Origin of the sequence: Streptomyces sp. NPDC051987 (assembly GCF_040680735.1) — a bacterium.
Lineage (GTDB): Bacteria > Actinomycetota > Actinomycetes > Streptomycetales > Streptomycetaceae > Streptomyces.
In genome coordinates this window covers 55677-113347 of record NZ_JBFAXI010000016.1, presented here as the reverse complement: position 1 = coordinate 113347, position 57671 = coordinate 55677, and the positions used below count along the sequence as shown (strand labels likewise).

Annotated in this window: 44 protein-coding genes and 2 pseudogenes (2 of these 46 cut by a window edge); 20 read left to right on the top strand and 26 right to left on the bottom strand. The window is 72.8% G+C overall.

Translation table 11 applies throughout. The features are described from left to right. Window positions 1-203, top strand: the end of a protein-coding gene (locus AB0M11_RS12190; RefSeq protein WP_365704182.1) for a cation diffusion facilitator family transporter. The gene continues 784 nt to the left of window position 1, outside the view; only the last 203 of its 987 coding nucleotides appear in the window; its start codon lies off the left edge, out of view; its stop codon occupies window positions 201-203. Window positions 204-269: 66 nt separating this feature from the next. Here AB0M11_RS12190 and AB0M11_RS12185 read toward each other — a convergent pair whose 3' ends face one another. Further along, complete coding sequence (locus tag AB0M11_RS12185; RefSeq protein ID WP_365704164.1) at window positions 270-842, bottom strand: XRE family transcriptional regulator; 573 nt, start codon at window positions 840-842, stop codon at window positions 270-272. A gap of 104 nt (window positions 843-946) precedes the next feature. On the opposite strand from AB0M11_RS12185, the gene AB0M11_RS12180 reads away from it, so the two are divergent. Continuing rightward, window positions 947-1804, top strand: coding sequence for an EamA family transporter (locus AB0M11_RS12180; protein ID WP_365704162.1), 858 nt, complete (start codon window positions 947-949; stop codon window positions 1802-1804). 44 nt (window positions 1805-1848) lie between these two features. Here AB0M11_RS12180 and AB0M11_RS12175 read toward each other — a convergent pair whose 3' ends face one another. Then, window positions 1849-2613, bottom strand: a complete 765-nt coding sequence (locus AB0M11_RS12175) for an acyltransferase (protein WP_365704160.1) — start codon at window positions 2611-2613, stop codon at window positions 1849-1851. A gap of 110 nt (window positions 2614-2723) precedes the next feature. Here AB0M11_RS12175 and AB0M11_RS12170 point away from each other — a divergent pair, with 110 nt between their 5' ends. Beyond that, the gene (locus AB0M11_RS12170) at window positions 2724-3251 is read left to right on the top strand and encodes a gamma carbonic anhydrase family protein (protein ID WP_365704158.1); all 528 of its coding nucleotides are present in this window, start codon (window positions 2724-2726) and stop codon (window positions 3249-3251) included. 89 nt (window positions 3252-3340) lie between these two features. Here the strand turns inward: AB0M11_RS12170 and AB0M11_RS12165 are convergent, their stop codons facing one another. After that, window positions 3341-3985, bottom strand: a complete 645-nt coding sequence (locus AB0M11_RS12165; RefSeq protein ID WP_365704156.1) for a DedA family protein — start codon at window positions 3983-3985, stop codon at window positions 3341-3343. Window positions 3986-4183: 198 nt separating this feature from the next. On the opposite strand from AB0M11_RS12165, the gene AB0M11_RS12160 reads away from it, so the two are divergent. After that, window positions 4184-5176 carry a lysylphosphatidylglycerol synthase transmembrane domain-containing protein gene (locus AB0M11_RS12160; protein WP_365704154.1) on the top strand — a complete coding sequence of 331 codons (993 nt, stop codon included), beginning with the start codon at window positions 4184-4186 and terminating at the stop codon, window positions 5174-5176. A 9-nt stretch (window positions 5177-5185) separates the two neighbouring features. Here the strand turns inward: AB0M11_RS12160 and AB0M11_RS12155 are convergent, their stop codons facing one another. The 8 genes from AB0M11_RS12155 to AB0M11_RS12120 form a co-directional block, all read right to left on the bottom strand. Beyond that, window positions 5186-6241, bottom strand: coding sequence for a class I SAM-dependent methyltransferase (locus tag AB0M11_RS12155; protein WP_365704152.1), 1056 nt, complete (start codon window positions 6239-6241; stop codon window positions 5186-5188). Next, the gene (locus tag AB0M11_RS12150) at window positions 6225-7415 is read right to left on the bottom strand and encodes a glycosyltransferase (RefSeq protein ID WP_365704150.1); all 1191 of its coding nucleotides are present in this window, start codon (window positions 7413-7415) and stop codon (window positions 6225-6227) included. The genes AB0M11_RS12155 and AB0M11_RS12150 overlap by 17 nt, the downstream gene beginning before the upstream one ends. Beyond that, window positions 7412-8227: an alpha/beta hydrolase gene (locus tag AB0M11_RS12145; RefSeq protein WP_365704148.1), complete on the bottom strand. Its 816-nt coding sequence runs from the start codon at window positions 8225-8227 to the stop codon at window positions 7412-7414. Before AB0M11_RS12145 ends, AB0M11_RS12150 begins: the two co-directional genes overlap by 4 nt. Before the next feature lie 3 nt (window positions 8228-8230). Further along, window positions 8231-8548 carry an acyl carrier protein gene (locus AB0M11_RS12140; RefSeq protein WP_181809046.1) on the bottom strand — a complete coding sequence of 106 codons (318 nt, stop codon included), beginning with the start codon at window positions 8546-8548 and terminating at the stop codon, window positions 8231-8233. After that, entirely contained in the window at window positions 8545-13191 is a 4647-nt protein-coding gene (locus AB0M11_RS12135) for a beta-ketoacyl synthase N-terminal-like domain-containing protein (RefSeq protein WP_365704146.1), read from the bottom strand. Before AB0M11_RS12135 ends, AB0M11_RS12140 begins: the two co-directional genes overlap by 4 nt. 1 nt (window position 13192) lies before the next feature. After that, window positions 13193-20077, bottom strand: a complete 6885-nt coding sequence (locus tag AB0M11_RS12130; protein ID WP_365704144.1) for an SDR family NAD(P)-dependent oxidoreductase — start codon at window positions 20075-20077, stop codon at window positions 13193-13195. A gap of 526 nt (window positions 20078-20603) precedes the next feature. Continuing rightward, window positions 20604-23087, bottom strand: coding sequence for a glycoside hydrolase family 3 N-terminal domain-containing protein (locus AB0M11_RS12125; protein ID WP_365704142.1), 2484 nt, complete (start codon window positions 23085-23087; stop codon window positions 20604-20606). A 438-nt stretch (window positions 23088-23525) separates the two neighbouring features. Continuing rightward, complete coding sequence (locus tag AB0M11_RS12120) at window positions 23526-25415, bottom strand: RICIN domain-containing protein (RefSeq protein WP_365704140.1); 1890 nt, start codon at window positions 25413-25415, stop codon at window positions 23526-23528. A gap of 468 nt (window positions 25416-25883) precedes the next feature. Between AB0M11_RS12120 and galU the strand changes: the two genes are divergently transcribed. Beyond that, window positions 25884-26834, top strand: coding sequence for a UTP--glucose-1-phosphate uridylyltransferase GalU (gene galU, locus AB0M11_RS12115; protein ID WP_365704138.1), 951 nt, complete (start codon window positions 25884-25886; stop codon window positions 26832-26834). A gap of 196 nt (window positions 26835-27030) precedes the next feature. On the opposite strand, the gene AB0M11_RS12110 is transcribed toward galU, so the two are convergent. Continuing rightward, window positions 27031-27468 carry a DUF4442 domain-containing protein gene (locus tag AB0M11_RS12110; protein ID WP_365704180.1) on the bottom strand — a complete coding sequence of 146 codons (438 nt, stop codon included), beginning with the start codon at window positions 27466-27468 and terminating at the stop codon, window positions 27031-27033. A gap of 145 nt (window positions 27469-27613) precedes the next feature. Between AB0M11_RS12110 and AB0M11_RS12105 the strand changes: the two genes are divergently transcribed. Both AB0M11_RS12105 and AB0M11_RS12100 read left to right on the top strand, forming a co-directional pair. Beyond that, complete coding sequence (locus tag AB0M11_RS12105; RefSeq protein WP_365704136.1) at window positions 27614-28639, top strand: hypothetical protein; 1026 nt, start codon at window positions 27614-27616, stop codon at window positions 28637-28639. A gap of 85 nt (window positions 28640-28724) precedes the next feature. Continuing rightward, complete coding sequence (locus AB0M11_RS12100) at window positions 28725-30071, top strand: MFS transporter (protein WP_365704134.1); 1347 nt, start codon at window positions 28725-28727, stop codon at window positions 30069-30071. Here the strand turns inward: AB0M11_RS12100 and AB0M11_RS12095 are convergent. Next, entirely contained in the window at window positions 30033-30878 is an 846-nt protein-coding gene (locus AB0M11_RS12095) for a fused MFS/spermidine synthase (protein ID WP_365704132.1), read from the bottom strand. The two genes, AB0M11_RS12100 and AB0M11_RS12095, sit on opposite strands and share 39 nt — an antisense overlap. Before the next feature lie 164 nt (window positions 30879-31042). Next, on the bottom strand, window positions 31043-32212 hold the full coding sequence (tuf, locus tag AB0M11_RS12090; protein ID WP_365704130.1) for an elongation factor Tu: 1170 nt from the start codon (window positions 32210-32212) through the stop codon (window positions 31043-31045). A gap of 313 nt (window positions 32213-32525) precedes the next feature. Here tuf and AB0M11_RS12085 point away from each other — a divergent pair, with 313 nt between their 5' ends. Then, window positions 32526-33290, top strand: a complete 765-nt coding sequence (locus tag AB0M11_RS12085) for a VTT domain-containing protein (RefSeq protein ID WP_365704128.1) — start codon at window positions 32526-32528, stop codon at window positions 33288-33290. Window positions 33291-33436: 146 nt separating this feature from the next. On the opposite strand, the gene AB0M11_RS12080 is transcribed toward AB0M11_RS12085, so the two are convergent. Further along, window positions 33437-34609 (bottom strand): thiolase family protein, encoded by a 1173-nt coding sequence (locus tag AB0M11_RS12080; RefSeq protein ID WP_365704126.1) that lies wholly within the window; start codon window positions 34607-34609, stop codon window positions 33437-33439. A gap of 103 nt (window positions 34610-34712) precedes the next feature. On the opposite strand from AB0M11_RS12080, the gene AB0M11_RS12075 reads away from it, so the two are divergent. Next, window positions 34713-35183, top strand: a complete 471-nt coding sequence (locus AB0M11_RS12075; RefSeq protein WP_365704124.1) for a helix-turn-helix domain-containing protein — start codon at window positions 34713-34715, stop codon at window positions 35181-35183. 33 nt (window positions 35184-35216) lie between these two features. Here the strand turns inward: AB0M11_RS12075 and AB0M11_RS12070 are convergent, their stop codons facing one another. Together AB0M11_RS12070 and AB0M11_RS12065 are read right to left on the bottom strand one after the other, a co-directional pair. After that, entirely contained in the window at window positions 35217-36146 is a 930-nt protein-coding gene (locus AB0M11_RS12070) for a PmoA family protein (RefSeq protein WP_365704122.1), read from the bottom strand. Then, on the bottom strand, window positions 36143-37300 hold the full coding sequence (locus AB0M11_RS12065; protein WP_365704120.1) for a Gfo/Idh/MocA family oxidoreductase: 1158 nt from the start codon (window positions 37298-37300) through the stop codon (window positions 36143-36145). The genes AB0M11_RS12070 and AB0M11_RS12065 overlap by 4 nt, the downstream gene beginning before the upstream one ends. A 299-nt stretch (window positions 37301-37599) precedes the next feature. On the opposite strand from AB0M11_RS12065, the gene AB0M11_RS12060 reads away from it, so the two are divergent. Continuing rightward, window positions 37600-38475 carry an undecaprenyl-diphosphate phosphatase gene (locus tag AB0M11_RS12060; RefSeq protein WP_365704118.1) on the top strand — a complete coding sequence of 292 codons (876 nt, stop codon included), beginning with the start codon at window positions 37600-37602 and terminating at the stop codon, window positions 38473-38475. Between the two features lie 304 nt (window positions 38476-38779). Then, window positions 38780-39730, top strand: a complete 951-nt coding sequence (locus tag AB0M11_RS12055; RefSeq protein ID WP_365704116.1) for an SDR family NAD(P)-dependent oxidoreductase — start codon at window positions 38780-38782, stop codon at window positions 39728-39730. Between the two features lie 990 nt (window positions 39731-40720). Here AB0M11_RS12055 and AB0M11_RS12050 read toward each other — a convergent pair. Beyond that, window positions 40721-41464: an SDR family oxidoreductase gene (locus tag AB0M11_RS12050; protein WP_365704114.1), complete on the bottom strand. Its 744-nt coding sequence runs from the start codon at window positions 41462-41464 to the stop codon at window positions 40721-40723. 169 nt (window positions 41465-41633) lie between these two features. Between AB0M11_RS12050 and AB0M11_RS12045 the strand changes: the two genes are divergently transcribed. Continuing rightward, window positions 41634-42674, top strand: coding sequence for an ABC transporter permease (locus AB0M11_RS12045; RefSeq protein ID WP_365704112.1), 1041 nt, complete (start codon window positions 41634-41636; stop codon window positions 42672-42674). A gap of 266 nt (window positions 42675-42940) precedes the next feature. Next, the gene (locus tag AB0M11_RS12040; RefSeq protein ID WP_365704110.1) at window positions 42941-43120 is read left to right on the top strand and encodes a hypothetical protein; all 180 of its coding nucleotides are present in this window, start codon (window positions 42941-42943) and stop codon (window positions 43118-43120) included. A gap of 254 nt (window positions 43121-43374) precedes the next feature. Here the strand turns inward: AB0M11_RS12040 and AB0M11_RS12035 are convergent, their stop codons facing one another. Beyond that, window positions 43375-43827, bottom strand: coding sequence for a MarR family winged helix-turn-helix transcriptional regulator (locus AB0M11_RS12035; RefSeq protein WP_365704108.1), 453 nt, complete (start codon window positions 43825-43827; stop codon window positions 43375-43377). Between the two features lie 414 nt (window positions 43828-44241). Between AB0M11_RS12035 and AB0M11_RS12030 the strand changes: the two genes are divergently transcribed. The 6 genes from AB0M11_RS12030 (at window position 44242) to AB0M11_RS12005 (ending at window position 48605) form a co-directional block, all read left to right on the top strand. After that, entirely contained in the window at window positions 44242-45147 is a 906-nt protein-coding gene (locus AB0M11_RS12030) for an NmrA family NAD(P)-binding protein (protein WP_365704106.1), read from the top strand. Window positions 45148-45248: 101 nt separating this feature from the next. Continuing rightward, entirely contained in the window at window positions 45249-45722 is a 474-nt protein-coding gene (locus AB0M11_RS12025) for a VOC family protein (protein ID WP_365704104.1), read from the top strand. A 119-nt stretch (window positions 45723-45841) separates the two neighbouring features. Continuing rightward, window positions 45842-46873 carry a nitrilase-related carbon-nitrogen hydrolase gene (locus AB0M11_RS12020; protein WP_365704102.1) on the top strand — a complete coding sequence of 344 codons (1032 nt, stop codon included), beginning with the start codon at window positions 45842-45844 and terminating at the stop codon, window positions 46871-46873. Further along, the gene (locus AB0M11_RS12015) at window positions 46866-47582 is read left to right on the top strand and encodes a hypothetical protein (RefSeq protein ID WP_365704100.1); all 717 of its coding nucleotides are present in this window, start codon (window positions 46866-46868) and stop codon (window positions 47580-47582) included. The genes AB0M11_RS12020 and AB0M11_RS12015 overlap by 8 nt, the downstream gene beginning before the upstream one ends. An 81-nt stretch (window positions 47583-47663) precedes the next feature. Further along, on the top strand, window positions 47664-48146 hold the full coding sequence (locus AB0M11_RS12010) for a hypothetical protein (RefSeq protein ID WP_093506838.1): 483 nt from the start codon (window positions 47664-47666) through the stop codon (window positions 48144-48146). Window positions 48147-48191: 45 nt separating this feature from the next. Beyond that, the gene (locus tag AB0M11_RS12005) at window positions 48192-48605 is read left to right on the top strand and encodes a hypothetical protein (protein WP_093506836.1); all 414 of its coding nucleotides are present in this window, start codon (window positions 48192-48194) and stop codon (window positions 48603-48605) included. A gap of 90 nt (window positions 48606-48695) precedes the next feature. On the opposite strand, the pseudogene AB0M11_RS12000 reads toward AB0M11_RS12005, so the two are convergent. Further along, a pseudogene (locus AB0M11_RS12000) lies at window positions 48696-48842 on the bottom strand (hypothetical protein); the annotation flags it as partial. Window positions 48843-49453: 611 nt separating this feature from the next. Here AB0M11_RS12000 and AB0M11_RS11995 point away from each other — a divergent pair. Further along, window positions 49454-51175, top strand: coding sequence for a BTAD domain-containing putative transcriptional regulator (locus AB0M11_RS11995; RefSeq protein WP_365704097.1), 1722 nt, complete (start codon window positions 49454-49456; stop codon window positions 51173-51175). A gap of 78 nt (window positions 51176-51253) precedes the next feature. Here AB0M11_RS11995 and AB0M11_RS11990 read toward each other — a convergent pair whose 3' ends face one another. The 6 genes and pseudogenes from AB0M11_RS11990 to AB0M11_RS11965 all read right to left on the bottom strand — a co-directional run. After that, complete coding sequence (locus tag AB0M11_RS11990; protein ID WP_365704095.1) at window positions 51254-51805, bottom strand: GAF domain-containing protein; 552 nt, start codon at window positions 51803-51805, stop codon at window positions 51254-51256. Window positions 51806-52086: 281 nt separating this feature from the next. Then, a pseudogene (locus AB0M11_RS11985) lies at window positions 52087-52896 on the bottom strand (S8 family serine peptidase); the annotation flags it as partial. Further along, window positions 52893-56171, bottom strand: a complete 3279-nt coding sequence (locus AB0M11_RS11980; RefSeq protein WP_365704093.1) for an adenylate/guanylate cyclase domain-containing protein — start codon at window positions 56169-56171, stop codon at window positions 52893-52895. The pseudogene AB0M11_RS11985 and the gene AB0M11_RS11980, both read right to left, overlap by 4 nt. Before the next feature lie 19 nt (window positions 56172-56190). After that, on the bottom strand, window positions 56191-56436 hold the full coding sequence (locus AB0M11_RS11975; protein WP_362756183.1) for an aroma-sacti cluster domain-containing protein: 246 nt from the start codon (window positions 56434-56436) through the stop codon (window positions 56191-56193). Between the two features lies 1 nt (window position 56437). Next, window positions 56438-57184, bottom strand: coding sequence for an iron-containing redox enzyme family protein (locus AB0M11_RS11970; protein WP_365704091.1), 747 nt, complete (start codon window positions 57182-57184; stop codon window positions 56438-56440). Next, a protein-coding gene (locus AB0M11_RS11965) for a radical SAM protein (protein ID WP_365704089.1) crosses the window boundary here: on the bottom strand, window positions 57181-57671 show its final stretch. It continues 610 nt past the right edge of the window; only the last 491 of its 1101 coding nucleotides appear in the window; its start codon lies beyond the right edge, outside the window; the stop codon is at window positions 57181-57183. The genes AB0M11_RS11970 and AB0M11_RS11965 overlap by 4 nt, the downstream gene beginning before the upstream one ends.

The window sequence follows — 57671 nt, the reverse complement described above, 5'->3', positions numbered from 1 at the left end:
GGTTGCGGGCCGAGGTGGCGGTCGTGGTCGACGGCGAGTCGACCGTGCGGCAGGCCCACGGGATCGCCGTCGCGGCGGAACACGCGCTGCTGCACGCCGTGCCGCGGCTGACGGCGGCCCTGGTGCACGCGGATCCCGCGCCGGCCCCGGGCCAGGCGGACCCGCACCTGGCGCTGGCGCACCACGCCCAGGCACCGTCCTAGACGCCGAGCCGGACGGGTCGGCGGGCACGATGCCGGTCCAGTGGCGTACGGCTCGGAGCCCCGGGCTCAGGGCACGGGCGGCACGGAGACCGTCATCACCATCTCCATCGGCACGTTCCCCGTGTTGCCGTACACGTGGGCCGTGTTCGCCTCGAATGAGGCGCTGGCACCGGTCGGCACGCGGTACTCGGTACCGTCGACGGTGAGGGTCAGCTCACCGGCGGTGACATGGACGATCTCCACCGTGCCGGCGGGGTGAGGCTCCGAGGTGCTGCTCTCCCCCGGCATCAGGTGCCAGTCCCACATCTCCAGCGGGCCGGGCGCCTCGGTGCCGGCGAGGAGCCGGTTGAAGCTGCCGGCCTCGGTGTGCCACAGCCGTACGGCCTTGTCGGCGGGGACGATCTGGACCTTCGGGCCCTGCTCGTAGTCGAGCAGGGTGGTGACGCTGACGCCGAGCGCGTCACCGATCTTGACGACCGTGCCGATGCTCGGGTTGGTGCGGGCCTGCTCGATCTGGATCAGCATGCCGCGGCTGACCCCCGCCCGCGCCGCGAGCACGTCCAGGGTGAAGCCGCGCACCGCCCGCCAGTGCTTGACGTTGCGGGCCAGGGACTGGGTCAGCAGGTCGAGGTCCGACACGTTCCGTCCATCGTGGGGCCAGTATTTTGAATGGTGTAGCTCAACAGAGTGAACTACGGTGGGGTGTACCTGATCGTTCACCGAACTGTACTGCGAGGCGGGCCGTGACAGCATTTTTCGCCCTGACCACCAGTCTGCTGTGGGGACTGGCCGACTTCGGCGGCGGACTGCTCACGCGACGCGCCCCGGCGCTCACAGTGGTCGTCGTGTCGCAGGGCCTGGCGGCGGTGGTCCTGGGCGCGATCGTGGTCGCCACGGGCGGCTGGAGCGAGGCCGGGCCGCGGCTGTGGTTCGCGTGTGCGGCGGGGCTGGCCGGACCGGTCGCGCTGATCTGCTTCTACAAGGCCCTCGCCCTCGGCCCGATGGGGGTCGTCTCCCCGCTGGCCACGCTGAGCGTCGCCGTCCCGGTCGGGGTCGGGCTCCTCCTCGGCGAGCGGCCGGGGCCGCTGCAGGTCGCGGGCATCGTGGTCGCCGTCACCGGCGTCGTCCTGGCCGGCGGCCCGCAGCTGCGCGGCGCGCCCGTGCAGCGCCGGACGATCCTGCTCACCCTGGTCTCGGCGGCCGGCTTCGGCACGGTGTTCGCGCTGATCGCCGAGGCGTCCACCACCGTCACCGGCCTCTTCCTGGCCCTGTTCGTACAGCGGCTGACCAGCGTCGTGACGGGCGGCGCCGCCCTGTGGCCGGCCGTGCGCCGGGGCACGCCCGCGCTGCCGGAGGGCGGCCTGGCCTGGACCACGCTCCCGGCGCTGGGCTTCGTCGGTCTTGCCGACGTCGCGGCCAACGGCACGTACTCGATCGCCGCCCAGCACGGTCCGGTCACCGTGGCCGCCGTGCTCGCCTCGCTCTACCCGGTGGTGACGGCTCTCGCGGCCCGCGGCTTCCTCCGTGAACGGCTGCGCGCGGTCCAGGCGGCGGGCGCCGGGCTGGCGCTGGCGGGGACGCTGCTGCTGGCCACCGGCTGAGCCGGAGGCCGACGCGCGGGGGCGACCGCTCGGCTGTATGCCGGTCAGCTCTCGGTCTCCAGCGCGGCGAGCCGCGCCACGTCCTCCTCGTCGAGCTCGGCCAGCGCGCGCAGCTGCTCCGGCGTGGTGCCCTCCGGGATCGGCACTGGCGGGGGCGTGCGCAGCGGAGGCTGCCAGCCGGTCTCGGGCGTCCAGCGGCGGACGACCCGGGCGGGTGCCCCGGCCACCACGGCGTGGTCGGGCACCGTGCCCCGGACCACCGCGCCGGCGGCCACCACCACGTTCCGGCCGATCCGCGCGCCCGGCAGGATCACCGCTCCGGTGCCTATCCAGCAGCCAGGACCGATCTCCACGGGCTCCATGCGGGGCCACTGCCTGCCGATGGGCTCGTGCGGGTCGTCGTAGGAGTGGTTGGTGGAGGTGACGTAGACGTACGGGCCGAAGTAGCAGTCGCTGCCGATGGTGACCGTCGTGTCCGCGATGACGTGACTGCCGCGGCCGAGGACCACGCCGTCGCCGATGCGCAGGATCGGGTCGGGGCCGAGGTCGAGGTCGGGCATCAGGCCGGCGGTGAGGGTGACCTGTTCGCCGACGATGCAGTGCGAGCCGAGATGGATCCACGGTTCGCCGAAGACCGTGCCGAGCGGGAAGGCGAGGCGGGTGGCTTCGCCGAGGGCGCCGAAACGGAAGCGGCAGGGGCGGTCGGCCGTGACGGACCCCGTCCGCTGCACCCAGGCCCAGGCCGCGTGCACTGCGCGTTGGGCGAGGCGGCGGCGCCAGGACGAGAACGTGTTCTTGGGCTTCGGCACGGGGTCACGGTACTCAGCGGGCACCGGCTTGCAGAGGGTGGGCTGCTGTGATCTTCGCCCCAGGCGGTGGGCTAGGTTGCCGAGGACGTCGATGACGATGGGAGACGGTGATGACGCACAAGGCGCTGATCGTGGGGATCGGGGGGCGTGAGCCGCGGATCGAGGCGGACGTGTTCGTGGCGCCGACGGCTTCGGTGATCGGTGACGTGACGCTGGAGGCCGGGGCGAGTGTCTGGTACGGCGCGGTGATCCGGGGGGACGCCGAGAAGATCACGGTGGGGGCGCGGGCGAACGTCCAGGACAACGTGACCTTGCACGCGGACCCGGGGTTTCCGGTGCGGGTCGGGGAGCGGGTCTCCATCGGGCACAACGCGGTGGTGCACGGGGCGACCGTGGAGGACGACTGCCTGATCGGCATGGGGGCGACCGTGCTGAACGGCGCGGTGATCGGGGCGGGGTCGCTGGTCGCGGCGCAGGCTCTGGTGCCGCAGGGGATGGTGGTGCCGCCTGGGTCGTTGGTGGCGGGGGTGCCGGCGAAGGTGCGGCGCGAGCTCAGCCGTGAAGAGCGGGAGGGGGTGACCCTGAACGGGACCTTCTATGCGGAGCTGGCCAAGACGCATAGGGGGGTGCATGAGTAGGGGGTTCGGCGGGTGCGGGCGCGTGGGGGCTTGTCGCGCCCACGCGGCGGAGCCGCACATTGGTACAGCCCCCGCGCCCCTGAGTCGGCCTACTCCCCGGCGCTCACCGGTTCGGGTTCCTTCTCCGTGAGCTGGACCCTCTTCGCCCTGCGGCGGACGATCAGCATGGAGGCGAGGCCGAAGAGGACCGCCGCCGCCAGGCCCACGTACGAGAAGCGCTTCAGCCAGTCCTCCGCGACGATGCCGACGTAGTAGACGACTGCCGTGGTGCCGCCCGCCCAGAAGATGCCGCCCAGGAGGTTGGCGGTCAGGAACTTCCAGTACGGCATGTGCAGGACGCCGGCCAGGGGGCCCGCGAAGATGCGCAGGAGGGCGATGAAGCGGCCGACGAAGACCGCCCACATGCCCCACTTCTCGAAGGAACGCTCGGCGGTGGCGACGTGGCCCTCGCTGAAGTGTCTCGGGAACCTCTTCCCCAGCCAGGCCAGCAGCGGGCGGCCGCCCTTGCGGCCGATCGCGTACCCGATGGAGTCGCCGATCACCGCGCCCGCGGTCGCGCAGGCTCCGAGGACGAACGGGTTGACGCCCGAGTGCTGGGAGGAGAGCAGCGCCGCGGAGACCAGGACGATCTCGCCCGGCAGCGGGATGCCCAGGCTCTCCACCCCGATGACCAGGGCCACCACGGCGTAGACGGCGACCGCCGGTACTGAGTCGAGCCATTCCTGGACGTGCACCGCCGGAACCTCCCCTGTCGCGTGCTCCTCCCAGGAAGGCTACCGGGTCGGCCGGGCAGCGCATCGCCCGCGGCACCGGCCCGCCCTCCCGCCTTCGGTTCTCGGACATCCGGGTGTCATACGGGGCGGGAAGGCTCCCCGGCGTCTGCTCGCCCGCGGCTCCCCACCGCGGGCCCGCCGTGGAAGGACAACGTCCCCGTGTCCTCACTCTCCTCGCTGTCGGCGTCCCACCCCGACGCGCCCGTGTGTCCGCTGCCGGCGCCCACCTCGACGACGGGCCGGCCGCTCCGGCTCGCCCTCTGTCTGTCCCCTCTGCTCATCGCCGCGGTCTGGGGGCTGACCAACCGGTCGCTGCTGTCCGAGGGCGTCACCCGGCTCGCCCGCGCCGAACCGGGGTGGCTGCTGGCCGGCGGCGCCTGCACCTGCCTGACCTGGGTGGTGGCCTCCTGCATGCGGCAGGGCGCCGTGTCCGACCGGCTGCCGCCGGGGTTGCTGCTGGCCTCGCAGTTCGCCGCCGGGGCCGCCAACCACGCGCTGCCCGCGGGACTCGGCGCGCACGCCGTCACCGTGCGTTTCCTGCGCACCCGGGGCGTCCCCCTGGAGCGGGCCACCTCCTCGATCGCGCTGTACTCGGTGGCCAGGTCGGGCGCGAAGACGGTGGTGCTGATCGTGTTCCTGCTCTCCTCGTCCGCCTGGCGGCGGCTGGGCGAGCTGGTCCCGGACGGGGTGGTGCTGATCCCGGTCGCCGCGGTGCTCACCCTGGTGGCCGTGGCGACGGTCGTCGTACGACCGCTGCGGCGGCCGGTCACCGGGTTGGTGCGCTCGGCGCTCACCGACGCCCGGACGGTTCACGCCCGTCCGTCCCGCGTGCTGGCCCTGTGGGGCGGGGCCACCGCCATGCCGCTGGTGCAGGCGAGCGTGCTGGCCTGCACCGGGGAGGCGCTGGGGTTGGGGCTGCCGTGGGGCACCGTGATCTTCGCGTACCTGGCGGCGGGCACGGCGGGGGGCGCCGTTCCGGTCCCCGGCGGGGTGGCGGTGGACGCGGCGCTGGTGATCACGCTGGTCGCGTTCGGTTCCCCGGTCGCGGTGGCCACCGCGACCGTGATCGGCTACCGCGTCCTGACCGACTGGCTGCCGCTGCTGCCGGGCGCCCTGGTGCTCTCGGCGATGATTCGCGCGAAGGTGCTCTGAGGCGGGGCGTCAGTCACGTCGGGCCACGATCCGGTAGGCGTTGGAGACGCGGAGCCTGCCGGAGAGCGGCCGTACGGCGAAGCGGTCCAGGAGGGTGCCGGTGACCAGGGCCGGGATGCCCGCGATGAGCACGGCGGCGCGGAGCGTCTTGCGCAGGGCTCCGGGCGGGGTCGGCAGCCAGGGGGCGTCCTCCCGCGGCGCGGTGTGGTCCAGGGCGAGCCAGACGGCGGCCAGCAGGTCGACGGGGTCGTGGGCCTCGGCATGTTCTTCGGCGACGACCGTGAAGCCCAGGCCGGTGAGCCGTGCGCGCAGGTTGGCGACCGGGATGAAGTGCAGGTGCTGCGGCTGGAGCCAGGGCAGCCACCAGCGGCCGAGGAGGCGGGCGTAGCGGCTCTCGGGGTCGGGGACCTCGATGAGGAGGTGGCCGCCGGGGCGTACCGCCTCGTGGGCGGCGCGCAGTTCACGGTCGGGGTCGGTGCTGTGCTCCAGGTAGTGGAACATGCTGACGACGTCGTAGCGGGCGGCGAGTTCGGGGGCCAGGTCCGGGAAGGCGCCGCGGTAGGCGTGCTCCACCCGGCCCTCGCGCGCGGCGAGTTCGACGCCGTCGGTGAAGTCGAGGCCGTCGAAGGCGGTGCCGGGCAGCACCTCGCGGGCGGCCTCGCAGAAGTGGCCGTGGCCGGTGCCGACGTCGAGCCAGTTCTTGGGGGTCGCGTCGTGCGGGACCAGGGACCGGGCGCGGCCCTGATACATCTTGGTACGGCCGCCGAAGGTGCCGCTCATCTTCTGCTCGCCCAGGCCGTCGTAGAAGTCGCGGTAGTAGAACTCCAGGCCGGCGTCGTTCAGGCGCGGGTTCTGGAAGGTGTGGCCGCACTCCGCGCAGCGGTCGAGGACGAACGCGCCGGGCTTGTGCTGGAGCAGGTCGGTGGTGCGCAGCCGGGTGGTCAGCCGGCCGGAGCCGCACCAGGGGCAGGTGGTGCGCCGGGGTTCGAAGAAGCGGTCGGTGCCCTCGGCCAGGTCCCGCCGGTAGGCGGAGCGCAGCGCCTCGATCTCACTCTGCTTGCTCATCGGCTCTCCTTGCGTGCGGGTCGGCGGCGAGGGCTTCCAGGTGGGTGGCGGCGGCCGGCGCTCCGCCCGCCGCGCGGAACGCGGTGCGGATCCTGGCCGCCGCGGTGCGCGGGCCGGGCTCGTACAGGACGGTGTCGAGGGCCTCGCCCAGCCGCAGGGCGGTGACCCGGCCGAACCGGACCCGGAGGCCCGCCCCCGCGTCGACCACCTGCCCGGCGATCACCGGCTGGTCGTCGCGGATGGGGGCGACGACCAGCGGGACGCCGTGCCACAGGGCCTCGCAGACGGTGTTGTGCCCGGCGTGGCAGACGACCGCGTCGACCCTTTCCAGGAGCGGGAGTTGGGGCAGCGACGGCATGATCAGGATGTCCTTGTCATCGGCCGCGGGGGGCAGGGTGCCCCCCGGGTCGGCGACCAGCGCCTGGACCCGGTCGGCCCGTTCGCGTACGGCGGCCACGCACTCGGCCAGGAACCGCCCGCCCACGTCCGCGTTGGCGGTGCCCAGGGAGACGAGGACCCGCTCCCGGCTGGGGTCCAGCCACTCCCAGGGGAACCCGTCGGTGACCGGTCGCTCGGAGATCGACGGGCCGACGTAACGGACGGCCGGCCGGTCGGTGGGGCCCGCCAGTTCGGGTGTGGTGAAGGCCAGGGTGAGGTGCGGCGAGAAGCGCGGGTCGGCGGTGGCCGCCGGGTCGCTGATGCGTTCCCGGAGTTCCGTGAGTCGGTCCCGGAGCCACTCGGCGACCTTGGGGATGCCGTCGTAGGCGGCACCGAACTCGGCCGAGGTGGTGGCGGAGGTCGCCCAGGGCAGGCCGAGCCGCTCGGCCACCAGGGCCCCGGCGAAGGCCTGTTGGTCCGCGACCACCACATCGGGGCGGAACTCGTCGACGGCCGCTCGCACACCGGGCGCCATGGCGTCCGCGAGCGGCACCAGGAACCACTCCCAGAGGAACTTCAGCGCCTCCGCGCCGCGCAGGTCCGCGGGCCGCTCCCCCTGGGCCGCTCCCGCGCACGGGAACACCCGTGCCTGCGGCCCCGCGAGCCGGCGCACCAGACCGGCGTCCGCGCAGACCCAGGCCACCCGGTGCCCCCGCGCGGCGAGTTCGGCCGCGACGCCGACGGCCGGGTTGATGTGCCCGACCAGGGGCGGTACGACGAACAGGAAGCCGCTCACCGGACCCCGGCCGCCCGCGCTCCGCTGACCGAGTGGATCAGCTCCAGGATGTGTCCGCCGACGGTGCCGGCCGCCTCGACCAGCACGGAGTGCTCGTGTCCGGGCAGCACCACCGACCGGTAGTCCGCCAGCAGCGCCTCCTTCAAGGGGACCACCCCGACCAGGTCGGAGTCGCCGCCGTACACGCCGAGCACCGGGCAGCGTACGGCGCTGATCTGGTCCTCCGTCAGGACCCGGCTGGCGGGGATGTCCCGGCCGAGGCTGGTCTCGCGCGCGAGCCGGGCCGCGCCCCGGGCCAGCCGGGCGGTGTTGTGGCTGCGGTTCGCGGTGATCCAGGCGATCGCGTCCGGCTCGTTGTGGGCGAGTTCGGTGACCACCCGGTGCAGGATGCCGCCGAGCTTCGCGGCCCAGGCGGCGGTCGCCGGTTCGGACTCGATCAGGGTCAGGCTGGCGGCGCGCTCCGGATGGCGGGCCGCGTAGCCGAAGGCGATGGTGCCGCCGTAGGAGTTGCCGACCAGGTGGACCGGGCCGGTGATCTCCAGCCGGTCGAGCAGGGCCTCCAGGTCGTCGATGTTGTGGTCGAGGGTGTATCCGCCGGTGGGGCGGGCGCTGCGGCCGTGGCCGCGCAGGTCGTACATGACCACGTCGAGGCCGGAGGCGGCGAACGCGGGTGCCACGGTGAAGTAGTAGCTGGCCAGGCTGTCGGTGAGCAGCCCGTGGACGAGGACCACGGTGGCGAGGGGGGTGCGGCCCTCCGCCGGGCCCATGCGCTGTACGTGCAGCCGGATGTCCCCGGTGTCGACGATCGCCATGGCTCAGCCCGCCTCCGTGGCCTTCAGGCTCCACACCACGTACTCGACGAGCCGGCCGACGGTCAGCTCGATGATCTCGTCGAACTCCATCCCGGCCAGGAACTCGGCGAAGTTGACCCGCTTGCCGTACCGCTCCTCCAACAGCCCGGCCAGGGTGACCAGGTCGATGCTCTCCAGCTCCAGGTCGCGGTTGAAGGTGGTGCTCATGCCGATCTCGGCGTCGTCGTCGCCGTACTCCTCCAGGAGGGTGCGGAGCATCCGCGCGAGGTCGGCGAGGACCGCCTCCTCGTCGGCGCGGACTTCGGGCTCGGTGGGATTCATCGCGGGTCCTCCTCGGGGTCTGCGGCTGCCGGTCCGGTGGTCCAGGCCACGACGTAGTCGCGGTCCGGCAGTGCGGGGGGATTGCGGACCGGCGCGCAGTGCACCGGGTAGGCGCGTTCCAGCCGGCCCGAGACCAGCAGCCGGCTGCCGTCCGGGGTCGCCTCCAGGACGGTGAAGTCCCGTGGCCGGCCGTCGAATCCGGTGCCCTCCGCCTTGGCGACGGCCTCCTTGGCGGCCCAGAACCGCGTGAACCACACAGCCGCCGAACCGTCCGCGGCAAGGGTGTGCAGCAGCCGGAGTTCGTCCGTGCCCAGCGCGGCCGCCATGGCCGCCGGGTCGCGTTCGGTGACCTCTTCGAGGTCGATGCCAGGACCGGGGCCGGGGGTGTGCGGACGTACGATCGCCACCGCCGCCTCGGCCCGGTGGGCGAGCGAGACGTCCAGGTCGGGCAGGGTGCGGCCGTGCACGCCGACCACGTACGGGCGCCCCACGGCGTCGTTGCGGACCCGGAGTTCGGCCGGGAAGACCGGACCCTCGCCGTGCTGCCAGAGCCACTGCCGTACCGCGTCCTTGGCGGCGATCCGGCCCAGCAGCCACTGCCGGCGGCCGCGCGGTGGGCGTTCCGCGTACTCCGAACGCTCAGCTCCGCCCAGAGAGTTGCGCATGATCAGCTCTCGGGAGGCGAGGTCCGGCCAGCGTTCGTGGAGCAGGGTCCAGCCGCCGGGCCGGGCCTCGGAGAGGGTGTTGCGCTCCGGGAAGCGCTCGACGGGGCGGGTGTGCGGGTCGTTGTCGAAGCGACGGTCCTGCCAGCCGTCGATCCGGGCCCACACCCGGCCGCCGACGGTGAGCTCCACGTCCGCCTCCAGGACGGTGTCGGTGAGCGAGGTGATCCGCACCAGGCAGCCGACCTCGGTGCCGGGGGCGGGATGCGGACCGTGGAAGCGCGTCTCCCGCAACTGCACCGGGAAGACGACGGTCCGCTCGGTGCGGGTGGACATGATCCAGTAGCCGAGGAGCTGGCCGACGTTGTCCAGCAGCGCACCCGGCGCGACGGGGGTCGTGATCACCCCGCGGACGTGCCGGTCACCGATCGCGGTGAGCTCGGTGACACCCTGGAACGCCGGGCCGTGGAACATCCAGCGGTCGGCGTACAGTTCGGCGGCGGTGTGGTCGGGGGTGCGCTCGGCGGCCGGGGGCCTGGCCGGGTCCGACGGCGGCGGGGCGTATTCCGGAGCCACCTCCACGACCGCGCGGGCGGTGGGTCCGAAGGTGACCGCGACACGTCCGGGCCCTTCGGGGGTGACGGTGACCGGGACGTCGACCGGGGGTGTGGCGGTGAGCCAGCGGTCGAAGCGGGCGCCGTGCAGGGCCACCGCCCGCAGTCCGGTGGCCTGCTCGGCCGCGTCCGTCATGTGCTGGACGATCGTGGTGGCGGGGACCACCGGCCAGCGGTCCTCGGTGTCGGGCCAGCCGGGGCGTTGCGGGAAGAAGCAGTGGTCGAGGAGGTGCGGCATCGCCTCCGGGGACACCCGGAGGGTGGTGGTGCGGGAGTCGGGGACGGGGGGCGCGGTGGGCCGGGGCGCTGGCGGAGCAGGGGCCGCGGTGCGGGGCAGGGCTCGGGCGGTGCCGGGGACCGGGGTGCGGGGCAGGGCTCGGGCGGTGCCTGCGGCCGTGGTGCCGGGCGCGGTGCGGATCGCGGTGAGGACGGCCGCCGCGGTGTCCGCCGTCTCCCGCAGCAACGCGTCGAGTTCGGCGGCGGCCGGGACGCGGGCGGCGAGGTCGTCCAGCGGGGACGGTCCGGCGGGGGGCCGTCTGCTGCCCAAGGCCGTGCGCAGTCCGGCGAGTTCGGAACCGTCCAGGGACACCAGCGCGCCGCCCAGGTCGAGTCTGACGGGCGGCCGCCGCCGGGCCGAGGCGGCCGCCCCGGGCAGCGCTGGTCCGGCCGCCGCGGGCAACGCCGGTGCGACAGCGGCACCGGCGGTCCACAACGCTGTTGCCACGCGCCGGAGTTGGGCGAGCCCGGTGCGGTGCGGGGAGTTGGCGGCGACGGCGAGGTGGTCGCGGTCGCCGAGGGTGTCGCCGATCAGGGAGGCCAGCTGGCCGGGGCCGGTCTGGACGAAGACCCGGTGCCCGGCGGCGTACAGGGCCTCGACCAGCTGCCGGAACCGGACCGGCTCCAGCAGGTGCCGGACGAAGAGTTCGCGTACCTCCGCCTCGGCCGCGGGGAAGGGGGCCGCGGTGGTGCCGGACCAGACCGGGACCGTCGGCCGGTGCAGCCGGAAGCGCTCGGCGGACTCCCGGATGGGGGCCAGGTACGGCGCCAGCATCGGGGTGTGGAAACCGGACCGGAACGGCAGCACCTGGCACAGCACGCCGTCGGCCCGGAAGGCGCGGACGAAGTCCGCCACGGCCCGGTCCGGGCCGCAGACCATCGACTGGTTCGGGGCGTTGTCGTGGGAGAGGACGATCCCGGCGTCCGTCCGGTCCGCGTGGAGTGCGGCGAGGACCCGGTCGGCGGGGGCGCCCACGGCGGCGAAGGCGAGGCCCGGGACGGTGACCGCGTCGGGGTCGAACCCGGCCATGAACGCGTCGACCTGGTCCCCCGCGTACAGCCCGGCGGCCACCATCGCCGTCCACTCGCCGACGCTGTGCCCGGCGACCGCGTCCGGCACCACGCCCATCCGGCGCAGCGCGCCGTCGAGCAGCCGCCCCACGCCGACGACACCGAACCCGTGACGGCCCACGTCCCCGACCCGCACGGCGTCCGTGGCGGGGCCGGTGACGGTGGGGAGGCCGAAATGGGCGGCGATGTCGTCGACGCGGGGAGTGAACTCGCCTTCCAGACCGGGAAAGACGAAGGCCAGTTTGCCGGGGCGCAGCAGCGCGGCGGGGCGGAACCACACGTCGTTGCGGCCCTGCCAGGCGCGGCCCTTGCCGACCGCGCGCCGGGCGAGCGCGAGCCGCCTGGCGGTGGGGTCGACGATGCCGAGGCGGACCGGGCCCGCCTCGGGGTGGGTCTCTTCCGGCGCGAGGCCGGCGGCGAGGACGGCGGAGTCGTCGGCGGCGAGGATCGCGGTCATCTGTTCAGGGGTGCCGGCGGCGAGCAGGAGGACGCGCTCGGGTTCGGTGACCTCGGCGACGCGGGGCTGGGTGCCTTCCGTGCGGCGTGCTCCCGTGCCGACCGTGCTGCCCGTGCCGCGGCCGACGGCGGTGGCACGGTTGCCCGGGGCCTCCTCCAGCACCACATGGGCGTTGATCCCGCCGAACCCGAAGGCGTTCACCCCGGCCCGGCGCACCGGCTGCTCCGCCGTGGTCCGCCAGGGCTCGGCCCGGTCCAGCGTGCGGAAGCGGGTGGCGGCTAGGGCCGGGTGCGGGTCGTCGCAGTGCAGGGTGGGCAGCAGGGTGGCGTGGTGGAGCGCGAGGGCGGCCTTGACCAGCCCGGCGACGCCGGCGGCCGGCATGGTGTGCCCGATCATCGACTTCACCGAGCCCAGCACGGCCCGCTCGCCTCCGGGGTTCGGTCCGAACACCTGGGCCAGTGTGGCCAGTTCGGCCGTGTCACCGGCCGGGGTGGCGGTGCCGTGCGCCTCCAGCAGGCCGACCGAGTGCGGGGCTGCGGGGTCGAGGCCCGCCGCGTGCCAGGCCTGGCGTACGGCGTGGGTCTGGCCGCCGGGGTCGGGGTTGACGAGTCCGGCGGTGCGGCCGTCGCTGGCGACGCCGGTGCCGCGGATCACGGCGTAGACGCGGTCGCCGTCGCGTTCGGCGTCCGCGAGGCGCTTGAGGACGACGACTCCGGTGCCCTCGCCGATGAGGATGCCGTCGGCGTCGCGGTGGAAGGGGCGGATGCGCTGGCTCGGGGAGAGCGCGCGCAGCTGGGAGAAGACGCTCCACAGGGTGATGTCGTGGCAGTGGTGCACTCCCCCGGCGAGCATCACGTCACAGCGCCCGGCGGCCAGTTCGGTGACGGCCTGGTCGACGGCGACCAGGGAGGAGGCGCAGGCGGCGTCCACGGTGTAGGCGGGGCCGCGCAGGTCGAGGCGGTTGGCGATGCGCGAGGCGGCCAGGTTGGGCACCAGGCCGATCGCGGACTCGGGGCTGGCGGGACCGAGGCGCTCGGTGAACGCCTCGCGCACGCGTGCCAGTTGGCCCGGGGTGAGGTCGGGCACCAACTCGCCCAGGGTACGCACCAGTTGCCCGGCCGTGCGGACCCGCTGGTCGAGCCGGACCAGGCCGGGGGTGAGATAGCCGCCCCGGCCCAGCACCACGCCGATCCGGTGCCGGTCGGGCAGCCGGTCCGCGCCGCCCGCGTCCGCGATCGCCGCCGCGGCCACGTCGAGGGCGATGAGCTGGTCGGGTTCGGTGCCGGCCACGGAGTTCGGCATGATCCCGTACCGGGTGACCTCCACCTCGGCCAGCGCGTCCACGAAGCCGCCGCGCCGGCAGTACACCTGGTCGGGGACGGCGGGCCCGGCCGCCGTCCCGGGCCGGTAGTAGTCGGCGTCCCAGCGTCCGTCCGGCACGTCGGTAATGGCGTCCGTGCCGCTCTGCAGGTTCCGCCAGTACGCGTCGAGGCCCGCGGCACCGGGGAACAGCACCGCCATGCCCACGATCGCCACCGGTGTCCGACGGTCGTCGTCGCTCATGTCACCAGCCCGAGGCGGTGTAGACGACGGCCCGCACGGACTCCTGGCCCCAGGCGAGCTCCCGCAGCAGCGCGGCGGTGCCCTCCTCCGGGTCGATCAGCTGGATCCCGCGCCGCCCGTACTCGCGCCCGAGTTCCGGGCTCACCATGCCCGTGTGGCCACCGGTCGGCGCCCACGGCCCCCAGTGCACGGTCAGCGCGCGGTTCCCGGTGCGCTCCGCCCAGCCGGCACCGAGGCTCTCCAGGGCGTCGTTGGCGGCGGCGTAGTCGGCCTGGCCGCGGTTGCCGAGCACGGCCGAGATGCTGCCGAACAGCACCATGAAGCCGGGTTTGTCGGGCAGTTCGTCCAGGGCCGCCAGCAGTGTCCGGGCGCCGTTCACCTTCGTGTCGTACACGTGCTGGAAGGACTCGGGGGTCTTCTCGGCGATCAGCCGGTCCTCGATCACCCCGGCCGCGAACACGACCCCGTCCAGGCGGCCGTGGTCGGCGTGGATCTCCTTGACGGCCTGGAGCGCGGCGTCGTGGTCGCGGAAGTCGACGGCACGGTAGCGGGCCTCGCTGCCCAGCGCGGCGAGTTCGTCGAGGGTGGCGGTGATCTCCCGCTGGGCCAGGACCAGTTCGGCCGCCCGGTTGATCTCGGCGGGCCGCAGGCCACCGCGGGCGGCGAGCGCGGCGCGGAGTTCCGCGGGGGTGCGGGCGACGGCGGTGTCCGGGGCCTCGGGGCCGGTGGGGGCGGGGGTGCGGCCGAGGAGTTCGATCCGGCAGCGGCAGGCGGCGGCGAGGGCGACCGCGAACTTCGCGGTGATGCCCCGGGCGCCACCGACCAGCAGCACCACCGAGTCCCGGTCCAGGCCGAGGGCGGCGGCCTCGGCGGCTCCCGCGCCGGCCGGTCCGGCGCCGTTGGTGGCCAGCGCGCCGGGCGGCGCCTCGACCAGTTCGAGGCCCTGCCGGCCGGTGGTCGTGCGCAGGACGACCGGCACGGACTCGGGTGCGAGCAGCTCGGCGAGCAGCGCGTCGGCGACGGCCTCCGGGGCGTTGTCCTCAAGGGTCACCACTCGGGCGACGGTGTCCGGGTACTCCCGGGCCGCGGTCCTGAACAGCCCGTGCAGCCCGGCCGAGCGCACCGCGTCCGCGCCGTCGGCGGGGCGGGCGGCCAGCAGCCAGCGCGGGCCACGCGCCAGGGCCGCCCGCAGCACCGGGTAGGCGTCGGGCAGCAGGGGCGTGTCACTGCCGGGCAGCGCGCCCAGATACAGCACGCCGTCCACGGCTCCGTCCGCCTCCCCGAGCAGGTGGCCGGCGTCCGCCGTCACCGCCTCCGCGCCGTACCCGGCCAGCCGTGCCACCAGGTGCGCGCCGTCCCCGAGGACGACGAACCGCCTGCCGGACAGCACGGCGGCCGGGTCGGCCACGGCATCCGGCTGCGCCAGCGCCACCGGCCGCATCTCGAACCGCTTCGGCGCCACGCCCGCGGGGAGCTCGTCGGCCGCGGCGGGGTGGGGCGCGGGCTCCGGTACGCCGTGACCGGGCACGGCGGCAGCCGACGGCTCGGGCGCGGCGGCCGTCCCGTCGTCGGCGGCCGGGGCCGGTACGACCGGAGCCGTGGCCGTCTCCTGCGCCCCGGTGCCGACGCGTGCCCGCAGCCATCCCGTGACGGCCGCCGCCGTCCGCGCCTTGGCCAGCTCCTCCAGCTCGGCGTCGTCCAGGGTCTCCGCACCGCCCGCGATCCCCAGCCGCTTCGCCAGCTCGCCGGCGATCTCGGCCCGCTTGATCGAGTCGATGCTCAGGTCGGCTTCCAGATCGAGGTCGGGCTCGATCATGTCCACGGGGTAGCCGGTGCGCTCGCTGATGATCTCCAGGACGACCCGCTCGACGTCGGGCGCCGCGTTCGGGGGTTCGGCCACCGGGGCGGGGGCGAGAGCGGGTGTGGGTGCGGGTTCCGTCGGCCGGGGCTGCGGTACGACCGCTTCGGCCGCCGGCAGCTGCACGAGCACCGGTGCGGCCGGCACCTGCGCCTGGGTCGTCCCGAAGTAGGTGAGCAGCACATCGCGCTGGGCGGCGATCATCTCCCGGCTGGTGCGCAGGAACTCGGAGATCAGCGCGTCCCGGTCGGCCGGGGCGCCGTGCGGCGGGTTCGTCGTCACTGTCGTCGTCTCCACGACTCGTCGGGCCGGTGCGAGGGCACCGGGCAGGAGGTCTCCGGCGGCGGTGCGCACCAGCTGTCCGTCCACCGTCCAGCCGGGCCGCTTCGGCGCCGGGGTGCGCAGCGCGTCCACGGCGTCCCGGCCGCGCAGCAGCCAGGCGGTGCCCACCGGTGCGCCGGCCACGGCCAGCTGGGCCAGGGCGTCGAGCCAGCCGCGCAGGCCGCTGCCGGCACGGGGTTCGCAGGCCACGGTGGTGTGCGGGCGGTCACCGAGGATCTGCCCGACGAGCCGGGTGAGGACGGTTCCTGGCCCGGCCTCCACGAAGACGCGGGCCCCGGCCTCGTACATCGCCTCGATCTGGGCGGCGAAGGCCACCGGGGAACCGATCTGAGCGGCGAGCTCGGCGCGTACCGCGTCGGCGTCGGGCCGGTAGGGGGCCGCCGTGCGGTTGGACCACACCGGGAACTCGGGCGGCCGTACGGCCGCGTCCGCGAGGACTTCGGCGAACCGGTCCCCCGCCCCGGCCACCACCGGGCTGTGGAAGGCGCAGGCGACCGGGATCCGCTTGGCACCGAGGCCGGCCGCGCGCAACAGCCGTACGGCTTCGGTCACTTCCTCCGTGGGGCCGGAGATGACCGTCTGCCGGGGCGAGTTGTGGTTGGCCACGACCACGCCGGCCGGCGCGCCGGCCGTCCGCAACGCGCGCTCGACGTCGTCCGCCGGGCCGGACACGGCGGCCATGGTGCCGGGTTCGTCGCCGGCGGCGGCCAGGATCGCGGCCGCACGTTCGGCGCTCAGCTCCAGCAGCGTCTCGGGGGTGAGCGCACCGGCCGCGCTGAGGGCGACGAGTTCGCCGTAGCTGTGTCCGGCGGCCATGTCCGGGCGGACACCGGCCGCGGTCAGGAAGGCGTGGGCGGCGAGTCCGGTGATGCCGAGGGCGGGCTGGGCGGCGCGGGTGTCGGTGAGGGCGGCCCGGCGGCGCTCGCGGGTGTCGTCGTCGAAGGCGGCGGGCGGGTAGAGCGTGTCCGCGTGGGCGCGGCCGAGCTGGAGGTAGTGCTGCAGTTCGGGGAAGGCGATGAGGACGTCGGCGAGCATGCCGGGGCGCTGGCTGCCCTGGCCGGGGAAGAGGAAGGCGACCTTGCCGTCGGCTTCGGAGTCCGGCCGCGGTCCGGCGAGACGGATGCCGGCGGCCGGGTCGTGCTCGCCCGCGAGGACGCGGCGCAGTTGTCCGGTCAGTCCCGCCACGTCGCTCGCGACCACCGCGGCGCGTACCGCCTCGTGGGAGGCGTCCGCGCGGCGGGCCGCGGCCAGCGCCAGGTCCCGCAACCGCCAGGCCCCGCTGTCGGCGGCCCGGAGGATCTCCTCGACGCCCCGGTGGGCGGCCTGCTCGTCCCGGCCGCGGAACACGAACAGCTCAGCCGGCCAGACCTCCAGCCCCTGCTCCGGCGGTACGGCGCCGTCGTAGGCGGCCAGCACCACGTGGAAGTTGGTACCGCCGAAGCCGAACGCGCTGACCCCCGCGATCCGTTCGCCAGCCGGAGCCGCCCAGGGCCGCGCCTCGGTGTGGAAGGCGAACGGACTGTCCGCTTCCTTCCACGCCGGGTTGGGACGGTCCAGATGCAGGGTGGGCGGCTTGACGCCGGTGTGCAGGGCGAGGGTGGTCTTGATCAGGCCGGCAAGCCCTGCGGCACACTTGGTGTGCCCGATCTGGGACTTCACCGACCCGAGCGCACAACCACCGTTGTCCGCACCCGCCTCCGCGAACACCTCGCTGAGGATGGTGAGTTCGGTACGGTCACCGACGACGGTCCCGGTGCCGTGCGCCTCGACCAGGCCGACCCGGGCCGGGGAGATACCGGCGCTGCGGTACGCCCGCAGCAGCGCGGCCCGCTGCCCCTCGGGCCGGGGCGCGGTCAGGCCCAGGGAACGGCCGTCGCTGGACGCACCCAGCCCCTTGATCACACCGTAGATCCGGTCGCCGTCGCGCTCGGCGTCGGTCAGCCGCTTCAGCACGACACACGCCACGCCCTCACCCAGTGCGATGCCGTCGGCCGAGCCGTCGAAGGCACGGGAGCGCCCCGTCGGCGAGAGGGCGTGCACCGAGGAGAACAGGACGTAGTCGTTGATGCCGTTGTGCAGGTCCGCGCCACCGCACAGGACGACGTCGCTGGTGCCGGCGGTGAGTTCCTTGCAGGCCACGTCGACGGCGGCCAGGGAGGAGGCGCAGGCCGCGTCCACGGTGTAGTTGGCGCCGCCCAGGTCGAGACGGTTGGCGATCCGTCCGGAGATGACGTTGGCGAGCATGCCCGGGAAGGAGTCCTCGGTGAGCCGGGGCAGCTGCTCGTCGAGGCCGTCGGGCACCTTGCCGTAGTAGGAGGGCAGGACCGCGCGCAGGGTGGCCGCGTTGGACAGGTCGCTACCGGCCTCGGCGCCGAAGACCACGGACGTGCGCGAGCGGTCGAAGGTCCGCCCCCGCTCCCCGTATCCGGCGTCCTGCAGGGCACGCCGGGCCGCCTCCAGGGCCAGCAACTGCACCGGCTCGACATGACCGAGAGAGGCGGGCGGGATGCCGTAGCTCAGCGGGTCGAAGGGAATCGGCGGCAGGAAGCCGCCCCACTTCGACGCCGTGGCGCCCTCCGCGTGGTGCACGGCCGGATCCCAGCGCTCCACCGGCACCTCGGTCACCGCGTCATGGCCAGCGACCACGTTCGCCCAGAACGCGGCAAGGTCGGGAGCGTCGGGGAACATGCAGGCCATACCCACGATCGCGATGTCGAGCGGGGCCGGGGCGGAGGGCTCCGTCTGTTCCTCGGGAGCCGTCCGCCGGGCCAGGAAGTCGGCGGCTCTGTCGGTCACGGCGTGGTGCAGGGCAGCCACGGTGGTGGTCGCCGAGCGCAGGACGGCGACCTCGCCCGCCATGAACATCCCGTCGGAGAACTGTCGTTGTTCGTCGACCGGGGTCAACCGGCCGTCAGCGGTGCGGTCGACACCCTTGCTGGCGATGCGCAGCCGGCCGACGTTGAGCCGTTCCAGCTCCTCCCACACCCGCCGGTCCGGTACCCCGCTGTCGCGCAACTCCGCCTCCAGCTCGCGGTAGTTGAAGGTGAACGGGCTGGGCACGCAGCGGGTGGCGTGGCCTGGAGCGGTCTCCAGGAGGGCGGTGGTGGCGGCCGCCATCACCTGGCGCTGGAACAGCGGCTGGATCGCGCCCCGGTCCACGGCCTCCTCGGTGAAGAGATAGGCGGTGCCCATGAGCAGGCCGACGGCCGCGCCCCGGGCGGTGAGCGGCGCGGCGAGCGCGGCGACCATCGCCGCCGAGCGTTCGTCGTGGATGCCGCCCGCGAAGAACACCTCCACGCCCTCGACGTCCGGGAGGTCCTCCAGGACCGCCAGCTGGGCCTCCCAGAGCGGGAAGCTCGCGCGCGGTCCGACGTGACCGCCGCACTCGGAGCCCTCGAACACGAACTTGCGTGCCCCCGCCTCCAGGAACTGCCGCAGCAGTCCCGGCGAGGGCACGTGCAGGAAGGTGCTGATCCCGGCCCGCTCCAGCGCCTCGGCCTGAGCGGGCCGGCCGCCGGCGACGATGACGTGGCTGGGCCGCAGTTCCCGTACCGCTTCGAGCTGGGCGTTCCTGAGCTCCTCGGGCGCGAAGCCCAGCACGCCGACGCCCCAGGGCCGTCCGCCGAGCGCGGCCTTGGCCTCGGTCAGCATCTCGCGGGTGCGGGCGCCGTCGGCGAGGGCCAGGGCCAGGAAGGGCAGCGCCCCGTCGTCGGCGACGGCCGCCGCGAAGGCGGCCCGGTCGCTCACCCGGGTCATCGGACCCTGCGCGACGGGCAGCAGGGTGCCGAGGGCACGGCTCATGGCGGAGGTGCCGGGCCGCAGCGCCTCGCCGGCGCCCGCGTCCACGCGTATCGCCGCCGTCAGCTCCCGTACCGTCCGCCGCACATCACCCCACCGCTCGGCGAACCGCGCGGCGAGGAAGCCGTCCTGGCCCACCGGGAGCAGCTGGGTGTGCGGGTCCTCGGCGCCGAGCAGCCCGGCGACCGCGGCCGGGTCGTCGGCGGGAGCGCGCACGGCGTCCGGACCCCGGCGGTGCAGGACCCGGTACCCGGCCACCACCGCCGTCTCGGAGCCGTCCAGGGAGCGCAGTGCGGCCGCCGTCGCCTCGGGGAGCCGGGACTCGGCGAGCAGGGCCAGTTGACTGTCGAGGACCACCCCGGCCGCGCCGCCGGCCACCGCGGCTGCCGCCGTGTGCGGTCCGATGCCGCCGGCGGCCCAGACCGGCACGTCCAACTCGGTTGCGCCGAGCAGCTGTTGCAGCAGGACGAAGGTGCTCAGCTCGCCGACCCGGCCGCCGCTCTCGCCGCCCCGGGCGATCAGCCCGTGCGCTCCGGCCGCGACCGCCGCGCGCGCCTCGGCCAGGTCGGTCACCTCGGCCAGCACACGGGTGTGCGGGACGAGTTCGGCGACCGTCCAGGGTGCGTCGGCGGCCCGGACCACCGTGTCGGGCGCCGGGCCGAGCTCGTCCGGGGTGAGGGCACAGCCTGCGGCGACCCGCACGCCGTACGGCCCCGGTGCCGCCCGTCTCAGCCGGGCCAGGGCCTCCCGGGTTCTTCGGTCGCCGCGGCCCAGGTCGAGGACGCCGAGTCCGCCGGCGGCACAGACCGCTGTGGCGAGCCTGGCATCGGGTGCTCCGAATGGGGTGATGCACATGATCAGATCGACGGCACGCACAGGGGACGTCATGACGCTCCGAATAATCGGGAGGACAGCACGGTGGGGGAGGTGCGCGGCGGAATGCTCTGGTGAGGCCCCCGGAAACTAGCGAGTTCATTACTCGCGGGTCAATAACGGAGGGGAGTCGTCATGTCCGGTAGCATTGATTCGGCCAGCGGGAGGAATTCACCGCAAGAGCCGAAAAACCGAGCAATCCACTGCGGACCGGTGCCCCTTCGACGCCCGGATCGCCGGCGGCACACCGTCACAAGCCCGTCAAAGCGCCCTGGCCATTCACCCGGCACTCACCGCGGCGCAACACGCAGTGCGGCCTCGCCGAGCTCTGTAAATTCGGGATGACTTCGGCCTACTGGCTCGATCGTGGCACACCGGAAACCCGAGCCGAGCACCACTGCGTCAGGCTTCACACCATCCTGACAAAAACCTGCCGTCAACCACATCGCTTGAAATGAAACACACGGTGGGGAAAATCCTTGTAAACCCTTGAAGTAAACGGCCGGAGAGCCCTGCTCCCCGGCCGTTCGCCGACAGGAACTCAAGCCCGGCCGCCGTCACCCACCCACGCGGCGGTGCGTGCCCTCAGGTCGCCCGACGAGGCGCCGACCCAGACGGTCCGCCGGCCGGTGCCGAGCGTCCAGCGATGGTGCCGGGCGTCCCAGGACGACAGGGTGCGCGCGGCGATCCGTACGGTCACCCGCCGGCGCTCCCCGGCCCGCAGCTCCAGTCGCCGGTAGCCGCCCAACACCCTGACGGCCTGGTCGACTCGGAGGTGCGGGGAGGGCCCGACGTACACCTGCGGCACCGCGATCCCGGTGCGGCGCCCGGTGTTGCGCACGGTGAAGACGACCTCCAGCCCGCCGTGCGTCCAGCGCGCCCGCGCGTCGGAGTAGGCGAAGGAGGTGTACGACAGCCCGTGCCCGAAGGGGAACAGGGGCCGCACGCCCCGTGCGTCGTACCAGCGGTAGCCGGCGTGGATGCCCTCCGAGTACTCCTCCACACCGTCGACGCCGGGGTAGCGGCGCGGATCGCCGGCCACCGGGTGGTGGTCGTCGTCGGCGGGGAAGGACTGGGTGAGACGTCCGCCCGGGTCGCTGTCGCCGAAGAGGACGGCGGCGGTGGCGGCCGCGCCCTCCTGGCCGGGGTAGTACATCTGGAGCACGGCTCCGGTCCCGGCCAGCCACGGCATCGAGGTGCACGAGGAGGTGTTGAGGACGACGGTGGTGCGCGGATTGGCCGCCGTCACCGCGCGGATCAGCTGTTCCTGGTGGCCGGGCAGGGCGACGGTGGTGCGGTCGAGGCCCTCGGTGGCGTCCTCGTAGGCGAACAGCACCACGTGACGGGCCGCTCGGGCCGCGGCGACCGCGCCGGCGACGTCCTGGGCACGGGTCACACCGGTGATGCGGCGCAGCCGGAACAGCAGCCCCGAGTCGCCGCCGTCCGCGGTTATCTTCACCGTGTGGGCGCCGCGGGCCAGTCGAAGCGTCCTGCGGCGCACGCCCAGGCCGTCGGGGGCCGTGGCGACCAGGCCGCCCGAGAAGTACTCGCCGTATCCGGCCGCGAGCGGGAAGAGCTCCTCGCCGTCGAGCAGGACCTTGGGGCGGGCGGTGGGCGCGGAGGAGAACTGGAGCACGAAGGTCCACTCGTCGTTCTCGGCGACGGTGAGCGTGCCGTCGTACGCCCACTGCTTCCCGGCCCCTACCTGCTGTCCCTCGCTGGTGAAGCCGGGGCTGAGGGCATCGGCCGGCAGGGCCTTGCCGAACAGGTCCTCGCCGAGGGCGTAGGCGACCGGGCCGCGGTTGCGGGCCTTGATGGCGTCGAGAGGGCTGTCGGCGTGGTCGGGGACGACGTGGGCGCTGCCGCCGCCGCTGACGAAGGGCAGCGAGCCGGTCGGCCCGATCACCGCGATGCTGCCGCCGTCCAGGGGCAGTGCGCCGTGCTCGTTGCGCAGCAGGGTGGCGCCCGCCTTGGCGACCTCCAGGGCCACGGCGGCGCCCGCCGCGGCGTCGCGGCCGGGCCGGGGCGGGGCGCTGCCGTCGAGGAGGCCGAAGCGGTCCATCACCGAGAGGATCCGCCGTACCGCCCGGTCGACGTACCGTTCGGGCACGCTGCCGTTCCGCACCGCCGACTTGAGGGCCGTCCCGAAGTACGTGCCGTCGGGCATCTCCATGTCGAGCCCGGCGGTGATCGCGGCGACGGTGCTGTGGGCGGCGAACCAGTCGGTCATCACCCAGCCCGCGAAGCCCCACTGATCGCGGAGGATGTCGGTGAGCAGGGTGGTGTTCTCGCAGGCGAAGGTGGAGTTGACCCGGTTGTAGGAGCCCATGACCGCGCCGGTGCCGGCATCCACCGCCGCCTCGAAGCCGCGCAGTTCGAGTTCGTGCATGGTCTGTTCACCCGCGTGCACGTCGATCGTGTTGCGGTCCCGCTCCTGGTTGTTGAGGGCGAAGTGCTTGACGGTCGCGATCAGGCCCTCGCCCTGGATGCCCCGGATCTCGGCGGCGACCAGGTCGGAGGCGAGCAGTGGGTCCTCGCTGAACGTCTCGAAGTTGCGGCCCGCGTAGGGGGTCCGGATGAGGTTGACCATCGGGGAGAGCAGCACGTCCTGGCCGAGGGCGCGGCCCTCGCGGCCGATCACCTGACCGTAGCGGCGGGCCAGTTCGGGGTCGAAGGCGGAGGCGAGCAGCACAGGGGCGGGCAGCGCGGTGGCGTGCGCGGTGATACGGACGCCGGCCGGGCCGTCGGCGAGTCTGAGGGGCGGGATGTTCAGCCGGGGGACGCCGGGCACGTAGCCGGCCTGGCCGAGCGAGTCGGGGTCGTCGGCCCCGTGCAGGAGGGAGATCTTCTCGTCGAGCGTGAGCCTGGCGAGCAGTCGCTCGACGCGGGGCCCTGCCCCGGCCTCGGGTCTGTCCGCCGCCGCGGCGGGCGTGAGGGGGACGAGTCCGCCGGTGGCCGCGGCGGCGACCGCGACGGCACCGGCCGTGAGACGCAGGGCGGATCGTCGGGAGACGGTTTCGGACATGGCCGTCACTCCTTCGGTGTGCGGGCACGACGATGTGGACCGCGAAGACGCCGCAGGCAGCCCCCGAAGCGCGTTCGGCCTGTGAACACCCCATCTCTCAGAGTGCCTTGACGAACAGTCAGCGGTACCACCGGCGCGTCGGAAACGTAGATCCGGTGGTGACTCGTGTCAACGATCCGAACAAGAAAAGGAACCGGCGCCGACAAGAACCGCATGCGGGGACGAGCGACAGCCGGCGGGGCCGGTCCACCGGGGCGGGGAGCGAGAGGGGGCGGATGCCTTCCCCGGGCGAGTGAAGGGGTGCGTGGCGCGGTCGAGGCCGGGCAGTCCTGGCCTGCGTCAGCCGGACGCCGGACGGGACGGGGGTCTGCGCAGCAACCACTGCGCGAACGCCCGACGCGGGGGCCGCACCACCACGCGGCCGTGGGCCTTCTGACGTCAGCCCAGCAGGCGGCTCACTCCGCCCACTCCGCCCACTCCGCCCACTCCGCTCGCGATGTCGGGAACCGAGTGCAGGACGTCGCTCACCGTGACCGGTACAGCCTGCACAGCGTGCCGGACATCGCCGGCCGCCACGAGGACCGAGCCCGAGCCCGACGGCCTCGGATGCGCGGGCAGGCCGGGCAGGGTCGGGGTGACGGCGACGGGACGCTGCCGGGCAGCGACCTGTGCGACCCGGGTGCCGTACGGCTCCCCCGGCTCGGCGGACCGCTCTCCCGGAGCGGGCGGCGGCGCGGCGGTCCCCGCCGGCCCGGTCCCGCCCGGCACCGACGCGACCGGAGGCGTGACCTCCGGCGTCCTCGACCCGCCGCCGCTCCCGGACTCCAGCACCCACCGTTGCCGCACCGACCCGTTCCGCTTCGTCACGACCACCCGCGTGCCGTCCGCCGCCAGCGCGAGGTCCCTGTCCCAGTGCAGCAGCAGTTCGCCGCGCACCGTCAGGTCGTACGAGACCTCCCCCGCGTGCACCAGGCAGCCCGAGACCACGACGCGGTGCGCACCGGGGTCGGCGACGAGGCACAGGGTGGGGTCGAGCGCGCTGCGCAGCATGCCGTCGTCCTGGTACGACCACTGCTGGGACCCGGCGCCCGAACAGGGGGCGAGCCGCAGGTCCGCGCCCACCCGCAGGCCACGCTCGCCCCCGTGCACGTCGACGCAGCGCCCGGCGTCCCGGCCGTGCCCGGCGGCAAGGCTGCGCAACCGGCCGTGGGCGACCTCGACGGGCTCGCCCACGGAGGCCGTGGAGGGGGAGCCGGAGGAGGGCGGGTGCGCGGTGGCGCCGGGCCGGGTGGCTCCGCCGCCGGGTGCTCCCCAGGTGGTGGCGCCGGGGCGGGGGACGCCGTTGTCGTCGGACCAGCTTCTGGTCGCCAGCACCGTGGCGAGCAGAGCGAGGGAGACCAGGCCGACAGCGGCCAGCACGGCCTTGCGCCGTCCGGTGTCGGGGACGATGCGATGCCGCCCGCCGTGCGCCGCCGCGGGTACGGACACGGGTGCGTGTGCCGGCGCGGGTTCGCCGCCGGGCGCCCAGGCCTCGACGACCGCGCCGCGGCCGGCCCGCGTGTCGAGGTAGCGGCGGGCACCCCAGCCGAGCACGGTTTCGGCGAGCAGCACCTCCAGACCGCCGTCGAAATGGCTGAGCTGTTCGGCGGCGTGCCGGCAGTACCGGCAGTCGGTCAGATGCCGTTGCACATCGGGGAGCAAAGAGCCGCCGCGGCGAATGGGAACGTCGAGGAGCCGGTTGTAGAAGCGGCATTCCTTCGAGGGCGCGAGTTCCCGGTGGGCGCGCACCAATCCGGTCCTGAATTGTTCGCGGGCCTGGTCGAGGGCGGCCGTGGCGGTGACCGCGTCGACCCCTAGCAGACCAGCCGGTATGTTTATGGATTCACCTTCGACCTCACAGTGCCAGAGCAGGCATTGCGAAGCTCCCGGAAGGGCCTGGAAAGCGCGCTCGGCGAGTTGCCTCCTTTCGGGGGTGCCGGGCCTCGCGGCGCTGAGTCCGCGACCGCCGGTGGTCTTGCGCAGTTCCGGTGCGACGATGGAAACGGCTTCGTCGGCGGCCCACGCGCGGACCGTCTCCCGCACCGCCACGAGCAGCTGCGGGCGCAGGGCCCCGCCCACCGCGCCACCGGCCAGCCTGCCGAGGACCCGCTCGAAGGCGGCGCTGGCGACGAGTTGCGCGGTGGGCGTGGCGGCAGCGAGACAGACGACGGCGTAGTCGCAGGTGGCGCGCCAGTGCCGGGCCAGCAGCAGGGCGACGGCATGGTGTCTGGCCGCAGGGGCACCGGTGAGCTGCGCGATGAGATCGCGGTCGGACTCCCCCGGGGTCACGCCGGGGCGAGGCGGATATGGCGGGCGTGGGGGGTAGGGGGGTTGCACTGAACTGTTTCCTCCCGTACCGCAGGACGGCGTGCATGGGCGCCCTGACGGAATGCAGTGCCGATTGGTGCGTACCTTTAGGGTCCATAACGAGCGGCCGCCGGGCCGCACTGACCTACGGACCCCTCCCGCGGGGTGGCTCACCTTTGCACACACGTCTCACAGGAAACAAGAACTTGGAGTGACCAGAGTTCAAAGATGGGGAAATTCAGATAAGTTACCGTCGGTATCCCGTACTCGGCCGGGATTCGGCGGCCGCACCGTTTCAACTTGTGCACGCCGCGGACCGGATGCCACACGAAACCTTCAACTCCTGGCCGGTCCCGTCCGCTCGGTCACCCGCGCCGGAACGCGGAGTCCACAGCCACCTCCCACGTTTCTCCCGGCCCTCTCTCATCCCGGCGGGGCAGCATGTGCCGCATGATCGCCCCCCACTCCTCCCCCGCCCCCGCGTCCCCCCGATCGGTCCGCAAGGCGGTGGTGCCGGCCGCCGGGCTCGGCACCCGGTTCCTGCCCGCCACCAAGGCGACGCCGAAGGAGATGCTTCCGGTCGTCGACAAGCCGGCCATCCAGTACGTCGTGGAAGAGGCCGCCAAGGCCGGGCTCGACGACATCCTCATGGTCACCGGCCGGCACAAGCGGGCCATCGAGGACCACTTCGACAGCGCCTTCGAGTTGGAGCAGGCGCTGGCCGCCAAGGGTGACACCGTGCGCCTGGACGCCGTACGCGATCCCGCGCGGCTCGCCGACATCCACCACATCCGCCAGGGCGACCCGCTCGGCCTCGGCCACGCGGTGCTGTGCGCCAAGCACCACGTCGGCGACCAGCCCTTCGCGGTACTCCTCGGCGACGACCTGATCGACGCCCGCGAGACGCTGCTCAGTCAGCTGCTGGACGTGCGTGACCGGTACGAAGGCAGTGTGGTCGCCCTGCTGGAGGTCGACCCGTCGCAGGTCCACCTCTACGGCTGCGCCGCCATAGAGCCGACCGGCGAGCAGGGAGTGGTCAGGGTGACCGGCCTGGTGGAGAAGCCGTCCGCGGAGAAGGCCCCCAGCAACTACGCGGTCATCGGCCGCTACGTCCTGGACCCCCAGGTGTTCGACGTCCTGGAGCGGACCGCGCCCGGCCGCGGCGGCGAGATCCAGCTGACCGACGCGCTCCAGGAGCTCGCCGCGGCCGGCACGGTGCACGGGGTGGTCTTCGACGGACTGCGCTACGACACCGGCGACAAGGCCGACTATCTGCGCACGGTGGTCCGGCTCGCCTGCGAACGGCCGGACCTGGGGCCCGCGTTCACCGCGTGGCTCAAGGAGTTCGTGACGGGCCTGCCGGAAGCGGGGGCCGATCACGAGGAGAGCCGCGTCGCCTGAGCCGCCCCGCAGGGGGCGGGGGCACCCCCGGCCGAAGACTGGGGGAAGCACGCGGAGCGCGACAGCAGCGAACGGCCGACCGCCGGAACTGCCGCCGCCGGGCCGACCACGGAAGCCGACCAACCGGCCGCGCGAGCCGGACCGGCCGGCGGCGGAAGGCGGTGTCCGCCGCCGGCGACGCCCTCAGGGAGGCCGGTCAGCTGTTGGGACGCAGCGTCCAGACGACCGTCATCTCGCCGGTGACCGCGCCGTCCTCGCGCGTGATGGCGACGGTGACCGGGAACTCGGGGCGCTTGCCCTCGTCGAGTTCGGCCACGACGTCGGCGACCGGGCGGCCCAGCGTCGCGGTGGCCTTGACCGGGCCGAGGGCGACCTTCTTGTACGCGATCTCGGCGCTGACGGCGAGCGGCACGGCCCGGGACAGCTGGTCGCCGAAGGCGGCGAGCACGATGGCGCCGCTCGCGGATTCGGCGAGGGTGAACATCGCGCCCGCGTGCGGGCCGCCGATGTGGTTGTGGAAGTCGCCCTGGTCCGGCAGGGACAGCACGGCCCGCTCCGGAGTGGTCTCCAGGTACTCCAGGTTGAGGGTCCGCACCATCGGGACCGTGGCGGCGAGCATCTCGCCGATCGACATCTGGTCAGTGCTCATGACGGGCATGTTACTCACGAGTAGACAGCTCTGACCAGAGCCGTCACGGTGCTCGCCGTCGCCATGGCGGTGAGCATCGCCACAGGTGCCGGGCGGCCGCCGGGACGCCCCGGCACTAGGGTTACGAGCCATGTGGCCAGAACAGCAGCCGCCAGGGGGCGAGCAGTACCCGCAGAACAACCCGTACCGGCAACCGGGTTACCAGCAACCGAATCCGTACCAGCAGCCCGGCTACCAGCAGTACCCGCAGCAGGACGGGTACGGCGGGCAGCCGCAGTGGGGGCCGCCCGCACCGGTCGGCGCTCCGCGGACACCACAGGGCGGGGGCGGTGGCGGCGACCGCACCAAGCTGGTCGCGGTCATCGCGGCGACGGCCGTGGTGGTGACGGCCGGGGTGACCGGATTCCTGGTCCTCGGCGGCAACAAGCACGACGAGGACGCCGGCGCCGACACCGGCAGGAACCGGCAGGCGACCCACTCGCCGAGCGTCCCCGCTTCGGCCTCGGCGTCGTCGTCCGGGTCGACGGACGACGGCGCGCGCGGAACCGACGCGACCGAGAGGCCGACGGTCGCGGGCTGGAAGACCGTCGTGAACCCCAAGTGGGGCACGGCCTTCGACGTGCCGGCCGACTGGGAGGTGCTGACCTCGGGAACCTCCGTCGGCTTCGAGGACACCGACGGCAAGCCGATCATCACGATGTCGGCGCCCGCCCAGTACAGGTCGAAGTGGTGCACGAGCGACGACGACAAGGACGGCAGGACCGAGGACACGGCCCTGGCGGCGGTCGGCACCAAGGGGGAGAGCGGCGCGAAGAGCCCGGGGGACGCGGCCGTCCGGGAGGTCCCGTGGTGGGTGTACGGCGGGTACACGCAGCCGGACAGGAAGAGCATCACCTACGACAGGAAGGCCACCGCCTACACCACCGCGTCGGGCCTCAAGGGCGCCTACGCGTGGGCGCGTTCGACGCACACCCCGCAGAAGGGCAAGTGCGCGGGCGACGGCAAGGCGATCACGTTCGGCTTCGAGAACTCGGCGGGCGACCTGGTGTCGTGGGACTTCTACGGCGCCCGGGGAGTGAACGGCGAGGTACCGACAGCGACGATCATGAAGATCCTCAGCACGGTGCGGCTGCACGGCACCCCGACCGGGGGCTGACGGCCGCCCCGGGCACCGTCTCCCGGCGATCCGGTGCCCGGGAAACGGTTTGGCAAGGCCGCCTGCCGGCCGGGATAGTCGGTCGGTGACCTCCGCCTCCGACTCCACTGGCTCCCCCGGCTCCACCGGCTCCCCCGGTGCTCCGGGCGCGTCCGCCCGCCCGCGCCGACCCGCCTGGGCGGGCCGCAACTACAGCCTGCTGACCGCGGCGGCGATCGTGACGAGCCTGGGCGCCAACGGCTCCCTGATCGCTGCCGCGTTCGCCGTGCTCGACGCCGGTGGCGACGCCGGGGACGTCGGCCTGGTGGCCGCCGCCCGCACCCTCCCGCTGGTGGTGTTCCTGCTCGTCGGCGGGGCGGTGGCGGATCGCTTCCCCCGTCACCGCGTGATGGTCGCGGCCAACGCCGTCAACTTCCTCTCCCAGGGCACCTTCGCCGTGCTCGTGCTGACCGGCGATCCCCGGCTGTGGCAGATGATGCTGCTCACCGCGCTGGGCGGCACCGGCCAGGCGTTCTTCAGCCCGGCCGCGGAGGGCATGCTGCTGTCCTCGGTGAGCGGCGAACAGGCGGGCCGCGCCTTCGCCGTGTTCCGGATGGCCATGCAGGGCGCCGCCCTGGCAGGCGCGGCCCTGGGCGGTGCGCTGGTGGCCGCGGTGGGTCCCGGCTGGGTGCTGGCGGTGGACGCGGCGGCGTTCGCGGTCGCCGGTACGCTGCGCTCGTTCCTCGACGTCAGCCATGTCCAGCCACGCGTTCCGGGCGGGGGAATGCTGGCCGACCTCCGGGAAGGCTGGCGGGAGTTCACCGGGCGCCCCTGGCTGTGGGGGATCGTCGTCCAGTTCTCCGTCGCGAACGCGGTGGTGGGCGCCGCCGACGCGGTCTACGGCCCGCTGGTCGCCCGCGACAGCCTGGGCGGACCGGGCCCGTGGGGGCTGGCGCTGGCCACGTTCGGCGCGGGCACGGTGGCCGGCGCCCTTCTGATGACCCGCTGGAAACCCCGCCGGCTCCTGTTCGTCGGCACGCTCTGCGTCTTCCCGCTCGCCCTGCCCTCCGCGGCGCTCGCGGTACCCGCCCCCGTGGGAGTCCTGTGCGCGGTGATGTTCGTGGCGGGCACGACGGTCGAGGTCTTCGGCGTCTCCTGGATGACCGCGCTGCACCAGGAGATCCCCGAGGAGAAGCTGTCCCGGGTCTCGGCGTACGACTGGTTCGGCTCGGTCTCGCTGCTGCCCCTGGCGACGGCGCTGGCAGGCCCCGTCGAGCAGGCCGTCGGCCGGGGGGCGGCCCTGTGGGGCTGCGCGGGGCTGGTCGTCGCCGTCACGGCCGCGGTGCTCCTCGTGCCGGACGTCCGCGACCTCACCCGGCGTACGGTCCCGGTGACCACGCGGCGGCCGGCCGCCTCACCCGATCCCGAACGCTCCGCCGGGGGGCTCGGGTGACGATACGGCGTCCGCGTCCCCGACCGGCCGGGCGGCGCCGACGAACTCCCGCAGCGCGGGCCCGTGTTCGACCCGCGCCGGGAAGGCGTCGGCGGCCGTACGGCGGGCCAGGGCACCGGCGTCGATCGGCCGGTGCGAGGCGACGAGCACCGCGTTCCCGAACCGTCGTCCGCGCAGCACGCCCGGCTCGGCGATGAGCGCCAGCTCCTCGAACACCGTGGCGAACGTGGCGAGTTGCGAACGCAGGAAGCCGAAGGGGGCGGAGTCGGCGAGATTCGCGAGGTAGACCCCGTCGTGCCGCAGCACCCGCTCGGCCTCCTTCGCGTACCCCAGTGAGGTCAGATGCGCGGGGATCCGGGAGCCGCCGAAGACGTCCGCGATCAGCACGTCCGCCGAATCGGCGGGCGCCGCTTCCAGCCAGGCGCGCGCGTCGGCGGCGTGCACCGCGATCCCGGCCCGTTCCGGCAGCGGCAGATGCTCGGTGACCAGCTCCAGCAGCTCCCGGTCGGCGTCCACGACGTCCTGCCGGGAGCCGGGCCTGGTCGCCGCCACGTACCGGGCGAGCGTGCAGGCGCCTCCGCCGAGATGCAGCACGTCCAGCGGCGCGCCGGCCTCTGCCACGGTGTCCAGGACGTACCCCAGCCGCCGTGCGTACTCGAACTCGAGATGCGTCGGCTCGTCGAGATCCACATACGACTGCGGCGCCCCGTCGACGGTCAGCAGCCAGGCCCGCTCCCGATCGACGTCGGGCATCAACTTCGCGGTCCCGCGCTCGGTGACCCGGACGACGGGTATGGATTCACTCACCCCACCATTGTCGCCCTCCCGAGGACCCCCAGCCCGACGCCCGCTCCGGCGCCCCGCAAGGGGCGCGGGGGACTGCGCGACCGGCCCCCACCGGCCCGCAGCCCCCCACCGACCGCGACTCACACCACGGCGGTCACGATCCCCGCACCCCACGCACCGCGATCTCACGCCACGGCGGTCACGGTCCCCGCCCCCACGGTCCGGCCGCCCTCACGGATGGCGAACCCCAGCCCCGCCTCCAGCGGCACCTCCCGCCCCAGCTCCACGGTCATGTCCACCGTGTCCCCGGGCCGGGCGACCGCCGTCTCGCCGAGGTCGACGTCCCCGACCACGTCCGCCGTACGGATGTAGAACTGCGGCCGGTACCCCGTCGAGACAGGCGTCGTACGCCCTCCCTCGCGCCCCGACAGGACGTACACCCGCGCCGAGAACCGCCGCGCCGGGACCACACTCCCCGGCGCCGCGACCACGTGCCCCCGCCGCACCGCGTCCCGGGGCACGCCCCGCAGCAGCAGCGCCACGTTGTCCCCGGCCTGCGCCTCGTCCATCGGCTTCCCGAAGGTCTCCAGGCCGGTGACGACCGTCTCGACGTCCGCGCCGAGCACCTCGACCCGGTCCCCGACCCGCACGGTCCCCCTCTCGACCGCACCGGTCACGACGGTCCCGCGCCCGGTGATGGTGAGCACGTTCTCCACCGGCAGCAGGAACGGCGCGTCCAGATACCGCTCCGGCATCGGCACGTACGTGTCCACCGCGTCGAGCAGCGCCTCGATCGACGCCGTCCAGCGCGGGTCCCCCTCCAGCGCCCTGAGCCCGGAGACCCGTACGACGGGTACGGACTCGCCGCCGTAGCCGTGCGCGCTGAGCAGCTCGCGGACCTCCAGCTCGACGAGTTCGACCAGTTCCTCGTCGGCCGAGTCCGCCTTGTTCAGCGCCACCACGACGTGGTCGACGCCCACCTGCCGGGCGAGCAGCACGTGTTCGGCGGTCTGCGGCATGATCCCGTCGAGCGCGGAGACGACGAGGATCGCTCCGTCGAGCTGCGCGGCCCCGGTGACCATGTTCTTGACGTAGTCCGCATGGCCCGGCATGTCCACGTGGGCGTAGTGCCGGGTGTCGGTCTCGTACTCGACGTGCGCGATGTTGATGGTGATGCCGCGGGCGGCCTCCTCGGGGGCCCGGTCGATGCGGTCGAACGGCACGAACGTGCCGGTGCCGCGCTCGGCGAGGACCTTGGTGATGGCGGCGGTCAGGGTGGTCTTGCCGTGGTCGACGTGGCCCATCGTGCCGATGTTGAGATGCGGTTTGGTGCGGACGTATGCCGTCTTGGGCATGGCTGTACCTCGAAGCGTGTCCGTAGGAGGAGCGGGGACCCCGAGGAACCGGCCGACCCTCCCCCTGCGGGGTCCGCCGGACTTTCCGGGGAGGGTCAGCTTCGGGCGCCGTCGACAGCGGCCGCGAGAACGGGAACGGCAGCCTTCGGCGCGTCCGCGACTGCGGACGCTGCGACGAGGAAGGCGAACCGGAACATGACACAGATCATGGCCGACGCGTCGTCCCACGTCGAACGGTTTTCCGCCGCTCCGGTTCGCCCAAGGGACAGGAACCGTACGGCGATCACACATCGGCTTCGGTTAGTGTCACCGAATGCTCGATGCCAACCGCTCTGGCACCGCCACGGCCCCTCCCCGGGTCGCCGCCACGGAGCTGCCCATCGCCGTGGCCGCGCCGGTGAGCTTCGGCGCGCGCTGCACGCGTGTGCTGCTGTCACCCTGGTCCCGGCTGTCCCTGCTCGTCGCCGTGCTGGCGGCTGCCGCGTCCTCCGTGCTGCTCTTCCATCCCCAGCGGCTGCTGACCCAGGGCTGGCCGCCCCAGGCGGCCGGCGCCACCGCGGTCGTGGTCTTCGCCGTGGCGTACGGCCTGATCACAGTGGCGTTCGTGCCCCGGCCGCTGCTGAACCTCGCGGCCGGAGCGCTGTTCGGCTCGTCGCTCGGCATGGGCGCGGCCATGGCCGGCACCGTGCTCGGGGCGTGGCTCTCCTTCGTGCTCGGCCGGCTGCTCGGTCAGGAGGCCCTGCGTCCGCTGCTCCGCGGCCGGCTGCTGAAGGCGGCGGACAACCAGTTCAGCAGACACGGCTTCCGCTCCATGCTGGCGGTACGGCTGTTCCCCGGCGTGCCGTTCTGGGCCGCGAACTACGCGGCCGCGGTGTCGCGCATGCGGTACACCCCGTTCCTGGTGGCCACGGCCCTGGGTTCGATCCCGAACGTGGCCGCGTACGTGGTGGCGGGCGCCCGCGCCTCGACCCCGACGTCCCCGGTGTTCCTGATCTCGGTGGCGGCGATCGTCGTCCCGGCGGTGGCGGGAGCAGTCGTGGCCTGGAGGAAACGCCACCACCTGCGCCCCAGGCGATAGCGCCCCGCACCTACAGCGCCCCGTAAGGGGCGCTGTAGGTGCCCCCGGCCGAAGGCTGGGGGGAGGAACTGCGCGCCCAGCCCCCACGGCGCCGCTGCCGCGCGACACCCTCACGAAGCACCCCACTGCGCACGCGGCGCCCCTCCCTACCTCACCGCCTCCAGGATCATCGCGTTCGCCAGCCCGCCCGCCTCGCACATGGTCTGCAGCCCGAAGCGAGCGCCGCGTTCCCGCATGGCGTGCACCAGAGTCGTCGTCAGCCGGGTCCCGCTCGCTCCCAGCGGATGCCCCAGCGCGATGGCCCCGCCGTTCACGTTCACCTTGGCGAGATCGGCCCCGGTCTCCTGCCGCCAGGCCAGCACCACGCTGGAGAACGCCTCGTTCACCTCGAACAGGTCGATGTCCCCGATGCCGAGCCCGGCCCGCCGCAGCACCTTCTCGGTCGCCGGGATCACGCCGGTCAGCATCAGCAGCGGGTCGGAGCCGGTGACGGCGACCTCGTGCACGCGGGCCAGCGGGCGCAGCCCGAGCCTCGCCGCGGTCTCGCCGGAGGTGATGAGCACCGCCGACGCCCCGTCGTTGATCGGGCTCGCGTTGCCCGCCGTGACGTTCCACTCGATCTGCGGGAACCGCTCGGCGAACCCGGGGTCGTAGTAGGCGGGCTTGAGCCCGGCGAGGATCTCGGCGGTGGTGCCGGGCCGCACGGACTCGTCGCGGGCGACGCCGTCCAGCGGAGCGACCTGGGCGTCGAACAGCCCGGCGGCCCACGCGGCCGCCGCCTTCTGGTGCGAGGAGACCGCGAAGGCGTCCAGGTCGGCCCGCGAGAGGGAGTACTTCGCCGCGATGAGCTCGGCGCTGATGCCCTGCGGGACCAGACCCTCCGGGTAGCGCGCGGCGACTCCGGGGCCGAAGGGGTCCTTGCCGGCCGGCACGTTGGACCACATCGGCACCCGGCTCATCGACTCGACACCGCAGGCGACGACGATGTCGTAGGCGCCGGACATGACGCCCTGGGCGGCGAAGTGCACGGCCTGCTGGGAGGAACCGCACTGGCGGTCCACCGTGGTCGCCGGCACGGTGTCGGGGAAGCCGGCGGACAGGACGGCGTACCGGGTGGTGTTCATGGCCTGCTCACCGACCTGGTCGACGGTGCCGCCGATCACGTCGTCGATGAGGGCCGGGTCGACGCCGGAGCGCTCGACGAGGGCGCGCAGCGTGTGGGCGAGGAGTTCGACGGGGTGGACGTGCGCCAGCGACCCGTTCGGCTTGCCCTTGCCGACGGGGGTGCGCACGGCTTCGACGATGACTGCGTCACGCATCTCGGGGACCTCGATTGCCAGTCTTGATTACCGGTGAGTAGGAAATCCGAACCCACCATAACTCCGAGAGTTGGGAAATCCAACTCTCCTTTAGACTGATCTCATGGCCGCCCCGAAGCACCCCCGTCCGTGTTCGATCGCCGACGCCCTGGCACTCGTCGGCGAGAAGTACTCCCTGCTGGTCCTGCGGGAGGTGAGCCTGGGCAACGGCCGCTTCGACCAACTGGTGCGCAACATCGGCGCCCCGCGCGACATCCTGGCCACCCGGCTGCGCCGGCTGGTCGACGCCGGGATCCTCACCAAGCGCGTCTACAGCGAGCGCCCGCAGCGCTTCGAGTACCGGGCCACGCAGGCGGGCCAGGAACTGGAACCGGTCCTGCTGACCCTGATGGCCTGGGGCGACCGCCATCTGCACCCGGACGGCGACCGTCCGATGGTGGTCGAGCACCGCTGCGGAGAGACTCTCACCCCGGTCCTCACCTGCGCGGCGTGCGGCGACCCGGTGCGGCACGGGGACTCGACACCCCACCCGCAGGCACCGGGCTGGACCGTCACCGGGCCGGAAGCCGCCTGAGCGGCCGGCACCCGGCCGCGCCCTCCCCGGCCCTCACCAGGGGTGTGCCTCCAGGTACTTGACGATGTCCGCGCGCTCCCAGCCGCCGTCGGCGACGACGACCCGGTAGCGGCGCCGGAGGGTGTCGCCGGGGGCCAGTTCCAGCTCGTCGTGGAAGGCCCAGGAGGGAGCGATGCCGGCGAACGGGTCGTTGCGCACGAACCAGTGCGCGGGATGGCCGCCGTCGGTGCCCAAGTGGTCGTTCTCCGGGGCGTGTTCGAAGACGACGGTGGCGTGGCCGTCGGCGCCGTCGTGCTCGCCGCACAGGGCCAGCCAGGACGACCGGGAGCCCATCAGCTCCGGCCCCTCCCCCTCCGGGCCGATGATCCGGCCGTCCCGGAAGGCGCGTGGACCGCGCCAGAACAGGCCGGTGTAGCCCGCCTGTTCGCGGCCGGCCGTGGTCGGGCTGCCGAACAGCAGGGGCTCGGCACGGCGGTTGGTGATCGCACTGGTCCAGGTGAGCGCCCACGAGCCCGCCCCTGGGTCCACGTCATGGACCTCGATGCGGCGCCGCTCCTCCGCCCACAGCGTCCCGTCGTACGGATGCCAGGTCAGCCGCTCCGCGACGACCAGCCGCCCGTCGGCCGACGACAGCTCGTCGAAACCGGCGTGCCGCATCGAGCCGACGCGTTCCGGGAGGGCGAGGTAACCCTGTCCGTGGACATAGGAGTTGCCGCCCCACAGATTCGCGCCCGACAGGTGCGAGGCGGTCAGGGAGAGGCCCTTGTGCCAGCGGTGGTCGTTGGGCCGGTAGTCGGTGACGACGTCCCCGGCGAGGGTGCGCAGCGGGTGCAGGTAGGGCCGCGGCGCCTCCCAGGCCGCCTCGGGCCGGTAGACGTACGAGAAGAGCTGGACCCCGGTGACCGGCTCGGTGACGGTGACCCGGTCGCCGTGGGTGTGCGTGATCCGCAGCTCGCCGCTCACGCGGACACCTCCTCGTGTGCGGCCGGCGCCCAGCCCGGGGCACCCCCGTGCAGGGCCGTGTAGTAGGGGTCACCCGGCCCGATCTCGCCCGCGCGGACGGTCGTGTCGGTGAACGCCGCCTTGTACAGCGCGGTGATCAGCTCCAGGCTGGTGCGCCCGTCGGCGCCGCTGCTGCGCGGCCGCTCCCCCGCCCGCATGGACGCGATCAGCTCACGCAGCTGGGCCAGGTGCGAGCTGGGCACGTCCGGACCGAAGTCCTGCCAGGCCGCCGCCTCGTCGGCGGGGACGCCGGGCGCCGGGGTGATGCGCCAGTTCGCGTTGGTGTGACCGTACAGGTGGGTCAGTTCGACGGTGGCGCGCTCGCAGTCGATGCGGATGCGGCTGACCTCGTCGGGGCTGAGGACGCTGTTCACCACGGTGGCCAGGGCGCCGTTCGGGAACCGGACCAGGGCGGTGGAGACGTCCTCGGTCTCCACGTCGTGCACCAGCCGGGCGGCCATCGCCCGCACCTCGCTCCACGGCCCCAGCAGGTCGAGGAGCAGGTCCATCTGGTGGATGCCGTGGCCCATGGCCGGGCCGCCGCCCTCGGTCGCCCAGCGGCCCCGCCAGGGCACCGCGTAGTAGGCGGCGTCCCGGTACCAGGTGGTCTGGCAGTGGGCGACCAGGGGACGCCCCAGCGCCCCCTCCGCCAGCAGCCGCCGGACGTGGGTGGACCCGGAACCGAACCGGTGCTGGAAGACGATGGCGGCGTACGGCCCGCCGTCCGTGCCCTCCGCCGCCTCGACCGCGTCGAAGTCCGAGAGGCTCGGCACGGGCGGCTTCTCGCACCACACCCAGGCACCGGCCCGCAGCGCGGCCAGGGTCTGGTCCCGGTGCAGAGTCGGCGGGGTGCCGATCGTGACCAGGTCCGGCCGCTCTTCGGCGAGCATCCGGTCCAGGTCGGTGTAGGCGTGCGGGACGCCGGCCTCGGCGCACATCGCCTCGACCGCCATGGCATCGATGTCGGCCGCCGCGACGACCTCGGTCTCGCCCTCCGCAGCCAGTTGGGCGAGAGCGGGCAGATGCGAGCCACGCCCGATGGCGCCGGCGCCGACGACGGCGACCCGGACGCGCCGGCCGGAGAAGGGGGCTGCGGAGCGGGGGGAGCGGGGCATGGACGTGATCAGCACTCCTCGGGCGTGTACCGGCGATGGGCGAACTCCCGCCCGGAGTGCGCCGCACGCGCACGCCGATGTGCGGGAGCAAGCGCTTTCTCCTGCTGAAACGTAAGCGGCGGCACCTTGGCCGGTCAACACCCCGGGGTCCGCCGCACCCCTGCCGAACCCCTGTGTCACCGGTGTCGCACCGGCCCGATACGCTGCCGAGGCACGCGCATGATCACGTGCGCCCGCGTCTGCCGCGCGTGGCCGCGCACCCGCCAGCCCCTTCCTCACCCCTGGGACGCCGTACCTTCATGTCTTGGTTCGAATCGCTGGTCCTCGGCCTCGTCCAGGGGCTGACCGAGTTCCTGCCCGTCTCCTCCAGCGCGCATCTGCGGCTGACCGCGGCCTTCTCCGGCTGGAAGGACCCGGGGGCCGCGTTCACCGCCATCACTCAGATCGGCACGGAGACCGCGGTGCTGATCTACTTCCGCAAGGACATCGGACGGATCGTCTCGGCGTGGTTCCGGTCGCTGTTCGACAAGGCGAGGCGGCGGGACCACGACGCCCAGATGGGCTGGCTGGTGATCGTCGGCTCGATCCCGATCGGTCTGCTGGGTGTGACGTTGAAGGACCAGATCGAGGGTCCGTTCCGCGACCTGCGGATCACCGCGACGATGCTCATCGTCGTGGGCGTCGTCATCGGCATCGCCGACCGGCTCGCCGCCCGCGACGAGACAGGGGGCCGGCACCGGGCGCCCAAGCAGCGCAAGACGCTGGAGGACCTCGGGGTCAAGGACGGCCTGGTCTACGGCCTCTGCCAGGCCTGCGCGCTGATCCCCGGGGTCTCCCGGTCCGGCGCCACCATCAGCGGGGGCCTGTTCATGGGCTACAAGCGCGAGGCGGCGGCCCGCTACTCCTTCCTGCTCGCCATCCCGGCCGTGCTGGCCTCCGGCGCCTTCGAGGTCAAGGACTCGGTGAGCGAGGGCGAGGTGGCGTGGGGCCCGACGCTGTTCGCGACGGGGATCGCCTTCGCGTCCGGGTACGCGGTGATCGCGTGGTTCATGAAGTGGATCTCCAACAAGAGCTTCATGCCGTTCGTGTGGTACCGCGTCGCCCTCGGCATCGTCATCATCGCCCTGGTCAGCGCAGATGTGATCAGTCCTCATGCTGCCGAATCGGCGACCTAGGCGCGTCGCCGGGGAGGCGGGAGGGCGGCGCCATCCAGCCTCCGCTCTTCGCGGGTAGCTCGTTCAGGTCTTGTGTCTGAGAGTGACCGAGTTGGCCGGTGAGTGTTTCACCTGCCCGCGCTCGCGCTCAGGTGCGCGCTGGGCGTGGAACAGCGGCCTTGTTGTTTGCTGTGGTTCTCCGGAGGGGTGTCGGAAGCCTGTCGGTGGTCTGTCGGTGGTCTGTCGGTGGACGCTGCGATCTTGGGCGGGTTGGTGTTCGCCATGAGCACTCTGAGCTGACCCCGAGCGCAAGGAGCCTGTCGTCGTGTCTTCCGCATCCCAGAGCCGACCGTGGGACGTTCACCGGCTGCCGTCTGCCGAGGGCAGGATCTTCCTGGTCACCGGGGGTAATGCCGGGATCGGCTACTTCGTCGCTGAGCAGCTTGCCGCCACCGGCGCCGTCGTTGTGCTCGGCAGCCGGGACGCCGCGAAGGCCGACGCCGCCATGGCCTCGATCCGCTCCCGGGTTTCCGGCGCGCACGTGCGGCAGCTTCAGCTGGACCTCGCCGACCTGTCATCCCTGAAGGCCGCCGTGGACAGGCTGAACCTTGATCATCTCGACGCGGTGGTCTATAACGCAGGCGTCGCGCTCGACGCCCCGCCGCGTCGAGAGACCAGGGACGGCCACGAGTTGATGTTCGGCACCAACCACCTCGGCCACTTTGCGCTCACCCAGTGGCTGGCCCCCCTGCTGTCCGCGGCGCCGGCGGGCCGCATCGTGACGGTGGGAAGTTTTGCGGCCCGGTCGGAGCGACTGGACCTGGACGATCTGCAGTCGGCCCAGGACTACCGGCCCAAGCGCACCTACGGCCGATCGAAGCTGGCGCAGATGTGCTTCGGCTTCGAACTCGATCGCCGCCTGCGTGCCGTCAACAGCACGGTGCTCAGCGTCGTGGCCCACCCCGGCGGCGCGCTGGACTCTCTCACCCCGTCCCGGCGGCCGGTATGCGTGACAACCCCCGGCGAGCGGCTGCGCGCCTTGCCCGCCGGGCTCTTGGTGCAGGGCAAGGACGCCGGAGCATGGCCCGTCGTCCGTGCTGCCCTCGACTCGCAGGTGCAGGGAGGGCAACTGTGGGGGCCGCGGGTCTTCGGCCTGCGCGGCACGCCACGGCGTGAGCCCGTCCCCTGTCATATGGCCGATCCGGCTGTCGCTGCTCGCCTGTGGGCCGCCAGCAGTGAGCTGGCCGGCACCGACACGCACCTCGGTTTCCACTAGGCGTGAAGCTGCGCCCAGTGCGGCCGTCCGATGGCCGGCCGGGTCGTACTTCGCGGGTAGCTCGTTCAAGTTTCTGGCCAGCGGGGATGTGTTGGTCCCAGGCCGAGGAGGTCGAGGAGGTGGAGCTGGACGCCCCGGCTGATGACGACGGTGGGCGGGTCGGCGGCGCCGCCGACCCGCAGTCGCCGCCCGGAGAGGTGTAGAGGATCATCCGGCCGGTGGGTCGGACCTGCTGGTTCCCGGGATACAGCCCGGGCACGGACGCCGAGATCCGGCTCCGCAAACAGGTTGTGCGCCTCAAGGAGCTCCGTGAGAAGGACAAAGCCGAGCTCGAACAGCTCCGCGCCGACGTTGAAGGGCTGGTGCGAGTGGTCAACCAACTGGTGTTTAGAAAAAGGCAGTTGCGCGATGGGCTGTCCGCTCCCGGTCCGGTCGTCCGTGCTCTTCCCGTTCGCCACGCACCGCACCGGCCAGGCTGAGGCCGTAATGCGGTCCGGCCGCCCCGGCACGGCGATGAGGTCGTGCCGCAATCGGCCTCGTGGTCGTCGGATCAAGTGATCGTGACAGTAACGGCCCCGGGGGCGTCGTGCAGCCTGGCCACCGGTTGCCCCGCAGGTGCGCGCAGACGCCGGCGGCGCGACCACGATCGCAGCGACCCTTTCCCTTTGGGTGGTCATCACCATTGCCGGGACCCGCCGGGGCAGGTCAGTCAGGCAGCACCTTTTGAGCCCTTCACCGCGGAGCCCGGCTGGGGTCCTCAAGGTCCGGGCTGCTTCTGACTCCTGGAGAGCAGACGGTTGCGACGGACGGGAGCCCAGGCGGAGCCGCCGCCTGGTTGGAAGGAGACGAGCCGTGACGTTCTTCAGCATCGTGGCCGAATTGATCGCCGGTGGGGTTGACCCTGCCGACCACTCGGCTTCGTGAGCGCTACCGGCACGGAAGAGTGCTCGAGGTCAGCGGGGAGCTGCCCGGGGGCTGGGCAGGATGACGCTATTGGGGATCTGCGAGCCAGTCATCGAAGGTGGTCGGCGCGATGCGGGCGTCCTTGCCGGGCAGGAGGACGTCGCCTGCCATCTCCGGACCGAGCAGCGATGACCAGGTGGGCACCAGCTTGACCGCGTGTCCGCGCGCGTCGTTGGTGCGCCGGGCCATGTCGACCAGGTCCTGCGGTTCCGGGCCGGCGACGTCGCGGTAGCGCCCCTGCGGTGCGCCCGTGGCGATCTCGGCGAGGATGCCGGCGACGTCCGCGGGGGCGATCGGCTGGACGAGCAGCGGCGGGATGGTGGCGACGCCGTGGTGTTCGGTCCAGTTCGTCACCGTTGCGGCGAAGTCGTGGAACTGCGTGAAGGGAACGATCGTCCACGGTGTCGGGCCCTCGGCCACGAGGCGCTCCTGCTCGCGTTTGCCGGCGTAGTGGGCGTTGCCGTCCACCCGGTCGACGCCGACGATCGAGAGCAGCACGTGGTGACGGACACCGGCTCGCTCCTCGGCGGCGAGCAGGTTAGAGGTGGCGACGCCGAAGAAGGCCACCGCCTCCTCCCGGTCGGCTGTCTCGTGGCTTGTGGCGTCCACGACGGCGTCGACGCCGATCAGCGCGGTGTCGAGGCCGTCCCCGCTGATCAGGTCGATGCCGTGCGAGCGGCTGATCCGTACGACGTCGTGTGCGGCCTGCTCAAGAACGGCGACGGTGCGGGATCCGATGTTCCCGGTTGCTCCGGCGACTGCGATGCGCATGGTGAGTGCTCCTCCGGTGTGTGCGATGCCTCTCAGCGTCCCCCGCCGTAGGCATCCGCGGGATGGGCGGTCTTGCCCATTCCAAGATAGGAGCATATGCTCCTATTATCAAGAGGGGCTCTCCGAGGCCCCTTCTCTCTCCGGCGATTCCCCGTCAAAAGGTTGTGCTATGACTCTCTCCACTGGAACGGCCGCCGAGCGTGAGCGGCAGCGCCCCGCAGCGGCGGAGCAGACCCCCGAGCCGAACCGGGGGGCTCACCGGCCGCCCCTGAAGGCGTGGCTCCAGCCGGTGCTGATCTCGCTGATCGTCGTGGCCGCCTTCATCGCGTGCTACGTCGGTCTCCAGCGTGACCCGCAGCCCCACCGGGTGCCCATCGCCGTCACGGGGCGGAGCCTGCCGGGCGAGATACAGCGGGCTCTGGGTGACGCCGTCGAGGTCCACCCCGCCGCGGACGCCGCGACGGCACGTCACGCGCTGGAGCGGCACGACGTGGTGGCGGTGCTCGATGCCGCAGCCCCGGGCCATCTGAACCTGCAGATCGCCGGCGCCGCCGGTGTGTCCACCACGTCGGCCGTGAGCCAGCTCGTCGACGCCTACGCCCAGGGCGCCGGCGCGCACGTAACCACCGCGGACGTGGTCCCGCTGGCCGAGCACGACGCCCGCGGCCTGGCCGGCTTCTACGTGGCCTTCGGCGTGAGCCTGGCCGGTTTCGTTCTGGGCTCCAACGTCCTGGGGCTGGCCGGTGTGATGCGTCTCCGGCACCGGTACTTCCTGCTCACCGGAGCCTCCGCCGCCATCGGCACCGTAGGGGCGATCGTCGTCGGACCCGTCCTGGGCGCCGCTCCGGCCCCGCCGGTGCCGCTGGTCTTCGTTCTGACCCTGCTCGCGGCCGCGACGGCGTTCACGACCAAGCTCCTGGGCGCCTTCCTGGGGCCGATCGGGCTGCCGATCACCACACTGGTGCTGCTGACCGTCGGCAACGCCACGAGCGGTGCGGTTATCGGACCCGACCTGCTGCCTTCCTGGGCCCGTGCGGTCTCCGCCCTGCTGCCGCCGGGAGCGGCTGTCCGCGGCATCGCCGATCTCAGCTACTACAATGGCTCGCACCTCGCCGGTCCCGTCCTCACCCTGGCTCTGTGGGCCATCGCCGCGGGATTCCTGCTGAGCCTGCGCCCCCGCCTGATGCGGCGCCGGGCAGCCGTCGCGTGACCGCTGCGACAGACCCCGCAGCTGCTGTTCCTGCCGTTCTATCGTTCCGGCACTCTGCCGTTCCTGGCGGGCAAGACTCCCGGCAAGAACGGCGGCCGACGACCGGTCCTCCCGCCGACTGCGGGGAACGGCACGACCGGTCGGAATCGTCACGCAGAAGCTCCTGGTGGCTGAACGACGCCGCCAGGAAGGCCGCTTCCGCCCTGCCCCGGGCAGGGCGGATGCCATCGAGCGCGGCGAGAGCGCCGCGAAGAGGAGACTCTGAAATGGAACACGAACGCACCACCGCCGACCCGGCGCAGAGGCAGCGCAGCTTGCGGTTCTCCAAGCTGCCCGAGCGCGTCCGGCTGGAGGACACGGTGGAAGAGCGGCCGGCCGTGCCGCACGACACTCGGAGCGGCGCCTACAACCCGGACTGGTGGCTCACACGCATGGGCGGCCTGTGAGCCGCCGCCCCGGCCGGCCTGGGCGGGTTCCGCCCTCCCAGGCCACTGCGAACCGATGTCACCCCCGGCCGGGATCCTGAATCTTCCGCAGTACAGCGCCGCCCTCCGCGCGCCGTACGAATCCCGAGAGGAGTCCTTGTGAAGTACCGGAAGATCCTTGTCCAGTTGACGTCGACCGCGGCCGCCGGAGCGGTCACGATCGGATGCTTCCTCCACCTGTTCTAGGCGGAGCCCGCCAGCAGGAGGGCCGCTGGCTACTCAGCCCAGGGGTGGAATCCGGTGCCGAGGACGTCCTCGAGAGCGGCGCGCAGTCGGGCCGCCTTGTCCTGGCCGAAGCTCTCCTCGAACTCGGACTGCACGGTGCGCCAGTAGGGGAGTGCGGCCTTCATCCGGGCGAGGCCGTCCGGGGTGAGGGTGACGATACGGGCGCGGCGGTCTGTCGGTGACGGTTCGACGGTGACGAGGCCTTCCCGGGCGAGTGGCTTGAGATTGCTGGCCAAGGTGGTGCGGTCCATGGCGATCATCTCGGCGAGGCTGCTGATGGTGATCTGCTCGCGGGTGCTCAGCTTCTGGAGGATGCTGAACTGCGTGGCGCGCAGGCCCGTCGGGGCGAGCGCCTTGTCGTAGGTGGCGCTGAGGTACCGGGCTGCCTTACGCAGAGCCAGGTTGTTGCAGGAACTGCTGTTGTCCCTCTCGGTGCCGGCCATGCTTTCCTCCAGATACGGGATCAAGGTACGAGTATATGCACCTAACCGCTGGAGGCACTACGAGGAGGCGGTCGCACCCCATCGGTGCGGCAAGAGGCGGCGCCTCGTCGGTTCGGCCGCGACGACCGTTTCGCCGGGGCGTAGGCTCGAAAGGCGCCGGAGTGGCTTTCGCGAGCGGCGGCCCGGCTGCCGGAAGCGCAGTTCATCGCATCGCGCACAGCCGCACCCCATGAAGGGTTTTTGCACTTCCCCGATTAGGAGCATATGCTCCTAATGTCAGGGAGGAAGCCTCTCGAATCCCCTCCCTGCTTCTCCCGCGACAGTCAAGGAAGCGCCGCCGGCACGGCCGCGCCCCACCAACCGCGGATGTGATTTCGATCTTCACCCAGTCACAAGGAAAAGGGAGACAAACCGATGGCTGCCAGTAATCCCGTCCTCATCACAGGCGCGGGCGGCGTGGGCCGTAGCGTCCTCGAGAAGCTGCGCGCACGGGACGTGCCCGTGCGTGTCATGGTCCGTCGGGACGACGACCGCGCCGCGCAGTTGCAGGCACTCGGAGCTGAGGTCGTCCTCGGTGACCTCACGCGGCCCGAGACCGTCGCGGTCGCTCTGGAAGGCGTTCGAAGTATGTACTTCGCCATGCCTGTATCGCCGGACCACCTGCTCGCGGCAACCATAGTGGCGAGCGTCGCGCGGGAGTACGGCGGGCTGGACGCACTGGTGGACATGTCGCAGATGACCGTGTCTCAGATGACCGCCACCAGCACCACGGAGTCCCGCCAGCAGCGGCTGCACTGGCTTGCGGAGCAGGTGTTCGACTGGTCAGGTCTGCCGATGGTCCATGTCCGGCCCACGTCGTTCCTGGACAACCCGCTGTTCACCACGCTTCCGGCGCAGACGATCCCCAAGAGGGGCACGATCGAGCTGCCGTTCGGAACCGGGCGCACCTCGCCGGTCGCCGTGGACGACGTCGCCAGGGTGGTCGCCACCGTGCTGCACGATCCTGCCCCCCATGCTGGTCACGTCTACGAACTGACCGGCCCGCGCACGGTCGACATGACCGAGATGGCCGAGGCCTTCTCCAAGGCGCTGGGCCGGCCGATCTCGTATGTGGACGTGCCCTTGGAGCAGTGGCGCAACGAGGTGCTCTCGACGATCGGTCTGCCCTCCCACATCGAGCAGCACATCGTCACCATGTGCCGCCTGCATCAGCAGAACCGGTACGACCGGGCGTCGGACGCCGTCGAGCGCCTGACCGGCGTTCCCGCCTCGACGATCGAGGACTTCGTCGCGGCACGCAAGGACTTCTACCTCGCCTGACCCTTCCCGAGGGCTCGCCGCACACGGCGTGGCGAGCACCGCGAGGATCCCCCTGCGTCCCGCGCCAGTGCGGGACACCGACAACGAAAGTGATCAAACGCATGAACATGAAACTCGAGCTTCTCGTCCTGCCGGTCTCGGACGTCGACCGTTCCAGGGCCTTCTACGAGAAGGCCGGATTCCGGCTCGACCTCGCTCTGGACGTCACCGACGACTACCGCGTGGTCCACCTCACGCCGCCCGGGTCCGAGTCATCGATCATCTTCGGACAGGGCCTCACCACGGCCACGCCCGGGTCGGCCCAGGGGCTGTACCTCGTCGTCGAGGACATAGAAGAGGCCCGCGCGGAACTGGTCGGCCGCGGAATCGAGGTGAGCGAGGTGTTCCACGACGACAAGGGCATCTTCTTCCACGGTCACGATGCCGGAGACGTCGTCCACCACGGTCAGGGCCAGGCGCGCATCACCGGACCGCACCCCGGACGTGCCAGCTACGGCTCCTTCGCCACTTTCAGCGACCCGGACGGCAACGGCTGGGTGCTCCAGGAGATCACGCAGAGGTTCCCCGGCCGCTGAACGCCCTTGCGGCTGACGGTTTTCCACCATCAGCCTCGCTGTCCCGGCGGGTGGCGCGCCCGCCGTCACGCGCCCCACCGCGACGACAGCCACACCCACGAACCGAAAGGAAACCGCTCATGACAGTCGTACGAGCCGCCGCGGTGCAGATCAGCCCAGTGCTCTACAGCCGCGTCGGCACCACGGACAAGATCGTGCAGAAGATCCGCGACTTGGGCGAGCAGGGTGTCCAGTTCGCGGTCTTCCCCGAGACCGTCATCCCGTACTACCCCTACTTCTCTTACATGAAGCCGCCCTACATGACGGCCAAGGAGCACCTGCTCCTGCTGCAAGAGGCGGTGACCGTACCGTCCGCCGAGACCGACGCGATCGCCGAAGCCGCCCGGGAAGCACGGATGGTCGTCTCGGTCGGCGTCAACGAGCGTGACGGCGGCACCCTCTACAACACGCAGTTGCTGTTCGACGCGGACGGCACGTTGATCCAGCGTCGCCGCAAGATCACGCCCACTTACCACGAGCGGATGGTGTGGGGTCAGGGCGACGGGTCGGGTCTGCAGGCGGTGGCCAGTGCCGTCGGCCGCATCGGCCAGCTCGCATGCTGGGAGCACTACCTGCCCCTGGCGCGCTACGCCCTGATCGCCGACGGTGAGCAGATCCACGCTGCGATGTACCCCGGTGCCTTCGGCGGCCGGCAGTTCGCTGAGCAGATCGAAGTGAGCATCCGCCAGCACGCGTTGGAGTCGGCCTGCTTCGTGGTCAACGCCACTGCCTGGCTCGACGCCGCTCAGCAGGAGCAGATCGTCGCGGACACCGGTGGACCCCTCGCCGCTGTCTCAGGCGGCTTCTTCACCGCCATCGTCAACCCCGAAGGCCGCCTCATGGGCGAGCCCCTCACGTCGGGTGAGGGAGAGGTCATCGCTGACCTGGACCTCTCCCGCATCGACCTGCGCAAGCGCCTGATGGACTCGCGCGGCCACTACAGCCGTCCTGAACTGCTCAGCCTCCACATCGACCGCACGCCGGCGCCGCACATCCACGAGCGCGGCACCAGGGCTCCGGCCCCTGCCGTTCGTGCTGTCGACGAAGACAGCACGAACGGCGTGACCAGTGACACCCCGACGACGATACGAGAGGTGTTCTCCCGTGGGTGATCTGCTGAGCACCGCCGTCGAGGCGCACGGCGGCCTGGATCGCTACAACCAGTACAGCGCGGCCACAGTGCACTTCCGCCTCGGGGGTTCACTGTGGCGGCTGAAGGGACGGGAAGGGATTCTGAGCCATGCGGCGGTGCGGCTGGACCTGCATCGGCAATACGCCAGCCACTACCCCTTCACCGCCGCCCAGCTGCGAACCTCCTTCACCGCCGAGCGGGTGGCCGTCGAGACGGTCGAGGGCGAGGTGAAGGCCGAGCGCTCCCACCCTCGCGCCTCGTTCCCGAGCGACGTGCGCGCTCCGTGGGACGACCTGCACGTCGCCTACTTCGCCGGCTATGCCATGTGGACCTATCTCACGTCCCCCTTCACCTTCGGCTCCGACGGGTTCAAGATCGTGGAACTGCCGGCGATCACCGAGGAGACGGAGCCCTGGAGGCGCCTGCGGGTCACCTTCCCGGACCGCATCGCCACGCACTGCCGCGAGCAGGTGTTCTACTTCGGCCCGGACGGCCTGCTGCGCAGACACGACTACACGCCCGAGGTCATCAACGCGGGCCCCGCCGCCCACTACCCCTCCGCCTACCAGGAGTTCGACGGGATCATGGTCCCGACCAGGCGCCGCGTCTTCCGGCTCGGCAAGGACGGAACAGTGTCCCGGGACTCGGCACTCGTCACCATCGATGTCGAGAGCGTCCTGTTCATCTGAGCGGGCAAAGCGACCCCTCCCAGCGATGCGATGCCCCCGCACGCACGCGACGACAACACCCTTGAGAAACGGAGGCGCACCATGCGCAAGATCCTCCTGAGCCGACTCCTGCCGGTCACCGCGGCCGCCCTGCTCCTCGCCGGCACTGGAGTGGCATCAGCCAGTACCGACAGCGCGACGAGCGCACACCAGCGCGCGGAGATCGTCGAGTTGGTCGCCAAGCAGACCCAGTCCCACACCGTCGACACGGGCGAGAAGGGACACAGCCTCGGTGATGAGCTGGTCGTCGCCGAAGACCTGTACCAGAACGGAAAGAAAGTCGGCGACCACGCCGTGGTGTGCACCTACGTGCACATCGGTCCGGACACACTCCAGTGCCTGGGCACTTTCGCCCTGCCCCAGGGGCAGATCACCGGACAGGCTCTGCTCCACCTGCCCTCCCACTCGGCCGTCGACGTCGCCATCACCGGCGGATCAGGCACCTACAACGGTGCCGAAGGCTACGTCCACACCGTTCCGGCCGGCACCACGGAGCGGCACCTCACCTTCCACATCACCCGCTAACCACCCCCAAGCCCGCTCACCTCTACCGGAGCAAGGAGACATGACATGACAGACACGGAACACGGCGACACCGACCGCCAAGGCCTGAGCTACTACCCCTGGTGGCTGGACCACCTGGCCGACGACGCCACACTGGAGGGCGCCGCGATGAACGGCACGGCGCGCGGAGCGGAAACGGTCCGGACCATCGTGGTCAAAGCCCGCGAACTGTACGAGTTCCAGGACTTCAGCTACGCCGGCGACTTCGGCGACAACGGATTCCTGGAGGTCTATGAGTCCTCGATCCAGGGCGAGCCCCTGAAGGTCGTCGTCACGGTCACCCGGAACGCCGCGGGGCAGGCCCAGGACCTTGCGGTGCTCCACCGGCCGCGCAACTCGCTGCTGCTCTTCTCCCGTCTGATGCACAAGAAGTTCGCCGGCACCCCGCTCGCCGGGCACTTCCTCTCCGACGAGTCCTGAGCAACGATCCCGAGCGCAGGCCCGGGTCCGTCAGCCAGCCTCGTCGCCGATCTGCCAGCTGTACCTCAACACGCTGAACTCGACAGGGGAGCGCAGGGCGTGCCGCGCCCGGTAGGTCTCGGGCATGCCGGTGACCGCGGTCCGCTCCCGCCCGAACCGTCGGATGATCGCGTCATACACCTCCAGGCGGCGTTCGGACTCCACATCGAGGTCGATGTCCGGCAACGACGTACGCCGCCCGGCTGAAGTTCCCCTGGGGAACTTCAGCCGGGCGTTTTCCCCCCCGACGCCGCCAGTCTGCTACCGGGCCTCCTGGCAGCTACCCGGACCGGACTCCCACCGGCAGGCGACAACGAGCTGACGACCGAAGATCACTTACAACATCGGGACCTCCGGTCTGCTGGGCGCGCGCAAGATCGAGGCTAGAGAAACGGCCCGCAGCACCCGAAGAGGAAAAGCTGCAGGCCAGTAGGTGTGCCGTGGCTCTATGAGCTCCGAAATACGCGGAACGCGGGTGCGCGAACCGGTGACATCGCGTTCCTCCGGGGCGCCGTTGCCTGCGGGAATCACCGGTGCACCACACGCCCGTGGACATGGCACCGGATACGGGAATGCGGCAGTCCGATGCAGATAAAAGGTGCGGGACGCATTTATTTACCGGCAGATGTCCGAGCGGCCGGCGCCCGGCAGCGCCGTTCGCTGATCCGCTTTCGCATCATCGCAAACCCGCCGCCCGCGCCCGGCAGCCCGATCGCGCCCGGACAGAGCGTACTTCGCCCCTTTAAACAGCAGGAACTTGCTGGTCGGACCCTCCTGCCAAGAAGATTCCGCTGTGGCAATGTCGACACATGAGCCGGTTGGTCACTGCGTTCGGGGAATTGTGTGTGCGCGACGAGGGAAGGGGCACGGCCGATCTCGGCGGCCCGAAACCGCGTCTGTTATTGGCCTTACTCGTCAGCCAGGCCAACAATGCTTTGCCCGTCGACGGCCTCATCGACGCCTTGTGGGTCGGCCGGCCGCCGCGGACCGCGCGCAAGAACCTTCAGGTGTACGTCTCCCGGCTGCGGCGCGTGCTGGGCGGCCGGCTGACCCACACCCCGGGCGGCTATCTCCTGCGGCTCGATCCTTCGGAGTGCGACCTGCTCCGGTTCGAGGAACGGGCCCGGGCCGGCAGACGGCACGCCAGGGACGGGGAGACGGAACCGGCGTGCGGCGCGCTCGCCGAGGCGCTCGACCTCTGGCAGGGCAGACCCCTGGTGGAGTTCGGTGACGTGCCGTATCTGACCGCGGCCGTCGACCGGCTCCAGGAGATGCATGTGGCGGCCCTGGAGGAGTGGGCCGAACTGGAGAACGACCGGGCCGGCCACCCCCTCGTGCTCGACCGGCTCCAGGAGCACGTCGTCTCCCATCCGCTGCGCGAACGGCTGGCCGCCGCATGGATCACGGCGCTCGCGGCGACCGGCCGCCGGAGCGAGGCCTCAGCCTATTTCGACACCGTACGACGCGCCCTGGCAAGGGAGTTGGGGGTGGCACCGGGACCGGCTCTGGCGGTGCTGCACCGCCGCCTCCTGGAACCTCCCGCGTCCGGCCGGCGCCCGGGTCCCGGCAACCAACTCCCGCGTGGTCTGCCGGACTTCGTGGGCCGGGCGGACGAGGTGCAGCGGGCGCTCGGCTACTTCCGGGGCCGCCGTGAGGGCGGGGTGATGGTGGTGTCCGGGCCGGTCGGGGTGGGCAAGTCCGCGCTGGCCGTGCACGTGGCGCATCTGCTCGCCGACGCCTTTCCGGACGGGCTGGTCATGACCGAGCTCGGCAACCGCTCGCTGGGCTCGGTCCTGCGGGCGCTGCTGGACAGCGTGGGGCTGCCCGGCACGCAGAACGTCGCCCAGGCCCTGGCCCGTTGGCGGACCTGGGTGGCGGGCCGGCGGATCCTGCTCGTGCTCGACGACGCCGTGGGCCAGCAGACCGTGCTCGCGCTGCTGCCGGGGTCCGGCGCCAGTTGCACGCTGGTGACGAGCCGGTACCGGCTCAGCGGGCTGGAGGCCGTGGGCCGGGTGGAGCTGCCCGCGTTGCAGGAGGCCGAGGCGACCGAACTGCTGGGCCGGATCATCGGGTTCGGCCGGGTGATGAGCGACCAGGCGTCCGCACGGCGGATAGTGCGCTCCTGCGAGGGGCTGCCGCTGGCCGTCCGCATCATCGCCGCGAAGCTCGAATCGCTGCGCCATGTGCGGCTGGCGGACTACGCGGACCGGCTCAGCGGCGCGTCCTCGCTGCTGGACGAGATGGCGGTGGGCGAACTCGTGCTGCGGGACCGGTACGAGGCGTTCTGGCGGGACCTCCCGCAGCAGCAGCGGCTCGCCTACCGGCGGCTCGCGGCGCTCACCCCGCCGTTCCGGTACGACCAGGTGTTCTGCGAGGTCGAGGAGTTGCACGAGTGCAACCTGCTGATGCCGCCCGCCGGTGAGGTGAGCGCGCACATGGCCTCGTACGGCATGTCGGTGTTCACCCATGAGTTCGGCCGCCGGGTCACCGGCCACGCGGCCGTGGACTCGCCGCCGGTGCCGGGCCCGTGAGCGGACCCGGGGCGGAACCCGGCCTCACATGCGGCCGGATTTGACATGATCACGACTGTTTTGTCGTGGGGGTGGTGGTCAGCGGGCCCGGTGGCGCAGGAAGTCGCGGAAGGCGTCCATCATCTGCTCGTCGCTGGTACCCCAGGACGGTGAGCCCGCGCCGGGCGCGGCCCGGCCCGCGACCCGCAGCGCGATGGCCGCCTGTCCGGCGAACAGGGACAGCAGGTCGAGGTCCTGGAGGCCGCCCCGCGGGCGGGGCGAGGGATCGAGGACCTCCAGGACGCCGAGGACCCGCCCTTCGGAGAGGAGCGGCGTGGCCATCAGGGCACTGGGCACATAGCCCGTCGACTCGGCGAGGTCACGGGCGAAGGTCCGGGTCAGGGTCAGATCGTCGGCGATCATGGCCTGGCCCGAGGAGGCCACCCAGCCGGCGATGCCACGGTGGGCCGGGAAGCGCGTGCCGACGAGCATGTCCTCGCCTTCGCCGGAGACCGCCTGGAAGACCAGTTCGTCGGCCTCGTCGTCCAGCAGGAACACCGAGCTGGCGGCGGCCGCGAAGATGGCCCGTGCCACGTCGACCACGGACTGGAGCAGTGCGCGGGTGTCGTCTGACGGAAGAGTTGGGGGCACCTCGGACCTCACTTATCCGGTTGGGTATCGGGAAGCTGGGGCGAGCCGGGCCGTCCGAGGGAGGGCCGCTCGTCGTCCGCGGGGGCGGTCGGGGACGGTGGGGCGGTCGGGGACGGTGGAACCGCGGGGAGACCGGCGCCGTGCGCGGTGACGAGGCCGTCGGCCGGGTCCGTCCCGGGGGTGGGGTCGGACGTGGGTCCTGGGGCGGAGGCCGGTCCGGTCGCGGGCCGGACGGCGGCGGGCGGGGACGCGGCGGCTGGGCCGTCCGTGGCCGGGGTCGTCCTGACGTTGGCTGCCGTCAGGTAGAGCACCGTCTTGAGCTGGAAGACGGTCAGCTCCGGGTGCTTGGCCAGGATCCGCGCGCACAGTCCCGCGACGCGCGGGGTGGCGAAGCTGTTGCCCGTCGTCCGGGTGACGCAGTTGTCCAGCCACGCGACGCGGACGTCCTGGCCCTTGGCGTAGAACTCCACGGGAGGACTCGGGTTGTACAGGTGCAGCGCGGTGTCGTCCTCCCGGTGGCTGCCGACCGAGACGACCGAGCTGAACCGCCAGGGGAAGCTGACCACGGGGCTGTTGTGCGCCGACGCGACGATGACGGAGCGGCGGAAGTACGCCTCGTCGGCCAGCTCGTGCAGCTCCCGTACGAATCGTTCGTGCGTGGTCGACAGACTCATGTTGATGACGTCGAAGCCCTGTTCCACCGCCCACCTCAGACCGGCCAGCAGGAAGTCCCCGGTGCCCGTGAACCGTTCCCCGATCACCTGCACGCTGTGCAGCTCGCAGTCGGGGGCGACCTCGCGGACGATTCCCGCGCAGGCGGTGCCGTGGCCGCAGGCGTCGCCACTGTCGGTGGCCACGACACGCGGGCGGCCGTCGCCGCCCTCGACGACCCTGTGCGCCGACGCCACCCGCCCGATCATCACGTGGTCGCGCTCCACCCCGCTGTCGACGACGCACACCCGTACGCCACGGCCGGTGGAGCCGCCCCAGGCCCAGGCCGGGGTGACCTCGGCGCCGCCCGGAGCGGCCGCGGCCACCCGGATGTCGTCGGGCCGCCGGTCCCCGAGGCCCCAGCTCAACGCGCTCGTCACCGGTCGCCTCCGTTCGTCGCGATGCCGTCCCGCATCTCGTCCCGGGCCGTCTCGGCCGTCCCCGCGATCACTTGTGCCGCGGCGGCCACTCCCACGGCGTGTCCCTTGGCCCGGAACAGCCGGGCCGCCTGTTCGGCGCGCCGTCCGGCGGCGGCCGACCGGCCCGTCCCGCGCAGCACCTGCGCCATGTCGAGCCGGGCGGTGGCGCGGCCGACCGGTGAGTCGGTGGTGTCCGCCACCGCCACCGCGCGGCGCGCCAGCCGCAGCGCGTTCACACCGTCCCCGGACGCCGCCGCGGCAAGGGCGCGCACTCCGAAGTCGTCGGCGGCGTCGGCGGGCGACAGCGTCAGGTCCGAAGTGAGCGGGTCCGGGCCCCGCCCCCCGGCGCGCGTGGGTCCGGGACCCTCCGTGGCACCGCCGGCGCTCGCCCCCACCGCCTCCGGCGGCAGTCCCCGGGCGATCAGCACCCGTGCGAGGTCGCGACGGGCGGCTGCGTGCAGGATCGGCCCGCCCACCGTACGGAAGGTCTCCTCGGCCCGCCGCAGCAGCCTCTCCGCCTCCTGCATCGAGCCCGCCAGGACCTCCACCCCGGCGGCGAACAGCGGCCCGAACGCGGCCACTTCGGCATAGCCGAGTCCGGCGGCGAAGCGCTCCGCCTCGGCGAGCCGCCCGCGTGCCTCGTCGATCGCGCCGGACAGGGCGAGCAGGTTGGCCAGCGGGAAGTCCAGCGCGACCACCACGACGGGGTTGCCGGGCCCGTGCTCGGCGAGCAGGGCACGGCAGCGCTCGATCGCCTCACCGGCCGGGGTGGGCCCGTGCCACAGGGAGATGCCGAGCGCGCCGAGCGCCATGGCCCGTTCCGGGGCGGCTCCGGCGGCCACCGCGTGATGGAGCGCCACGGCCAGCAGATCGCAGGCGGCGCGGTGCCGTCCGGCGTACTGCTGCTCCTGGGCGAGCCGCACGTGGGCACGGGCGAGTCCCAGCCGGTCCTGGTGCTCGGTGAACACCGCGAGCCCGGAGCGGGCCGCGTCGGCGGCCGTGCCCGGAGAGGCGTCGGGGTCCAGGGAGGCCAGTTGCAGTCCGGCGTGGGCGCGGGCGAGCCGGTCGCCGGCCGTGGACGCCGCGTCGCGCACCTCCCGCAGCAGGTCACCGCCCTCGTCGCTGCGGCCGAGCGCCAGCCAGGTCTCTCCCAGGCCCTGCGCGGCATGCCGCCACCTGGCCTCGTCGGAGGTGCAGTGGCTGAGGGCGCGGGCGTGCAGCTCCGCCGACCAGGACAGGTCGGCGCGGGCGAGCGCGTGCCGACCGGCGCTGCTGAGCGCGTCGGCGGCCCGGCCGCGCAGGGTCTCGACGCGCTCGCCCCGCAGTCCGAGGTCCCGGCGGTGCAGGTAGGCCGCCTCCAGGTGGTGCGCGGCCAGGGCCGGCCCGGTCTCCGACCTCGCGGCCAACTGCTCGTGCCAGGATGCTCGTTGGCTCTTGCTCAGGGCCCGGTAGGTGACGTCGCGCAGCAGCCCGGAGCTGAACTGGTAGGTCGCCGGGGCGCCGGGCGCCGGTTCGACGAGTCCGCGTCGTACGAGCTCGCGGACCGCCGATTCCAGCGGGGCCTGCTCCCAGCGCGGGTAGCCGGCACCGTCGGCGGGTGCGTCGAGGAGCAGGCGGACCTCCGCGACGCCGAACCGGCGGCCGATCACGGCGCCCGCGTCCAGCATCGCCCGCTGCGGGCCGGGCAGCACGTCGATGCGCGCGGCGAGGACGGCGGTCACGGTCACCGGCAGCTCGCCGGGGTCGGCGCCGTCCTCCACCATGGTCAGCAGCTGCTCCAGATGGAGCGGGTTGCCCTCGGCGCGCTCCACCACCGCCTCCAGCGCGTCGTCGTCCGGGTGTCCGGTCGTGAGGGCGGCCGCCAGGCGCAGGGAGTCGGCCCGGGACAGCGGGGCCAGCCGGATCTCGTCGGCCGTGACGAGCGGCTCGTCCTCGCCGGTGCGCTGCGAGCAGACCAGCAGGACCGGCGACCCCGCCAGCATCTCCGTCAACCTGGCCACGCCTTCGAGGAGTTGGGGGCGAGCCCACTGGAGTTCGTCCAGCACGAGGGCGACCGGCCGGGCGGCGGCCAGGCCGCGCAGCACCGCCGCGGCGGCGGTCCAGGTCGTCTCGGCGGACGGACTGGGCGTGCCGTCGGCCAGCAGCCCGCCGTGCAGCACCTCGTAGGCCGCCTCGTCGTCCGGCACCGACATCGGCCGGCTTCGGGCTCCGGCGGGCAGACGGAGCAGGGGACCGGCGCGGAGATGGGCCCGTACCTCGGCATCGGCATCCGACCGAGCACGGTCCTCGGCCTCCGCGTCGGCAGGGACCTGCGCCCCGTGGCCGGTGTCCTCGCCCTCCGGCGGCCTTTCGGCCGGTCCCTCCGAGGAGGACGCCCTCCCGTCGGGGTCCGCGATGCGCAGCACCTCCCGGATGGCGTCCGCGAGGGGCGCGAGGCTGCCCTCGTCGCGGTACGACCGGCAGCGGCCGGTGCCGACCAGGGCCCCCTCGGCGGTCCTGGCCGCGAGCCACTCCCTCAGCAGGCGCGTCTTGCCGATGCCGGCGTCGCCGGTCAGCCGCACCAGCCGCCCGGTGCCGTCCCGTGCGATCTCCGTCCAGGCCGTCGCGAGCCGGTCGTACTCCCGGGTGTGTCCGACGAAAGGCGCGCCGGGCCGCGACACTCCCGGCGGTCCGCCCTCGGCGGTCAGCCCGAGCAGCCGGAACGCCTCGACGGCCTCGCGCTTGCCCTTCAGGGTCAGTGGGCCCACGGACTCGACGACCGCCGCCGCGCCCAGCAGCACGCGCGTGGCGGGTCCGACGAGGATCTGTCCCGGCCGCGCGGCCTGTTCGAGCCGGGCGGCGACGTTGACCACCTCGCCGGACACGACCGTGCCCTCCTTGAGGTCCGGGGAGGTGACGATCTCGCCGCTGTTGAGGCCGATGCGGACCGCGAGGGTGCTGCCGAAGTCCCGGTCGAGTTCGGCGTTGAGCGCGTCCAGGGCCGCGATCATGTCCAGGGCCGCCGCGGCGGCCCGGTGCGCGTCGTCCTCGTGCACATGGGGCACGCCGAACACCGCCATCACGGCGTCGCCGATGAACTTCTCCACCGTCCCGCCGTGCGACTCGATGCCGCTCTGCATCGCCTCGAAATAGCGCAGCATGACGGAGCGCAGTGTCTCCGGCTCCAGCGTTCCCGACAGTTCGGTGGATCCGACCAGATCGCAGAAGAGTGCGGTGATCACCTTGCGTTGCTGCATGAGCGGTCCCCTCGCTGTCTCAGAACAGCGCCGCACCCGCGACGACGGTGTGTGCCTGCACTTCCGGCTCCACGGCGTCGAGCCGGGCCTTGAGGGCGAGGATCAGTTCGAGCTCCTGCGGGGTGAGTGCGGCGAACACGGCACGCTGCTCGCCGGTGAACGCCCCCACCGGGAAGCCCGCTTGCTCCAGGGCCCGTAGCGCGGCCTCGGTGCCGTGCCGCTCCGTGCCGTCGACGGATCCGTCCGCACCGGTGTCTGGCGTCATGTCAGTGATCCTCTCGGTCGGGAGGACGGCCGGTCCGGTCCGTCGCGTCGCTCAGGGCGTTCAGTACGTCGGCGAGAGCCTGGACGGTGTGGAGCGCGCTCAGCCTGACCGCCGCCCGCAGGTGCGGGGGCGCCGCGCTCTCGTCGAGGGCGGTCAGCGCCGCCGCGCTGTGCCCGCCGTCGATCTCGGCGTGCAGCCGCAGGGTGTCGAACGCGGCCGGGGGAAGCCCCGTGCGGTCGGCCAGCAGCGGGATCAACGACACGGCGGGGGCGTTGAGTTCGAGCACGGCCACGTACCCGAGCAGGCACAGCGGGTGGAAGTGGTCGATCCAGTAGTACTGAGCGCCCACCAGGCGGGCGACCTCGGGCGAGGGGGGCCAGGCGAGTTCGTGTCCGGGACGGAGTCCGGCGGCCTCCATGTCCCGCAGCAGCCAGGTGTCGTGGTGCCGTTCGCGCGGGATGTGCGCGGCGAGGTAGCGGCGGAGGGGGTCTTCGGCCGGGTCGCGGCCGGGTGCGTCGCGACAGTGGGCGAGGGCTCGTTCCATCAGGGGTACGGAGGCCCGGATGACCGTGTGCATGGTGACGAGATAGCGCAGGTAGCGCGCACGGAGGTCCCGCGGCTGCCACAGTCGGGCCGCGCTGCGGTGCAGGACGGGGGACACGAGGCCGAGGACGGCGCGCAGTTCGGCGCCGAGGGGGGCCTGCGCGGACCGGACTCCGGGGGTGCCGGGTCCGGGCGCCGCCGTCACGGCGTGTGCTCCTGCCGGGGCCGGACGGCGGGGGCGCGGCCGGGGTCGACGAGATGGGCGTGCCGGGCCGGGCCGTGCCGGGCCACGAGTGCCGCCGGCCCCGCCGCCTCGCCCCTGCGCACCGCGGCCGCTTGCAGCAGTTCGCCCGCGGGGCCGGCGCCGGCGCGGTCCGCCCAGTCCCGGGCGGCGTCGGAGCCGTCGAGCCGGTGGCAGGTCCCGCAGTAGCCGTCCGCCAGGGACAGCGCGGCGCGGCCGGCGATGTGGACCGGCCCCACCGTGCGGATCATGCGCAGCATCGGGTCGCCGTGCGCGCGTTCGCGCACGGTCTGCCAGCTGGTCGAGCGGACGTCGCCGAGACCGAGGTGGCCGGGGCGGACCCGGCGGTCGGCGACGTCCTGGTTGCAGCAGGCGGTGACGGAACCGTCGCTGGTGACGACGGGCCAGGCGGCCATGTCGCAGGGGGCGGCGCCCCGCGGGTCGGGGACAG

Coding starts and splice junctions, on each gene's coding strand:
- AB0M11_RS12060 (WP_365704118.1), top strand. CDS start 37,600: ATGTCTTGGTTCGAATCGCTGGTCCTCGGCCTCGTCCAGGGGCTGACC.
- AB0M11_RS12145 (WP_365704148.1), bottom strand. CDS start 8,227: ATGGCGATCGTCGACACCGGGGACATCCGGCTGCACGTACAGCGCATG.
- AB0M11_RS11980 (WP_365704093.1), bottom strand. CDS start 56,171: ATGCAGCAACGCAAGGTGATCACCGCACTCTTCTGCGATCTGGTCGGA.
- AB0M11_RS12005 (WP_093506836.1), top strand. CDS start 48,192: ATGACAGACACGGAACACGGCGACACCGACCGCCAAGGCCTGAGCTAC.
- AB0M11_RS12170 (WP_365704158.1), top strand. CDS start 2,724: ATGACGCACAAGGCGCTGATCGTGGGGATCGGGGGGCGTGAGCCGCGG.
- AB0M11_RS12065 (WP_365704120.1), bottom strand. CDS start 37,300: ATGCCCCGCTCCCCCCGCTCCGCAGCCCCCTTCTCCGGCCGGCGCGTC.
- AB0M11_RS12135 (WP_365704146.1), bottom strand. CDS start 13,191: ATGAGCGACGACGACCGTCGGACACCGGTGGCGATCGTGGGCATGGCG.
- AB0M11_RS12030 (WP_365704106.1), top strand. CDS start 44,242: ATGGCTGCCAGTAATCCCGTCCTCATCACAGGCGCGGGCGGCGTGGGC.
- AB0M11_RS12155 (WP_365704152.1), bottom strand. CDS start 6,241: ATGAGCAAGCAGAGTGAGATCGAGGCGCTGCGCTCCGCCTACCGGCGG.
- AB0M11_RS12035 (WP_365704108.1), bottom strand. CDS start 43,827: ATGGCCGGCACCGAGAGGGACAACAGCAGTTCCTGCAACAACCTGGCT.
- AB0M11_RS12010 (WP_093506838.1), top strand. CDS start 47,664: ATGCGCAAGATCCTCCTGAGCCGACTCCTGCCGGTCACCGCGGCCGCC.
- AB0M11_RS11995 (WP_365704097.1), top strand. CDS start 49,454: ATGAGCCGGTTGGTCACTGCGTTCGGGGAATTGTGTGTGCGCGACGAG.
- AB0M11_RS12075 (WP_365704124.1), top strand. CDS start 34,713: ATGGCCGCCCCGAAGCACCCCCGTCCGTGTTCGATCGCCGACGCCCTG.
- AB0M11_RS12105 (WP_365704136.1), top strand. CDS start 27,614: ATGTGGCCAGAACAGCAGCCGCCAGGGGGCGAGCAGTACCCGCAGAAC.
- AB0M11_RS12130 (WP_365704144.1), bottom strand. CDS start 20,077: ATGACGTCCCCTGTGCGTGCCGTCGATCTGATCATGTGCATCACCCCA.
- AB0M11_RS12085 (WP_365704128.1), top strand. CDS start 32,526: ATGCTCGATGCCAACCGCTCTGGCACCGCCACGGCCCCTCCCCGGGTC.
- AB0M11_RS11975 (WP_362756183.1), bottom strand. CDS start 56,436: ATGACGCCAGACACCGGTGCGGACGGATCCGTCGACGGCACGGAGCGG.
- AB0M11_RS12140 (WP_181809046.1), bottom strand. CDS start 8,548: ATGAATCCCACCGAGCCCGAAGTCCGCGCCGACGAGGAGGCGGTCCTC.
- AB0M11_RS12025 (WP_365704104.1), top strand. CDS start 45,249: ATGAACATGAAACTCGAGCTTCTCGTCCTGCCGGTCTCGGACGTCGAC.
- AB0M11_RS12040 (WP_365704110.1), top strand. CDS start 42,941: ATGGAACACGAACGCACCACCGCCGACCCGGCGCAGAGGCAGCGCAGC.
- galU (WP_365704138.1), top strand. CDS start 25,884: ATGATCGCCCCCCACTCCTCCCCCGCCCCCGCGTCCCCCCGATCGGTC.
- AB0M11_RS12110 (WP_365704180.1), bottom strand. CDS start 27,468: ATGTCGATCGGCGAGATGCTCGCCGCCACGGTCCCGATGGTGCGGACC.
- AB0M11_RS12045 (WP_365704112.1), top strand. CDS start 41,634: ATGACTCTCTCCACTGGAACGGCCGCCGAGCGTGAGCGGCAGCGCCCC.
- AB0M11_RS12080 (WP_365704126.1), bottom strand. CDS start 34,609: ATGCGTGACGCAGTCATCGTCGAAGCCGTGCGCACCCCCGTCGGCAAG.
- AB0M11_RS12050 (WP_365704114.1), bottom strand. CDS start 41,464: ATGCGCATCGCAGTCGCCGGAGCAACCGGGAACATCGGATCCCGCACC.
- AB0M11_RS12125 (WP_365704142.1), bottom strand. CDS start 23,087: ATGTCCGAAACCGTCTCCCGACGATCCGCCCTGCGTCTCACGGCCGGT.
- AB0M11_RS12020 (WP_365704102.1), top strand. CDS start 45,842: ATGACAGTCGTACGAGCCGCCGCGGTGCAGATCAGCCCAGTGCTCTAC.
- tuf (WP_365704130.1), bottom strand. CDS start 32,212: ATGCCCAAGACGGCATACGTCCGCACCAAACCGCATCTCAACATCGGC.